This is a genomic window from Mycobacterium asiaticum (genome assembly GCF_001673365.1).
Taxonomy (GTDB): Bacteria; Actinomycetota; Actinomycetes; order Mycobacteriales; family Mycobacteriaceae; genus Mycobacterium; species Mycobacterium asiaticum_A.
Genome location: NZ_LZLS01000104.1, coordinates 1 through 57,117, shown reverse-complemented (window position 1 = coordinate 57,117; position 57,117 = coordinate 1). Strand labels below are relative to the sequence as shown.

The following is a 57,117-nucleotide window of genomic DNA, read 5'->3' as shown; positions in this document are numbered from 1 at the left end:
CTGGATTGGGACCGCATCGCCGAACTCAAAGACTCCGGTGCTATCGCTTGAACGTGAGCTCCGGGAATTGCGGAGGCCGCTTCTGCAGGAAACTCACGATGCCTTCGATGACGTCGGGTCGCGGCAGCGCCTCCCACATCAGCGCCTCGGCCTCGGCCGTTGCGGTTGCGACGTCGTGTGAGGCGTCACCGTAGGCCTGCCGCTTGATCACCGCCATCGCGGTAGGCGAACAGTACTGGGCGATGTCCTCGGCGTATTTCAGGGCGCGGGGCATCAGTTCTTCGGGCGCCACGACTTCCTTGACGAGGCCGAGCGCGGCCGCCTCCTCAGCCAAAAAGGTACGGCCACTTAACAACAGGTCGAGCGCGACGCCCCAGCCCACCAGTCGAGGCAGGATCCAGGAGATGCCGAATTCGGCGATCAGCCCGCGACGGGCGAACACCGCGCCGAATTTTGCGCCCGCGGCGGCGAAGCGAACATCGCACATCAGTGCCTGGGTCAGACCGATTCCCACGCACGGGCCGTTAATCGCCGCGACGACGGGTTTGCGCAACTCCGTCACGAAATGCGGTGGGCGCTCACCCACCAGGTCGGCGACGCTCTTGCCGCCGGCACTTTCCAGGGACTCCCCGACGCCGCCTGACGAACTCGACGACCCCAGATGGGCACCGGCGCAAAACGCCCGCCCGCGGCCAGTCAGCACGATCACCTTGATCGCGGGATCTTCTTCGGCACGATCGACCGCGTCGTAGAACGCCGGCGCCATGTCGGGTCCCCACGCGTTGAGACGCTCGGGACGATTGAGCGTGACTATGGCAACGCCGCTGGGCGTGGCCTCGTAAAGTACCGCGGGTTCGGCGTCCGAGCTCATCGGTGACTCCTCGCGACGTGCGGATACGGTAGGCGATTCGCCCTTACCGTATACCTCTCGGTACCGCGTCCTTTTCGTCGCTGTCGGAGACGCCGTTACCGGGACACCCGCCGTCCCGTCACGAGTTTGACGATCGCCAGCAGGATCACCGCTCCGAGCAGGCACGTCAGGAACGAAAACATCAGTCCGCCGCCGGCCACGTCGACGCCGAACCCGCGCAACAAGAAGCCACCGATCAAACCACCGACGATGCCGACCACGATGTTGAGAACGACGCCCATCTGCGCGTCGGTCTTCATGATTTTGCTGCCGATCCACCCGGCCAGACCGCCGATGATGATCCAGCCGATGACTCCCAGCGTGAGCATGTCCGATTCCTTCCAGTGCAACGCGGCGCCGCGCGGCGCCGAACTAACCCCGGTATGCCCGGTTCTGCGTCCGGTAATCCAGGGTTTGACGGATAGCGAAGTAGGGGTACCGATAGCAGGTGAACACGACGAAAGCGGTGGCTCATCGTGCGCGGCAGGCGCGCGGGCTGGCACTGCGTGCTCAACTGGCCTGGATGCTCGCCCAGCTGTTGCTGTGGGTGTTGCTGATCGGCGCGGTGGTCGGGGCCGCTGTGTGGGCCTGGCACCGCTTCAAGTCCGGCCCCGATTCCGGTACTGCATCGGCGCCTGCTTCGCCGACCCCGGCACAAACCGTGACGAGCGACACGTCGGCGGCAGGTTTGTCCGGATAGCCGGGATGGGAAAAGAGTTGCAGGACAAGGCCGAGGCGCAACGCCACGCGACCCGACAGGAAACAGAGACGGAGAAGGCTCGCGGCGAGGCCAAGGTGCAGGAGGCACGCTAGGAAGCCCACCAATAGCAAAACACGCGCGGAGGGCCCGGTCGGATACGGCCGGGCTCTCTGCATGTATTCAGTTGTGTTGCAAGGATTTAGTCAACCAGTCCCAGCCGTCGGTACGCGGCCTCGATCTGCGTCTTGGCTTCTTGGGGTAGGTGCGCTTGCGGCGGGCGGGAATGCGGATACGAACCGATAGGCAAACCCAGCACGGAAGCGGCGTATTTGAACGCTCCACCCCAGTGGGTGAAGTAGTCCGCCCGTCCCGGATAGCGGGTAAACCACCCGCCGATATCCAGGTCGAACTGATCCAGGCCCGACTCGCGCCCATAGTCCATCGCCTCGAGCAACTTGTCGGCCAGCACCAAATCCCAGTACTCGGAGAACAATCGGCGCTCCGGCGTCTCGAACAGATAAGCCGCGGTACCCAGTTGTGCCGGGCAGACGATTCCGGCGCGCAGCCATCCGGCGCGGTATACGGTTCGGTCGCACTCCCAGAGCACCAGTCCAGGTGCCAGTTCGTGCAGTTGCCGGCTGTTTTCCGGCCGAAATGCGCCTTCCTTGGTGGCACACACCGCGGGCACTTCGTCGTAAATGCGCGCCGCCTCGGCCGCGGTCAGCACATAGCCAGACGACGGTGAGTTGAACATGCCCAGAGCGATATCCGTGCGAGCCGCGATGTACTCGAAAAACCTCAGCACGCCCGCACCGCCGTGGGTCTCCATCATCGGGGTCTGGATGTAGGCGATGTCAGCGCCGGCCTGCTGCGCGTGCAGTGTCAGCTCCAAGCAATCCTTGGCTGCCATCGCGGCGGTGCAGGCTTGAATGACGACGTCGGGGTTCGTGCGCCGGCCCTCTTCGATCGCCACCTCCAGCAATCGTTTACGTTCCTCGATCGTCAGCGCCCAGAACTCGGCCAGTCCGCTGGTGCACCACAACATCGGATGTCCGAGATCGCCGACGCAGTATCGCACCAGAGTTCGGTAGGCCTCCCAATCGATGTCGTCGCCGTCGGGACCGGCGAACGGCGTGTACAGGGAGTCGCCGATGCCCCGCAGCGCGCCGCGCGCCCAAGCCCGCGCCTCCTTGGCCTTGGCCATCCCAGCTCCTCTCAGCTGAAGTCGGAACCACCGCCGACGTCGACGTTCGCCGCGGTCATTAACGAGGTACGGTGCGGTGCCAAAAGCGATGCCAAAAGCGCTGCCATTGGCCTGATTTCGGCAGATATGGCCAGACTGGGATGCGCTGCGCTGGTGTGCGTCGGGGGATGGGAATCGCACCAGCCGACAGTTCGCCGGGCCCGGCGACCGGTCATTCTCGCCACCCCGCGATGTATACCAAAAAGCCTACGATAGGTATTACAGTAGCAGATGAAAGTGCATCAAAACGACCACATACCGTATGGTTGACGGTCGGCCAACAGGGCTCGACGGCGTGCTCAGGACAGATCGTGATGGAGGTGCCCGGGAGTGGCAAAGCAGGCAACTGCGGAGAAGCGTCAGCGCCGCGAACGCGGGTCCATCAATCCCGACGACATCATCAGTGGCGCTTTCGAACTCGCCGAGCAGGTCTCGATCGACAACCTGAGCATGCCACTGCTCGGCAAGCACCTCGGCGTCGGCGTCACCAGTATCTACTGGTATTTCCGCAAGAAGGACGATCTGCTCAACGCGATGACCGACCGCGCCCTGAGCAAGTACGTGTTCGCCACGCCTTACGTGGAGGCCAAAGACTGGCGCGAAACATTGCGCAACCATGCCCGTCTAATGCGGAAAACGTTCATGGGCAACCCAATACTGTGCGACCTCATCCTGATCCGGGCCGCATTGAGCCCCAAGGCCGCCCGAGTCGGGGCGCAGGAGATGGAGAAGGCGATCGCCAACCTGGTGGAGGCGGGTCTTTCACCCGAGGACGCGTTCGACACCTACTCCGCGATATCGCTGCACGTCCGCGGATCCGTGGTGCTACACCGACTCTTCGAAAAGAACCAGACCTCAGACGAGGGACGACGCACGATCGAGGATGCCGTCGGTCTCGATCCAGAGACCACCCCACTGATTGCGCAAGTGACCGGCAAAGGCCACCGCATCGGGGCGCCCGACGAAACGAACTTCGAGTACGGCCTCGAGTGCATTCTCGACCATGCTGCTCAGTTGATCGAAAAGGCTGCCGCGCCCGCGCGGAAAGCCAACAAGTCGACACCGCGCAAGTCCGCCACGAGGTCGCGGTCCGGCCGGTAGCACGAATTACGTTCTCACGCCTCGGGTTCGGGTTCAGGTACGTGGAAGTGTTCGTCGCGTAGCCGGAAGGCTTCTTTGGTGCCGTGCTCGGCCCGCGTCTTGACGAAATTGAATTCTCCGGCCGCGAACTGCAGGTTGGTGCCGTACGCGTGGAACAGATAGCTGGCGACTTCCTCGCCCTGATATGCCTGGCTCTGCTCGACGAGCCGGAAGGCCTCCTTGGCGATAACTACCCCGTCGGCGGGCATTTTGGCTGCCTTCTGCGCCCAGTACCGGGCACGTGCGGTCACCGATCCGGGATCGCATGTCTCAGTGAAGATCCCGAGATGAGCGATCTCAGCGGCTTCGATGATGTCGCCGGTGAGCAGCAGCCGCCGGGCCAGCACCGGGCCCAGCCGGTGGAAGAACATATGCAGACTGCCCAACGCAGGTCCGAGGAATCTCGTTGCCGGCATGCCGATTTTGGCGTCTCGGGCGATCACCGCGATGTCGGCCATCAGCGCTATCTCGAAGCCGCCACCCAGCGCGTAGCCGGCGATCTCGGCGACCGTGACCTTCGGAAAGCCCATCAGGTTGTGATAGAAGCTGAATGACTTGCGGTCCACCGCAAGTCGACGACGTTGGCTGGGCCGGGTTCGTTCGCCGCGATCGGCGCCGCGGGCCGCCTCCCCGTACCAGCCGTATGCGTTGTTCATGTCCGCGCCGGTGCTGAAGGTTCCGCCCTCGCCGCGCAATAGCACCACTGTGAGATCGTCGTCCTCGGCGACGACGTCCAGGGCCCGGGCGATGGCGTCGCGCATCGCCGGGTCGTAGGTGTTGCGGTGCTTTGGGTTGTTAAGTGTGATCGTGGCGATGCGCCGCTCGTGGTCCACATCGAAAAGCACCCGGTCGTCAGCGGTGTCCGAGGCCGTCATGAGTCGAACTCCTTTCGGCGCCTGCCGAATTGGGTGGTGGCGAGCTGTTCGGGCCGGGAGGCCAGGGTATCGACCTCGCCGATGCAGAGCACCTCGTCGCCGAGCAGCAGCCGGGTCGTCGAGGTGATCCCGCGCTCGACCTGAGAGCGGGTGACATCGAAGTGCAACTCGGTCAATACCGGTGTCGGCCGGCGGAAGGTCACGGTCAGCGACCGAGTCTTACCGGACAGGCCGGTGACGCAATTTTGGTGCTGCATCACGCAGTCGAAGAAGACGCCTAGGAAACCACCGTGAACCAGGCCCGGCGGACCCTCGTACGCCAGGGGGAAGGTGACACGTCCGAGGGCCAGCTCGGCGCCGATGTGGTCGAACCGGTATTCCGGGAAACACGGGTTGTAGGCCCCGATGTCGGTCGCGTGATCGAGGTAAATGCGGCGGGTATCGTCGGCGCGCTCCCCGATTCGCGGGGCCAGATCAGTCGGGGCGGCAGCCCCCAGTTCCTGCTCCCAGACGGCGAACTGCGCCAGCATCCCCTCTACCGTCGGGTGCGGGTGTTCCAGCGACAGCAGCAGAGAGGTGAGGCGCCGGATGGCGGCCGCGGCGGCGACGGTCTGGGCTAGCGGCGCTTCACCGAATCTGGCGTCACCGGGAGCTATCGAGTCCGTGCCGTCGGCCATGCATCCTCAGCTCTTCGCGGTTGCCCGGTTTCCGGGCTCCCACCGGCGGTGTTTCCGGCGGTAGGGTTTCCTTGCTAACTTATACACCGTAGCAATCGTATCGCCTACTGTATGGGTAACCGTATGGATGGGGACAGGTGTGGAAAGGCCGGGGCCAGGGTGAGCCAGCAGGTCGACGAGGCCGGCGCCGACGGGTCCGTGACGACATCGCACGACGGCGCGGTGCTGCGCATCACGTTGGATCGACAGTCACGGCGTAATTCGTTGACTCATACGATGATTCAGACTCTCGTCGACGTCCTGTCCGACGCGGCGACCGACTACTCGCTGCGTGCGATTCACCTCACGGGCGCCGGCACCGACTTCTGCGCCGGCGCCGACTGGATCGCCACCAACTCCCCCGATGGTGAACGTCCTCGCACCGGCGATCTGGTGCGGCGCGTCCCGCACGCCGCCAATCGCGTCATCGAACTCATCCACACCATCCAGCTGCCGGTGGTGTGCAGCGTGCAGGGCTGGGCCGCCGGCATGGGCTGCAACCTCGCCCTGGCCGCCGACTTCACCGTCGCCACCACAGATGCCGTCTTCTGGGAGCCCTTCACCGAGCGCGGCTTCAGCCCGGACTCGGGCTCCACCTGGTTGCTTCCGCGGTTGGTGGGCGTGGCCCGTGCCAGGCGGATGCTGCTGCTCGGCGAGCAGGTCAACGGCGTCGATGCCGCCGACTGGGGCATGATCCACTGCGCCGAGCAGGCGGCAACGTTTCGAAACACCGTCGAGGAACTGTTGGCGCGGCTGGCAAATGGACCGACGGTTGCGATCGGACTTGCCAAGCAGGCCTTGGACTTCGGACAACGGGCGACGTTGAGCGAGTCAATGACCCAAGAGCTGTTCAACCTGGAATTGTCCTGCCGAACAAGCGATTTCAAAGAGGGTCTGGCGGCTTTCCGACAACGACGTGCACCAGACTACAAAGGTCGCTGAACGGCCGAGAAGGGACGCATCGATGCCGACGTTTGACACCATCAGTTATGAGGTCGACGGGCACACCGCCACGATCACCCTGAACCGTCCGGAAGCGCTGAACGCACTCAGCCCACACATGGTCACCGAGCTCCGAGCGGCCTACACCGAGGCCGAGGACGATGACCAGGTGTGGTTGACCGTCGTCACCGGAACGGGTCGTGCGTTTTGCACCGGGGCCGACGTCAAGGCCATTCCCGAAGACGGCAAGGTGATTTACGAACGGCCCTACCTGTCGACTTACGACCAGTGGGAGGCGCCGCAGGAAGGCACACCGCCGTTTCGCACCATGGCCAAGCCCGTCATTACCGCGGTGAACGGTTTGTGCTGCGGTGCGGGCATGGACTGGGTCACGACATCCGATATCGTCATCGCCTCCGAGCAGGCAACGTTTTTCGATCCGCATGTCAGCATCGGACTGGTGGCCGGGCGGGAGCTGGTGCGGGTGTCGCGGGTGCTACCCCGCTCGATTGCGCTACGGATGGCGTTGATGGGCAAGCACGAACGGATGGATGCCCAGCGCGCCTACGAGCTCGGTTTGGTCAGCGAAGTCGTCGCCCACGAGCGGCTGCTGGACCGCGCTCGCGAGATCGCCGATATCGTCAACTCCAATGCGCCGCTGGCGGTCCGGGGAACCAGACTGGCAATACTCAAAGGCTTCAATGTGCCGCTGCACGAGGCCGAGATCCTCGCCGAAACCTTTCGGGAGCGGGTGTTACGCACCGAGGATGCCCAGGAAGGCCCACGAGCTTTCGTCGAGAAGCGCAAGCCGAATTGGCAGTGCCGGTGATGTTCGAAACCATCCTGCTTGACATCGATGCCGCCGACCATGTCGCAACCATCACGCTGAATCGGCCCGCACAGCTCAACGCGTTCAATCGCACCATGTGCATGGAGATGGCCGAAGCGTGGCGCACCGTCAAACTCGACGATGCTGTGCACGCGGTGGTACTGCGGGCCGCCGGCACGCGCGCGTTCAGTGCCGGCCTCGACGTCAAGACGCCATACGGTCAACCCGAAAACATCTGGAACCATGAGGATCCCGGTGAATTCCTCAGCCCCAAGTGGCAGAAAATGTGGAAGCCCGTGGTGTGCGCGGTTCAGGGCATGTGCACTGGGGGCGCATTCTATTTCGTGAACGAAGCCGATGTGGTCATCTGCTCAACGGACGCAACGTTTTTCGACTCGCATGTTTCGGCGGGTCTGGTATGCGCGCTGGAGCCGATCGGGTTGATGCGGCGGGTAGGGCTGGGCGAGACGTTGCGGATGGCACTGATGGGCAACGACGAGAGGATCAGCGCTGACACCGCCCTGCGCATCGGGTTGGTCTCAGAGGTGGTTGATACGGACCGATTGTGGACACGTGCGCACGAGCTGGCCGCGACGATTGCGGCCAAGCCGCCGTCGGCAACCCAGGGCACCGTCAAGGCAATCTGGGAGTCGCTGGACAAGCCCTACCGCGTGGCTATGGAGCAGGGTCTCATCTACACGCGGCTGGGCAACCCGATCGGGCGAGCCGAACTAGACGCCCAGCCCCCCGACAAGCGGAAGCCGCAGATCCGCTAGTGCCCGTTCACCCGCTCACCCGGCGCATTGCCGATGTATTGGATCTGCAACCGGATTCGCCGGCCCTCGAATACCCCGAATACGACGTATACGGGGGCCGGTGGTTGTCGTGGGGACAGCTCGGCGCTGCGGCCTGGCAGATAGCGGCACTGGCGCAGTGCGGCGACGTCGGGATGCTGTTGCGTAACAAGCCCGCGCATGTGGCAGCCTTTCTCGGTGTGCTGCTGAGTGGCGGGACGGTGGTCACCGTCAATCCCTCTCGCGGCGACGAACGCACCCGCGCCGATATCGAGGCGCTGCGGTTGCCGTTGATCATCGGGGAATCCGAGGACCTGGCGATTCTGGCCGCCAATACGGCTGGGGCGGAGACGGTTTCGATATCCGGGCTCTTCGATCGGCCTGCCCAAGCACCGACTGTTTCGAGTGGCTGTTCGGATGTGGCAGTCCGAATGCTCACCAGTGGCACCACCGGCCCGCCGAAGCGCATCGACCTGCATTACGACATGCTGGCCTACAGCGTGATGGGCCGCGACTACCGCACCGCCGCCACGCCTGCCGAGGTGCGTCGCGGGGTGGCCATCGTTAACTCACCTCTGGTGCATATCGGCGGTGTATTCCGAGTGCTGCAATGCATCGCGGAGGCAAGGCCTTTCGTCCTGCTGGAGCGATTCGAGCTCCAAGCCTGGGCTGCGGCGGTGCGCAGGCACCGGCCACGCACGGTGTCGCTGGTTCCGGCCGCACTACGCACGGTGTTGCACTCGGACCTGACCCGCGACGACCTGTCCGGCATCCGGGCCGTCACCTGCGGGACCGCCCCGTTGTCCGCCGACGATGCCGATGCGTTTACCGACAAGTACGGAATTCCCGTCCTCACTTCCTACGCGGCAACCGAATTCGGGGGCGGGGTTGCCGGCTGGACGCTCGCCGACCACGAGCGCCACTGGAGCGTCAAGCGGGGCAGCGTGGGCCGCGCCAACGCCGGCGCACAACTGCGGGTGGTCGACGACGGCGGTGCGCCCGTGCCGGCAGACCAGGTGGGACAGTTGGAAGTCAAGCCGGGACAGCTAGGACCGTCGGCCCCATGGATGCGTACCACCGACATGGCGCGCATCGACTCCGACGGGTTTGTCTGGATAGTCGGTCGGGCCGATCAGGCGATCATCCGCGGCGGGTTCAAGGTGATGCCCGACGATGTTCGCGACGCGCTGGAGAGCCACCCTGCCGTCGCCGGTGCGGCCGTGATCGGACGCCGCGACGAGCGGCTCGGCGAGACACCGGTGGCGATGGTGGAGCTGCGGGGGTCCGCATCAGTCGACGAACTGGTCGAGTACTTGCGAAACCGGCTGGCCCGCTACGAGATTCCTACCGAGATCGCCATCGTAGCCGCCATCCCCCGTACCCCGTCCGGCAAGGCTGATCTGGGTGCCGTCAAAGGCTATTTCGCGGCCGACCATGCCCGGTGAGTTCGCAACAATCGCCCGGTTGCTTCGGCATCAGGCCGACTCGCGTGCCGATCACCCGCTGCTCGTCTGCGACGGGGAGCGGCTCAGCTACTCCGACACCGACCGGCGGTCGGCGGAACTGGCGCGCGAGCTGATCACGCTCGGCGTCGGCAAGGGCACACACGTGGGGGTGCTGCACCCCAACGGTTCCGACTTCGTCGTCGCCATGCTGGCGGCCGTGCGCATCGGCGCTGTGGTGGTGCCGTTCTCCACCTTCGCAACCACGCGCGAACTGCATCAGCAGCTGGTACACAGTGACGTGTCGGTCCTGTTGAGCGCGAGTTCCTTTCGCTCGCACGACTATGCGCGGCAATTGACCGAACTGCTCGGCGACATCGACTTATCGGGCCAATTGTTCTGTCCTACCGTTCCGCAACTTCGGCACGTCCGGATCGACCCGCGGCCCGGACCCGGCGCCGCGTTCGAGTTGCTGCGGGCGATGGAAGACGATGTCGACGGATCTGACGTGATGACGATTGTGTACACGTCAGGCTCGACCAGCGCCCCCAAGGGGGTGGTGCACACCCACTCCGCACTGCTCGAGCACCAACGCAATCTCAATGCGATTCGCGGCCTGAGCGCCCAGGACAGATTGTTCTGCAACTCGCCGTTCTTCTGGATCGGCGGGTTGGCATTCGGGCTGCTGGCCACCTTGGTTGCGGGGTCGACACTGGTCTGCTCCAACGCCACGGATGCAGGCGCGGTCCTCGATCTGATCGAAGCCGAAAAGCCCACCATTACCAACGGATTCGTGGCAGGCATCGCGCACTTGGCTGAACACCCGAGCTACCCGCGTCGCGACCTGTCCTCCCTGCGGCGCGGCAACCTCTACCCGATCATGGCGCCCGATACCCGGCCGGCCGACCCGGAACTGCGGCACAACATGCTGGGGATGACCGAGGCCGGCAGCGTGTTGTTGATCAGCGGCGACGAATCCGACCAACCCGAGCACCGGCGCGGCTCGTACGGCAAGCCGGCGCCGGGCTTCGAGACGATGATCGTCGACCCCGCTACCGGCGCACCCGTCCAAGGCGGCACGGTAGGCGAACTGTGCATCCGCGGGCCGTATGTGATGCAGGGGTACTACAAGCGCAGCCCGGAGACGTGCTTCGACGCCGATGGCTGGTTCCACACAGAAGATCTGGTGCGCGCCGACGATGACGGGTTCTTCTATTTCGTGGGCCGGCGGTCCGGCATGATCAAGACCGCAGGGGCGAATGTCTCTGCCGCCGAAGTCGAAAAGGCAATAGGTGCCCTCGGTTTCACCGCGCACGTGTTCGGGTTGCCCGACGCGGATCGCGGCCAACTCGTGGCTGCGGTCATCGTTTCGGCGGAGGGCTCTGTCGAGTTCGACGAAGCGACGCTGCGCGAGCGCCTCAAAGCCGATCTGTCGGCGTATAAGGTCCCCAGGCGTTTCGTCGCCGTGCCTCGCTCCGACATTCCGCTGCTGTCCAGCGGGAAAGTCGACACCGCACGACTGAAGAAGTTGTTCTCGTGACCGACACCGTCGATTCACTGGTGCGATCGCAAGCCGCCCGGCATGGTGCCAAGCCCATGGTGATCGACCCGGGTGCGCGGGTCAGCTATGCCGAACTCGATGCGAGCACCGCCGCTTTGGCCGCGGCATTCCTTGCCCAAGGGGTGCGCAAGGGCACCCGGGTTGCACTGGTCATGCCCAACTGCTCGCGCTGGGTGCAGATCGCGATCGCGCTGACCCGCATCGGCGCCGTACTGGTTCCGCTGAGCACCCTGCTACGGCCCGGCGAACTCGTCGCGCAACTGCGCATGGCGTCGGTGCAGTTCCTGGTCGGTGTCGAAGAGTTCCGTGGCAATCGCTACCTCGACGCAGCCCGGTCGGCGTCTCCGATTGAACTTCCTGCCCTGCAACATATCTGGCCGATAGACCGATTCGCGCAGCCCACTGCTCTCGAACCGGCGCGACGCGTCGCCGATGCCCTAACCACGACGGTCACCGCCGCGGACCCGCTCGTCATCATGTTCACCTCGGGAAGCAGTGGCCCACCCAAGGGCGTCATGCACTCGCACGGAAGCGCGCTGGGAGCAGTGGAATCGGGCCTGGCAGCCCGGTGCATCACCTCCGACACTCGGTTGTATCTGCCCATGCCGTTCTTCTGGGTCGGTGGATTCGGCAGCGGCATCCTGTCGGCCCTTCTCGCGGGGGCCACCCTGGTGACCGAGGAACGGCCGCAACCCGATACGACCCTGCGCTTACTGCAACGGGAGCGCGTGACGCTGTTCCGAGGCTGGCCGGACCAGGCAGAAGCGTTGGCGCGGCATCCCGACCGGATACGGACCGACCTGTCCGCGTTACGCCCGGGCAGCCTGGAAGCGCTACTGCCCGTCGAGCAGCGTGCGGCCAAGGGCGCACGGGCAACACTATTCGGCATGACCGAGGCTTTCGGCCCCTACAGCGGCTACACCGCCGACACCGACCTCCCCCGGTCGGCCTGGGGCAGCTGCGGAAAACCCTTTCCCGGCATGGAAGTTCGCATCGTCGATCCGGATAGCGGCGAGCCCGTCCCCGCCGAAACGATCGGCATGATCCAGCTTCGGGGCCCGCACACACTACGCGGAATCTGCCGCCGCAGTCGCGACGAGTTGTTCACTGCCGACGGGTTCTATCCCACCGGCGACCTCGGGCGCCTCGACGCCGACGGCTTCCTGTTCTACCACGGCCGCTGCGACGACATGTTCAAAGTCAGTGGCGCCACCGTCTATCCGAGTGAGGTCGAAAAGGCACTGCGCAGCATCGACGGTGTGGACAACGCCTTCGTCACCAACCTGTCCGCCGCTACCGGCGGGCGGGTGGGTGCGGCTGTGGTGTGCCGCGGCCTGACCGTGAGTCAGTTACGTTCGGCGGCAAGGCAATTACTCAGCTCGTTCAAGGTGCCGACCGCGTGGGTTTTGTTGGCCTCCGATGACGACGTCCCACGCGGCGGCACCGGAAAGGTGGACATCGCGCGATTGCGCGAGATGCTGTTGAGCCGAGCCGACCCCTAGGGGACGCGCGTCCACGGTTGACAGTTCTGCGACTCGAAAGCTTTCACCGACGTGTTGATGTTCGCGAACATCGGGCCGACGGAGATATTGGTCTGCAGCACATGCTCTTTGTTCGCGTCCGGAGTGCTGTAGGTGAACCATGCGCACATCGAGTCCTGGGTCGGCACGTTGTTGATCCACACTCCGAAGGTCGACGCCGACCCGGCGGTGCGGTAGAGGCCGGGTGCAACATCAGGCCCCACCACGAACACACCGTTGCCTGGGATCGGGTCCAGCGGGTCGGCCGCGGCAGGCGGCGCCAGAGCGATCGTGGACACGCACGCAACCATCACGGCGATCGTACGGGTGGACTGCATTTTTGCAGCGTATGCCCAGCGGCGCCGGACTACCAACAGATCACCTTCACCTCATGTGATTCGCGGTAGCGGAACGCGGTCGCCGACTTCACCGTTGTCATCGCGCAATGCCGGGCTGGCCAGTCCCTCCCGAAGCAACCAGCGGGCCAGTTCCAGCGTCTCGGCGATCTCAGCCTCCGTCAACGCCAGCCCCTCGGGCTGCAGGCGAAGCGCGATCACTCCGTTCCACGCACCCCACAGATACCGGGTCAGGCGCATCGAATCGACGGCACGTGCCTCCCCCGCGGTAATCGCGTCGTCGATCTGCGCGGCGAACCGCGCCAGCAATTCACCGACCCGGTCGCGGATCTTCGCCTCGGGTCCCTCGTCACCGGAAAGTGGTGTGGTACCGGGGTTTCGGTAAGCCAAGAAGTGGAACGCGCCCGGGCGCTCGAGATGGAACCGTAGGTAGGCGTCGCCGCCGGCGAGGACCCGCTGCAAAGCCGTCAACGCCGGATCCTCGCTCCGCGTCATGTAGTCGGCGAACAACTCAAGGGACCGATCGACGAGGTGTAGATACACACCCCGCTTGCCGTCGAAATGGGTGTAGATCGAGCCGACCGACACGTCGGCCGCTGCGGCGATCTCCTCGATACGCGCTGCGTCGTAGCCTTCGCGACTGAAGACCACCTCGGCGGCATCCAGGATCATCGTCCGGGTCCGCGCGCGTCTGCGTTCGGCTCGAGCGTGGCCAACTGACACGGGCACAGGATAAGCCTGGAGGCCAATTAGAAGTCAATTCATAAACTGAATGCCCTTCCAAAACAGCCCTTCAACTGGCATCCTCTCTGCTATGGGCGAATGTGCGGACGTCGTCATTGTCGGAAGTCGTTGCGCGGGTAGCGCCGCCGCAATCGCCTTCGCACAGCGCGGCCGCAGCGTCATCGCGCTCGACGGCACGAGTTTTCCCTCGGACACCCTGTCCACCCACCTGTTCTTCCCGCACCACTGGGCCGAGTTGGAACTGCTGGGCGCCCGCGACCGGGTGCTGCAACTCGGAGCACCGATGCATACTCGCGCCGGACTGGCCGCACCTGGCGTCGAAGTGGTCGGCAGATTCGATCCCCGGCAACGCAACGCCGCCGGTAGCTGTGTGCGGCGGCCCGGGTTGGATCTCGCGCTGGTTCAGACCGCGCGCGCGGCCGGAGCGCAAGTGCGAGAACGCATTCGGGTGACTGATCTGCTGCGTGACTCGAACGGTCGGGTCACCGGGGTAGGTTACCGGGGACGAAGGGGAGCCTCTGAGGGTTCTGAAGGCACGATCAGCGCCAAGTTGGTGGTGGGAGCGGACGGTAGGCGCTCCACCGTGGCGCGCTTGGTCGCTGCCGGCGAACACCACCGTTGGGACAACCAACGCATGATGGCCTACGCCTATTACGAGGACACCCGCGACGATCTGCGCGAGCTGGCCATGCAATGGCGCTACGGCGACGACCTGGCCACTGTGTTCCCTTGCGACGGTGGGCAATTGGTGGCGCTGCTGATGCCACCGGTGTACCGCGGTGATGAGTTCCGGCACGATTCCGAAGCCGCATTCACCGATGCGATTCGACGGGTTCCCCCCTTCTCAGACCGACTGAGCGAGTGTAATCGAGTCGGCAAGATCCGGGTGTCGCATTCCCACCCGTCGTACTTCCGACACTCACAGGGACCCGGGTGGGCGCTGGCCGGCGACGCGGGCCACTTCAAAGATCCGGTGACGGCCCAGGGTATTCGGGACGCCCTGCGCTTCGGAAGGTTGCTGGGCGAGGCGACGGCAGCCCATCTCGACAATCCGCGCGGGCTCGATGCGGCACTGGTTGCCTGGGAGCACGACCGCGACGAGCAATGCCTGCCGATGTACCAGTGGGCCAACCTGCTCGGCCGCAGCGACACGCTATCCCCGATCGAGGATGCGGCCTACCGCTGGTTCGCGCGGCGACCCGACGGGGCTACCGAGCTACTGGATGTCTTCTCCCGCAACCGCTTACCGACCGATGTCTTCACGGCGGGCCGACTGGTCCGGTGGGTGGCGGCGGCAGTGCGCGACCCGAAGGTGTCGCGCACTGAGCTGTGGCGAACCGTGCGTCGCGACGTGCGGCGAGAAGTGGACCGCATGATCGAGCAGCGACTGTTCGCCCGCCGCCGGGCCGCCTCAGCCGTCCGGGGCACGAGCGTGCAGACATTGCCAGCGACCACTTGAGCCTGAGCGGCGCGTCACCGTACCGCTGTGCATACTCGCTAAGCCGGGCAGGACTACCCCTGCGCTTGCACCACCACGCCACGTTCGATGAGGTGGTCGATCAACGGAATTGCGCTGGCGGCAAGGTGTTCGGACATCGCCGCGCGCGCCGCGGCCTCGTCGTGATCCCCGAGTGCGGACAGCACCCGCCGATGGTCCTTGACGGCCTGGTCCGGCCAGTGCTCGATCATCGGGAACACCGATTGGGGTGCATAGCGGGTGATCTGCGACATCAGCTGAGCCAACTTCGGCGAGTCCGCAGCGATATTGATGGCTCGGTGGAACTCGTGATTGAGTCGCACTTTCTCTTCGTCGTCACCGGCATCGTAGGCCGCCTCGAGCCGCACCTGGATTTCGTTGAGATCGCGCAACTGCTCGTCGGTGATGTGCAGGGCGGCCCGCCCCGCGAGCTTGCCGCCGACGTGCGCCTGCACGTTAGCCACATCGGCAAGATCACGCTGGGTCAACGGCAACACCACGAATCCCCTCCGCGGCTGCTGCGCGACCAGACCTTCGGCACGTAGCGCAAACAACGCCTCCCGCACCGGCGTGACGCTTATCCCCAACTCCACGGCCAGCTGATCGAGCCGGACATACTGTCCGGATGCATACGTGCCCTCGAAGATCCGCTGACGGATCACGCCGGCGACATCTTCCGAAAGCTGCGGCCGCGCACCGAAATCCGGGACTCCCATTGCGTCACGCCCGGTACTCGTCGAGCAGCCGTTTGCTGATGATCTGCTTTTGAATCTCGCTGGTGCCCTCACCGATGAGCAGGAACGGCGCGTCCCGCATGAGCCGTTCGATCTCGTACTCCTTGGAGTAGCCATAACCGCCGTGGATCCGGAAGCTCTGCTGGGTCACCTCCGAACAGAACTCACTGGCAAGGTATTTCGCCATGCCCGCGGCCACATCATTGCGCTCGCCGGAATCCTTCAATCGCGCAGCATTGACCATCATCAGATGTGCCGCTTCGACTTTGGTGGCCATTTCAGCCAACTGGAACGCGACGGCCTGGTGCTCGGCGATCGGCTTGCCGAAGGTCTGACGTTGCTGGGCGTAGCGCACCGCGAGCTCGAAAGCCCGAATCCCGATCCCGCATGCTCGCGCCGATACGTTGACCCGACCAACCTCGATGCCGTCCATCATTTGAAAGAAGCCTTGACCGGGCCGGCCGCCCAGGATGTCATCGGCGCTGGCGCCGTAGCCGTCGAAGATGAGTTCGGTGGTGTCGATGCCCTTGTAGCCGAGCTTGTCGATCTTGCCCGGAATGATCAGACCGGGAAGCACTTCACCAAATCCGGTTGGCTTCTCGACCAAGAACGCGGTCAGATTGCGGTGGGGTTTGTCGGCGCCCTCGTCGGTGCGCACCAGCACGGCCACCAGCGTGGAGCTGCCACCGTTGGTGAGCCACATCTTCTGTCCGTCAATGGTGTAGGTGCCGTCGTCGTTGCGGGTCGCCCGAGTACGAATTGCCGCAACGTCAGAGCCCAATTCCGGTTCGGACATCGAGAATGCGCCTCGTGTCTCGCCGACAGCCATCCGCGGCAGGAACCGTTGCTTCTGCTCGTCGGTACCGTGCTGGCGCAGCATGTAGGCCACGATGAAGTGGGTGTTGAGCACGCCGGACACGCTCATCCAGCCGCGCGCGAGTTCCTCGACGCACAGCGCGTAGGTCAGCAGCGACTCGCCGAGCCCGCCGTACTCCTCGGGGATCATCAGGCCGAACAGGCCCATGTCGCGCAAGCCGTCGACGATGGCCTGCGGGTAGGTGTCGGTGCGTTCGAGTTCCGGCGCGGTTGGAATGATCTCTTTGTCGACGAATTGCCTTACGGTGGTGACGATCTCGGTCTGAATCTCGGAAAGGCCGAGCGTCTGGGCGAGTCTGGTCATCAGCTGGTTCCTATCGTCCTCGCGGTCGTTAAACGCGCGATGTCGTCTTCGGTCAAACCCAGGTACTCGGCCAGCAGATCGGCAGTGTCAGCTCCCAATCCGGGCGCGGCGGTCGCGGCTGGGTGGACGCCGTCGAACGCGGCCGGCATGGCCGGGGCCAGGTAGTCGCCGACACCCGGCTGGTGCAGCCGGGAAAACAATGGATTCTCAGTCACTTTGGGGCCAGCGGCGACTTCGGCGAAGGTGCGGTACCGCTCCCACAGCACCGAGGTGCCCGACAACGCGGCGGTGATTTCGTCGCCGTTGTGATCGGCGAACCAAGTGCCGAATAGCCCGGACAGCACGTCGCGGTACCGGTAGCGATCGCCCTCGGACCCGAAATCGACCCCAAGCGCCTCGGCCAGTGCCGTCACGGCGGCCCCGGTGCCGGTGATGTCGACCAGGTCACGAAGATGGCGTCTGGTCAGCAGCACGACCATGAACCTGGACCCGTCTCGGCCGACGAAGTCCTGTCCGTACTGGCCGTAGACGGAGTTGCCCAACCGTTCGCGTTGCGTCCCGATCACCTGAGGCTCGGTGAGCAATCCAAGATTGCCCGCCGTGGCCAACGCGACGTCTTCTAGCGCGATGCTGATGCGCGCCCCGGCCCCGGACTGTTCGCGACGGTGGAGGGCGGCGACGACGGACAGCGCGGCATACAGACCACAGCTGACGTCCCAGGCCGGCAGCACGTGGTTGATCGGGCCCGCGTGCTCGGCCGGACCGGTCACGAGGGGGTATCCGATCGCCGCGTTCACCGTGTAGTCCACCCCGGTGGATCCGTCGCCACGTCCGAGCAGTTGGACGTGGATGACATCGGGGCGCTTGGCCGCCAAAGCCTGGTGCCCAAGCCAATTCATCCCGGCGGCGTTGGTGACCACGATGCCGTCACCTGCCACGATCAGCCGCTGTACCAGCTCCTGGCCTTCCGGTGAACGCAAATCGATGGTGGCCGAACGCTTCCCCTTGTTCAGTCCGGTCCAATAGATCGAGGTCCCGTCGGCGGCCAATGGCCAGCGCTGCGTGTCGGCACCCCCACCGATTGGGTCAACGCGGATCACTTGCGCGCCAAGCTGACTCAGTGTCATTCCGCACAACGGCGCGGCGACGAAGCTGGAGACCTCGACGACGGTGATGCCGGCAAGCGGCAACCCTGGGCTCGTCACGTGACCCGCTCGAAGACCGCCGCCAACCCTTGGCCTCCGCCGATGCACATGGTCTCCAATCCGTAGCGCGCCTGTCGACGGTTGAGTTCGCGCGCGAGGGTGGCCAGCATCCGGCCGCCGGTCGCTCCGACCGGATGACCCAGGGAGATGCCCGAACCGTGCACATTGGTCCGGTCGTGGTCGGCCGCACCGAAATTCCATTCCCGCATCACCGCGAGCGCTTGGGCGGCGAATGCCTCGTTGAGTTCGATGAGGTCGATATCGGCTAGGCGCAGACCGGCTTTGGCCAGCGCGACCTCGGTGGCCGGGACCGGACCGATGCCCATGATGTCCGGCGCGACCCCCGCTTGGCCCCACGACACCAGGCGCACCAACGGGGTCAGACCGTATTCGGCGGCCTTGTCGTGTGTAGTGACCACGCACAAGGATGCCGCGTCGTTCTGCCCACTGGCATTGCCGGCGGTCACGGTCGCCTCCGGGTCATCCTTGGCCAGAACGGGTTTGAGCTTGCCCAGCGATTCCACCGTGGTGTCGGCGCGGGGGTGTTCGTCGGTGTCGAGGACTTCGTCGCCGTGGCGGCTGGTCACCGTCACCGGAACTATCTCCGCGGCGAGGATGCCGTCCTTTTGCGCGGCGACCGCGCGCTGGTGTGAGCGCACCGCGAGTTCGTCTTGCTCTTGGCGGGAAATGTCGTACTGACGGCGCAGGTTTTCGGCGGTTTCCAGCATTCCCCCCGGTACCGGATAGTGGCGACCGCCGGCGGTGGTACGGCCACGGGCCAACCCGTCGTGGACGCGTATGCCCGAACGCGCTCCGCCCCAACGCATGTCGGTGGAATAGAAGGAGACGTTGCTCATGCTTTCGCAGCCGCCGGCGATCACGAGGTCGTTGTCGCCGGTGCTCACCTGCAGGCACGCTTGGATTACCGCCTGCAGGCCGGATCCGCAACGTCGGTCGACCTGCATGCCGGGGACGGACACGGGCAGCCCGGCATCCAGTGCGACCACGCGACCGATTGCGGGCGCCTCACTGCTGGGGTAGCAGTGGCCGAGGATGACGTCCTGCACGGCATCCGGCGCGATGCCGGTGCGCTCGAGCAAGCCCTGCAGTGCCGCGACGCCGAGATCAACTGCGCTCTGCGACTTGAACATTCCGCCGTAGCGGCCAATAGGTGTGCGGAGCGGTTCGCAGATGACGGCTTCTTGCCGAGCCCCGCCGGTCATAGGTGCCGACCGCCGGTGATTTCCATGACCGTGCCGGTCATGTACGACGACAGATCTGACGCCAGGAATAACGCGACGCTGGCCACTTCGCTGGGCTCACCGGCCCGACCCATCGGAACCTCGGCGACCTTGGAGTCCCAAATCCGTTGTGGCATGGCTTCTGTCATGGCCGAACGAATTAGTCCCGGCGCGATCGCGTTGACCCGCACCCCGAGGTAGGCAAGTTCTTTGGCGGCTGCTTTCGTCATTCCGACGATGCCGGCCTTGGCAGCCGAGTAGTTGGTCTGGCCGATCATCCCGACCTTGCCCGACACCGAGGACATGTTGATGATGGCGCCGCGTTTGTTTTCCCGCATGACTGCGGCCGCCAACCGGGTGCCGTTCCAGGTTCCCTTCAAATGAACGTCGATAACCTGATCGAACTGTTCCTCGGTCATCTTGCGCATGGTCGCGTCGCGAGTGATGCCGGCATTGTTGACCATGATGTCCAGCGCACCGAACCGATCGATCGCGGTCTGGATCAAAGCCTCGACATCAGCAGCCTGCGTCACATCGCAACGCGCGGCAATCGCTACATCCTGTCCGCCCAGTTGCTGCGCCGCCGCCTCGGTAGCTTCCAAATTCACATCACCAAGCACCACCCGCGCACCCTCGGCAACGAAGCGCTCCGCGATCGCGAAGCCGAGACCTTGTGCAGCACCTGTGATTACCGCAGTCTGACCGTTCAGCAACGACATGTATCACGCATCCCTAGTTGTCCGGCCCCCGAGAAACCACGGCAGCCACCATCAATCCAATATCGTATTTCGTATACGATATTGCCATTGTTGCCGCGCCTGCCGGAAGGGGCCCCCTGACCGATGACTGCCGAAGTCAGCGACGAGGATTTCCAGGAGATCCACCAGCAGACACGTCAGTTCGTCCGTACCGCGGTTGTCCCGCGTGAGCAGGAGATTCTCGACGAAGACCGGGTGCCCGACGACCTGCGCGATCAGGCCAAGCAAATGGGCCTGTTCGGCTACGCGATCCCCCAGGAGTGGGGCGGCCTCGGCTTGAACCTGATGCAGGACGTCGAATTGGCGATGGAGTTGGGCTACACGTCACTGGCGGTGCGGTCGATGTTCGGCACCAACAACGGCATCGCCGGACAGGTTCTCGTCGGGTTCGGCACCGACGAGCAGAAAGCCCGCTGGCTGGAAGGCATCGCATCCGGCGACGTCGTGGCCTCCTTTGCGCTGACCGAGCCCGGTGCGGGATCCAACCCGGCCGGCCTGAAAACCAAAGCCGTTCGCCAAGATGGGCTTTGGGTGATTACCGGTCAGAAGCGGTTCATCACCAACGCGCCGACGGCCAACTTGTTCGTGGTTTTCGCCCGTACCCGACCGGCCGACGATCAGGGCCCAGGCATCGCCGTATTCCTTAATCCCGCGGACTCCCCCGGCGTCGAGATCGGCACCAAGGACGCCAAGATGGGCCAGGAAGGCGCCTGGACTGCCGATGTCAGCTTCGACGACGTGCGGGTGGATGACAGCGCCCTGATCGGCGGCAGCGAAGACATCGGGTACCGGGCCGCCATGACATCGTTGGCGCGCGGACGAGTGCACATCGCCGCGATCGCTGTCGGCGCCGCCCAGCGTGCGCTCGACGAATCCGTGGCGTACGCGGCGACGGCGACCCAGGGCGGCACGCCGATCGGAAATTTCCAGTTGGTGCAGGCGATGCTCGCCGATCAGCAGACGGGAGTGCTTGCCGGGCGCGCCTTGGTTCGGGATACCGCACGGCAATGGGTCACCAACTCCGACCGGCGTATCGCGCCATCGGCGGCCAAGCTGTTCTGCACCGAAATGGCCGGCAAGGTAGCCGATCTCGCGGTGCAGATCCACGGCGGCAGCGGCTACATGCGCGGCGTCCCCGTTGAGCGGATCTACCGGGATGTCCGGCTGCTGAGACTGTATGAGGGGACCAGCGAGATTCAGCAGTTGATCATCGGTTCCAACCTCGTCAAGGCCGCACAGCGCGGAGCTTAAGCGTCGCCGGCGGTCAAACACGGACCGCGACAGATAACCTACGCACACGACACGCCGATGAGCGTGTGCGTGGTTTATCTCTCGGCGAAGCGCAAACAGAGCTGACTCCGGCCGAACTCGTCGTCGTGCGTCTGGTGAACGAAGGCTTGGGCAACAAGGATATTGGGGCGCGGCTGTTCATTTCTCCCCGGGACCGTGCAGACCCACCTCACCCACGTCTACCACAAACTCGGACTGACTTCGCGCTTGCAGCTGATGCAGGAAACGGCCCGTCGGACCTGAGCTCAACCGATCAGGTCCAGCGTGCCGAGATCGCGAATAGCCTGACAACCCCGGGTGAGCATGGCCAGCACCATGTCGTCGCCGCGTTCGGTCGAGCTGGCGAACGCGAACCCCAGCGCGGAGATCAAGGGCGCCTGCACCACCCCGAGTCGATAGTCACGCCAACAGGTTTCACGGTCGTAGTCGGTGACGCCGTAACCCACCAGAGCCGCGTGGTAGTCGCCGACCAGGTCATCTTCGATCGACACGCGTAGCTGGGAATCAAGGCTGGTGGCAGTGAAGTACGCGAGATCGCGTGCCGGCAAGCCCACGCCGAGCGTCTGCCAGTCGACGATGCTGATTCGCGTTCGGTCGGGATCGAACAGCATGTTGTCGAGCCGGTAGTCCCCGTGCAGCAGCGCAAAGCGGTCATACTCGGCGAGCAACCACGGTGTGATTAAACCCATTGTCGCAGTTAAGGTATCGCGGTCTTGAGCGCTCATTCGCTCGCCCAGTTTCTGCAGCGTGATGTCGGCGCTCATCTTTGCCACTTCGCCCATACCTTCGGCACCGGCTTCGTCCGGGCGCCCGAAGGCAATGCCGGGAAAGTCCAGCCACACCGGGTCACACCAGGTTGGTGCGTGCAGGCCGGCCAGCGCGGTGACCGCCAGTCGGGCCTCCTGCGCCCCGCAACCCTCGATCTGATCGCCCTGAACCGCTGGTGCCTGATCGGCCATCAACAGTGCGAATTCCATTGCATCGTCTGAGATCTCGCTGTAGAAGCACTTTGGGGTGGGCACTCGCACCCGGTCGGCGGCGGACCTGTAGAACGCGCACTCGCTGCGATAGCCGATGACCACCCGGTCTCGCACCGCATCGTCCTGGGCCGGCAGCTTGATCACGAAGGTCCGCGGCAGGTCGCCGGGGTCCGAACCGTAGCTTGCGGAGATCCGGTAGGTGGCCCCGGTCTGTCCGGTACCGATCGCCACCACCTCGGTCTGTGACACCTCGACCGGTGCGCCTTGATCGCTCAGCACCTTCGACAACCACTCAGGCGTCACATCGGTGGGATACCGCGGAATCGACAACAAGGCACTCATGACAGGAACTGTAAGTCATACCGCATCGGCTTCGGCGGCTGTCTCCTACTCGGCGAGGATCCGCCAGTCCGCGGCCTCGTGCTGCTGACGCCAGAACTCGCTGAACCTTCCGCCCGCCACCAGCAACTCGTCCACCCCACCGTCTTCAACCACCCGGCCGCTCTCCAAGAACAGCACGCGGTCGGCATGACGAATGCTGGCCAACCGGTGAGCCACGATGACCCGGGTGTGCGCATGCGGGTCGGCGGTGAGCGCCTCGACCACCGCGACCTCGTTCTCGTTGTCCAGCGCGCTGGTCGCCTCGTCGACCAGCAGGACGGGTGCGCCTTTGAGCAAAGCCCGCGCAATGCTGACCCGCTGCCGTTCACCACCGGATAACGTCGAACCCGCTTCGCCGACAACCGATTCCACGCCATCGGGAAGTCTCCCGGTGAGCTCGTCCACCCGCGCCAGCCGCACCGCCCGGTCGAACCGTTGGCCGTCGGCTCCCGGGTCGCCGGCGAACACGTTCTCCCGGATCGTCCCGTGGAAGAGGTAAGGGTGTTGGAATACCACACTGCTTGCACTGCGACGCGCCTCAGCATCGAGGCTGGCTGCGTCGACGCCGTCGATGAGCACGCGGCCACGCGTTGGTTGGTGCAGACCGGCGATCAGCGCCAGGATGGTGCTCTTGCCGGAGCCCGACGGTCCGACGATCGCTGTAGCCGTCCCCGGCTCCAACGCAAAACTGACCCCGTCAAGCACCGGTGGGCCCGAGCCGTCGTAGCTGAAGGTGACGTCATCGAACTCGATGCGCGGGGCCGCGCCCGCGTCGCGCAGCGCGCCGGTGCCTGCACCCAGGACTGGTGCGGTCAGCACCGACCGGATGCGGTCGAGGGTGGCGCGGATGGTCTCCAGCGCGGGAGCCAACTCGCTGACGGTGGTGAAAGGTTCCAGGTACCGGGCCATCACCACGATCAGCGCGACCGCTTCGGGTACGGTGAGCGTCCCGCCCACCGTCAGCGCGGTGGTGACACCGGCGAGCAGGATCAACGCCAGCTGGCTGGCGATGCTGAACAGCAATTGGCCGGGAATCTGCCAACCCAGCAGCCGCATCGTCGCACTGTGCTGAGCGCTCAGCGCGTTGCCCACCAGACTCCGAGCCGGCTCGACACGCCGCGCCGCGCGCAACGCCTGCTGCGTTCGGGCGAACTCGATGATGCGTTCGGTCAGCGCGCTGTTGGCTTCACCCGCCGCGGCGTCGGCCTTGCGTGACAGCCGCACCGAAGCCCAGAGCGCCCCGAGCAGCAGCGGCACCCCGGCCAGCGCGGCCACGCCGAGCTGCCAGGAGATCGGCAGCAGGACCACCGCGATGACCGCCGGCAACAGGATTCCACTGATCAACGGCGTCAGTAGGTTGACCACCAGACCCACCAGATCCGGCCCAGTCGATGCGATCGCCTGCCGCGCCGTGGAGGTGTTGTCGGCGGTGAACCAATCCAGCCGGACACTGGGCAGCCGATCGGCTATGTCGTGCTGCGTGTGGTCAAGAACCGCGAAGCCTAAATCGAAACCGATTCGCGCGGTGGTGGTGTCGACGATCCAGCCCAGCACCGTCGCCGCGGTCAGCCAGCCCAGCCACTTGAGCGCGCCTTGCGGGGAGTCGCTGAAAAGAGCACCCACCAGGGGGACCAGCAACACGGTAGCCACCGCTCGCACCACGACGGAGACGAACGTCAGCACGGCGTAGCTGACCACTTTGCCGCGGCGCTCCGCGGGCACCAGACCTATCCAGGTGCGGATCATCGGGCGACCTCCCGTCCGGCGCCGACGGATACCCGGGTGGGCTGGCCGGTCTCCCACAGCCGGCGGTAACGGCCATCGGCGGCCAACAACTCCTCATGCGTGCCACGTTCGGCGATTCGGCCGTGATCGAGCACGACAATCTGGTCGGCGCCGGTCACGGTGTGCAGCCTGTGCGCGATCACCAACACGGTACGGTCCCTCGTCAGGCGGTTAAGCGCCTGCTGCACGAGGTATTCCGATTCCGGGTCGGCATAGGCGGTGGCCTCGTCGAGGATGAGTACCGGTGTATCGGCCAGGATCGCCCGGGCGATGGTCAACCGTTGGCGTTCACCGCCGGAGAGCGCGGCGCTCGCCCCCAACACGGTGTCGTAGCCGTTGGGCAACCGCAGAATCCGGTCGTGGATCTGCGCTTCGCGGGCTGCGGCCTGAATCTGCTCGGCGCTGGCGTCGGGTACCGCCAAAGCGATGTTCTCGGCGACGGTGCCGTGCACGAGTTGAGTCTCCTGCAGGACAAAACCGACCCGAGTGTAGAGCTGGTCAGCCGTCAGGGACCGAATATCCTGTCCCCCAACACGTATCGATCCCTGCTGGATGTCGTGGAATCGGGCCAACAGCGCAGCGAGGGTGGACTTACCCGAACCCGATGGACCGACCAGCGCGGTGACCGTGCCCGGACGCAGCTCCAGCGAGACATCGCGAATCACCGGGACATCAGGGCGGTAACCGAAACTGACGTTCTCGAAGGACACCGTGGCCGCATCGGAGGTTTGGGCAGCGTGCTCTTCGACCTCGAGTTCGGGCTCGGCCAGCGCGATCTGCAGGCGTCGGGCGGCCAGCGTCCCGCCGCGGATTCCGGCCACCCCATAGCCGATCCCGAGCAACCGCGCGCCGAATGTGGTGCCCAACAACAGGAACGGCAACAGGTCGACCGGATTCATGTGGTGCGTGACGACCAGCGCAGTGCCCGTAACCGCGATGAGCCACAGGAACGTCGACGGACGGGTGGCCAGGTCCATCATGGTCTTCTTGCCCGCTAGCGGGCGCTGCCAAGCGACCAGGAAACCGATGTATTCGTCCAGGCGACGCCGGAACGTCGAGGCGGCCGCACCGCCGAAGACGCGAATCACCGGTTGGCCCTCCAAATACGCACCCGCCTCGGTGCTCATCTTCTCGGCCCACCGCTGCGATTGCGCGATGCGCGGACCGGACTGGATCATCAGAGCCGACGAGGTCAGCAAATACACCAGGACTGGACCGAACAAAACGAGTGCTACCCGCCAGTCGACGACGAACAGATACAGCAGCACCGCGACCGGCGCCACCACCGCGTTCACCGCATCGGGGATGGCATGGGTGACCAGGTAGTGCAGCGCCAGCGTGTCGTCCTGTACCAACTGCTTGATCGAGCCCGAACCGCGCGCGGTGAACCAGCCCAGCGGCAACCGGGACAGCTTGCCCAGCAGTCGCGACCGCAAGCCGCGGGCGAACCGCGCGTCGACGATGTGCAGCCAAAGCGTCAGCAAGGCGCCAAGCAGGGTGCCCAATCCAAGCAGCGACACCGCCGCGATGGCCAGGTTCCACAACCGGGACTCGTCGGCGCCGATCACCAGCAGCCGGGACAACTCCACCAGCAACACGAACGGCGCCAATTGCACCAGCGTGATGATGGCCTGCAGCACCCCGGAGACGATCAGCGCCGAGCGCAGCGGGGCCAGCAGCTGACCGGCGGCCTGGGCACGCCAGCTACCTCGAGCGGTATCTGGTTCACCTTGCGCAACAACAACTTCCGGCTGCTTATCTAACGTCGGCTCGGTTTCGGGTTCTTCGCCCCGGCGGGTGCCCATCTCCTTGCCGGCGCTCCAATAGGCCTGGGCATGCACTTCGGACTTGGGGAATCCGAACACATCGCGCAGCCGCTTGCGAACATGCTTGAGCGTGTTTGCTTCCGGGGTGGCCCAGGCATACCAGTTCGACCAGTCGCGGATTTCGATGGCCTCGGCCAGCGATTTCTCGTCGCTTCGAGTCACCCAGCGCACCCGCAGCCGCGGGTGTTGCGCGATCGGGATCAACGTGTCGTTGTCGTCGTGTTGCTCGAGGTACATCTCGATCGGGACGTCGGTTGGGACGGTTGCGATGATTCCGTTCATGCCCGGAATCGACGCCGAGTCACCGATTAGTAGGTACCCCGTGGGCTGCTCGTCGGGCGGGTCGAAGCGGGAGGACCCCATCAGCGAGGTGACCGCGATTCTCGCGCCGGGACGGACGTTGCGCGCCCAGGTCGAAGCCGGGCCCGCCGGTTCGTGCAGCACGACGTCGACCGCGAAACGGCCGCTGGCCGCGTCGGCCTCGGAAAGCGTGTAGCCGCGCTGGAATTCGGTCTTGGACCCTTTCGGATCGGGAAACCAGAACCTCAACCACGCGGCCGGCTCGTCCTCGGCGTCTTCGAACAGTGTCGGGGACTCCATTCGAATTCGCACGAAATGCGGTGCAATCATTACGGTTTCAAGCACCGTCGCCGTATGGTCGCGTGCACCGAAGCCTTTGAGCATGGCGCCCGAAAATCCGCGTGCCATCAACGATCCTCTCCCGCGACGGCATGGGCCGCCACGACTTCCATAATCGGGCGTCCTGGCGGAATTTCCTCCACCAGACCCCGGATCGACGCGGCCAGCAGCAGCCGCACGTACTGCGAACTCGACAATTCGGGAAGGCCGACGTGCGCCGCCTCCAACCGGTCGTCAGCGGCCAAGCGTTGTGCGGCCGCATCGCGTTCCAACGCGAAACGGTCGGCCTGGTCGCCGCCGGTCGTGCTGACGTTGCTCTCCTCGCGAGCCGAGAGGCTGATGGCCAGCGTGGCCACGGCACTGCTCAACACGATGGCAGCGTCCTTGGCGTAACCGCGCCGAGCCAGCGCCTCGACTTCGGTGACCAGCAACCGCACGCCGGTGTCACCGCGCGGAAACAGCACCTGCATATAGGACGCCAGACCTGGATGCTCAATTGTGAAGTGCCACAACTGAAGCCCGAAGGACAGCAGGTGCTGCTCGATATCGTCACTCGGGTCATCGCGCAGCTCGAGTTCGGCGAGCTGACTCTCTCCGACCAAACGCTCGAGGGCCCAACGATTTTCGACATGGCGGTACAGCGCGGTCGCCGAGACGCCGAGCTGTGCGGCCACCGCGTTGATGCTCAGGCGCCGCATACCGAGCTCACGACCCACGCGCAGCACGTCGTCCAGCCCGATCAGCGCGGGACGCCCGCCTGTGCGCGTTATGGCTTTCACCCGACTGCACCCCCGACCAAGTAAGTTACCCCCTCAAACTAAGGGTCACCTTACCTGAGTGCAAGGCCGGGCTGTCCGGCGGTTCGCTAGAAACCCTTGGGGGCGTCTCGGACGGCCTGCACCGCGGCCTCGTCGCCGGCTAAATGCACCCGGGCCTTGCGTCCGACCGCAAACAGCAATAGTTCCTCGGGTGGACCCGTGACGGTCACGGCCGGTCCGCGGCCAGCGGTCAGCAGCGTCTTGCCGTCCGTGGTGCGCAACGCAAGCCGCGCGGGCACCTTTGCCAGCGTCAGCCGTCCCATCAGCGGCAGCATCCGGCGAAGCCGGGCCACCAGGTCGGGTTCAAGTTCGCGCGGCTCCCAGTCCCCGGCGGCGCGGCGGACGTCCTCGTGGTGGATGAACATCTCGCCAACGTTGGCGACCGAGTCGATCAACTTGAACGGAGAGTATTTCGGCGGGCCCGCTGCGATCTTGCCCACCAAGTCATTCCACTCGGTGTTGGCCGCGACCTCGTTCTGCACCTTCTCGGTGTGGCCGGCGAAGAACGGGATCAGAATGCCCGGTCCGGCATCTATACGATGCTCTCTCACCACCAGGTGAGCCGCGAGGTCGCGGGTATTCCAGCCTTCGCACAGCGTCGGCGCCTCGGGCCCCGTCTCGAGGATCGTTTCCACCAGAGCGGCGCGCTCGCGGCGTGCAACGGACACTTCGTCTCCCTTCCCTGCGCTATCGAGCCGGGCATGAAAACCGCAGCCTTCTGGGATCGTAGCGAGCTTGCGTCAGCGGGCATGTTTCGAAAGTTTGTGCGATGGCTACCCGGGGTGCGGAGGTAATGGACATGAGCAACGACGTGCGGCAAGCGCCGCAAGAAAATCCCGAGAAGGACCCCGCCGACTGGGTGACCGGTGACGAACCAATGACCGGACCGCAGCGCAGTTATGTACAGACGCTGGCCCAGGAGGCCGGCCGAAGCGTCCCGGACGATCAAACCAAAGCGCAGGCTTCCGCACTCATCGACGAGCTACAGCAGCAAACCGGGCGCGGCGCGAGTTAGCCGTGGGCAGAAGGCAATAACCCTCGGTGCGGGCGGAGGGACTCGAACCCTCAAGCTCTTCCGAGCACCGGCACCTAAAGCCGGCATGTTTGCCAATTTCATCACGCCCGCGGCGCTGCCGATCGTACCGCTCCGCTCAGCCACGAACGGGACCCGGAGTCTGATCGAAGCGCGACGGACAAGCGGGTAAGCCGTGCGCGGTACGGTCGTGGGGTGTCGCCCCCGGCCCCCACGAGACGCCGCCGGCCCGCAGCGATCGCCCTGGTGATCTTCGCGGCCTGCGGTTGCCTGGCCCTGGGCTGGTGGCAATGGACGCGCTTCCAGTCGGTTTCGGGCAGTTACCAGAACCTGGGCTATGCATTGCAATGGCCGATGTTCGCCGCATTCTGCGTCTACGCGTACCGCAAATTCGTCCGCTACGAAGAAGTTGCACCGGTACCACCTGACACCGCCGAGACCGAGATACCCGCCGGCCTATTGCCGGAACGCCCGAAACCGGCAGCACAGCAGCCCGACGATCCCGCCCTGAGCGAGTACAACGCCTACCTGGCCGAGCTCGCCCGCAACGATGCCGAAAAGCAGAACAGGACCACCGCATGAGTACACCCGAAACACCCGAGGCACAGCGCGGCGCTTCGGTGTTCCCCGTCGAGAAGATCCGGACCGCGTTGGTGGCCTACCGGGTCATGGCGTGGTTGACGGGTATCTGGCTCATTGTGTTGTGCGGTGAAGTCGTCTCACATCTGGTCTACAACCACGAGATTCGGTGGATTGAAGTCGTGCATGGCTGGGTGTATTTCGTTTACATGCTCGCCGCATTCAACCTCGCCATCAAAGTCCGTTGGCCGATCGGTAAAACGATCGGGGTGTTGTTGGCGGGCACCATTCCGCTGCTGGGCATCATCGTCGAGCACCGCCAGACGAAAGAAGTCAAGGCGAACTTCTCGGTCTGAGCGATCAGCCGGCGGCCAGCGTCCTCAGCGTTGGCAGCAACAGCGCCAGCGCCCGACCGCGGTGCGACACCGCGTCTTTCTCGGCCGGGCTGAGTTGCGCGGCGGTCCTGCCGTCGGCATCGTTCGGGACGAACACCGGGTCGTAGCCGAAGCCGCCGTCACCGCGCGGCTGACGAGCAATCGCGCCAGTCCACTCGCCGCGCACCACCGTCTCGCCGGCCGACGACACCAGCGCGCAGGCCGAGACGAAAGCCGCATCGCGCCGCTCGTCGGGCACGTCCTGTAACTGCGCCAACAACAACGTGGTGTTGGCGACATCGTCGCCGTGCCGTCCCGACCACCGCGCCGACAGCACTCCGGGCATTCCGTTCAACGCGGCGACTTCCAACCCGGAGTCGTCGGCGACGCTGGGCAGTCCGGTCGCAGCAAAAGCGTCGCGTGCCTTGGCCAAAGCGTTGTCCTCAAACGTGGCACCCGTTTCCGGCGCCTCGTCGAACGGCGCTACGTCATCCAGCGAAACCAGCGTCACGCCCGACAGGCCGGCACTGTCCAACACGCGCTGCAGCTCGGCCAGCTTCTTGCGGTTGCGGCTGGCCACCAGCAGTCGTGATGGCGACGCGGGGCGGCACTGGTCGCCATCCGGCACGGTCAGCTTCCGAACGCCTTCGGGGTGGGCCCACCTTCGGGGAGCACACCCGGGTACGGCAGCGCCAGCGCGTCACTTTGGGCAGCGAACAACTTCTCACACCCTGCCAGCGCCATGTCCAGGAGCTTGTCCAAAGTTGACCGCGGGAACGTCGCTCCCTCGCCGGTGCCTTGGATCTCGACCAACGTCCCGGTGTCGGTGGCGACAACGTTCATGTCGACTTCGGCGCGCGAGTCCTCCTCATACGGCAGGTCGATGCGGACCCTGCCGTCGACCACCCCGACGCTCACGGCCGCGATTGCGCATGACAACGGTCTGGGATCGGACAGCTTGCCGGCCGCCGAAAGGTAAGTGACCGCGTCGGCCAAGGCCACGTAGGCGCCAGTGATGGCAGCCGTGCGAGTGCCGCCATCGGCCTGCAGCACGTCGCAGTCGACGGCGATCGTGTTCTCACCCAGCGCCCGTAGATCGATGCACGCCCGCAGCGATCGGCCGACCAGGCGGCTGATCTCCTGGGTGCGGCCACCGACACGTCCTTTCACCGATTCGCGGTCGGAGCGCGTATGGGTGGCTGACGGCAGCATCGCGTACTCGGCGGTGAGCCAGCCCAGGCCAGATCCCTTGCGCCAGCGCGGCACTCCTTCGGTGACACTGGCGGTGCACATCACCTTGGTGTGGCCGAATTCGATCAGCACCGAACCGGCCGGGTGATCGGTGAAGCCCCTGGTGATGGTTACCGGGCGAAGCTCGTCGTCAAGACGGCCGTCTTCTCGTTTGGACACGACGCCCACCCTAGCCCGCTGACTCTGACCGCTTGCGATCCGAACGTCACTGCGAAACTCGCCGCGAAAATTCGCGGTGGGGTTTGGTTCGCGGCAGAAGGCGGCAGAAAGCGGGAAAAAGAAACGTTCAGGCCCGGCGGACTTCTACGGTTTCGCCGGGCACCACCGCGTGCACCGGTCCGTCGAACTCGGCCTTGGCCTCACTGATCACGTCCTCGCGGTTGGTCCACGGCGGAATATGGGTCAGAAGCAACTCGCGCACGCCGGCGCGCTTGGCGGCCCGGCCCGCCTCAGTCCCGGACAGATGCAGAGCCGGGGGGTGCTTCGGCGAGTGTGTCCACGATGATTCGCACAGGAAAACGTCTGCGCCACGGGCAAGTTCGACCAGTTCGTCACACTCGCCGGTGTCGCCGCTGTACACCAGCGTCGCTCCGCTGGGATCGGTGAACCGCATGCCGAACGATTCGGTCGGGTGCGCCACAACCCGTGGCACCACCGTGATCGCTCCGAACGTCACCGGCTCACCGTCGACCCAGTGGCGGACGTCGAAGATGTCTGAGCAATCGTCGATCTCGCCTCCGTACGGAGACGATGCCGCGCCCAACCGCGACCAGGTGTCGCTCGGGCCGTACAGCAACGCCTTGCCGGTGGGACGCGAAGTCGGGTGATACCGGCGCCAGACAAACAACCCCGGCAGATCCAGGCAGTGATCGGCGTGCAGATGTGACAACAGCACGTGCACCGATGAGGGGTCCGCATACTTTTGCAGCGCACCCAGCACGCCCCCGCCGAAGTCGATAACGAGCGGCGGAGAGTCCGGAGCCCGAAGTAGATAACCCGATGCGGGCGAATCCGGGCCCACGACGCTACCGGAGCATCCGAGCACGGTTATGCGCACGGACACCACTGTGCCATGCCCGATACCGCGATGGGGAAAACATCGCCGCATTTGGTCGTCGGAGTTGCGCGCATATCTAGTGGACGTGAGTGTGAAGCACCGGTTCAACGCCGGTGATCACCGGACCGAGAAATCGGGCGGCCAACTTGGTGAACGCCTCGGGGTCGCCAGTGGCCTCAAATTTGCGCGACGGGCCCGCCGAGTTCGGACCTTCCGGATGCGGGCGCAGCAGGTCGGATTCGGTAAGCACCCGCACCACTTGCTTGGCGGTTTCTTCGGCGCTGGAGACCAGCGTGACGTTGTCTCCCATCACCAATTGAATCAACCCGGAAAGCAACGGGTAGTGCGTACAACCGAGCACCAGGGTGTCGACCTCGGCACGTTGCAATGGCTCGAGATAACCCTCCGCCAAACCAAGCACCTGGCGGCCACTGGTGACGCCGCGTTCGACGAAGTCGACGAAACGGGGGCAGGCCACCGCCGTGATCTCGGTATCACGGGCGGCGGCGAACGCGTCCTGGTAGGCGTGTGAGGTAACGGTTGCCCGCGTGCCGATCACCCCGATGCGTCCGTTGCGGGTCGCGGCAACTGCGCGGCGCACCGCCGGCAGGATCACTTCGACGACGGGCACGTCGTAGCGCTCGCGCGCATCCCGAAGACAGGCCGCCGACGCCGAGTTGCAGGCGATCACCAAAGCCTTGACCCCCCGGTTGACGAGATCGTCGCCGATGGCCAGTGCGTGGGCGCGGATCTCCGGGATGGCCAGTGGCCCGTATGGGCCGTTGCCGGTATCGCCGACGTAGATGATGTCCTCGTCGGGTAGCTGGTCGATGATCGCGCGGGCGACCGTCAGTCCTCCGACGCCGGAGTCGAAGACTCCGACGGGTGCCAGGGGGGAACTCATGTCTTCAGATGCGGCGCTCGCAGCGCCCGTTTCCGTTCGCGGGCTTTGCGCTCGGGAGCCGACAACAGGTACGCCGCCACCACGCCGGCCAGCGCACCGCACAAATGCCCCTGCCAGGACACTCCACCGCATACGCCCAGGACCGGCAGCGCGCCGAACAGCACGCCCCCGTAGACGAACAGCACCACCAATCCGATGATGATGTCCCACACGCGGCGAACGAAAATCCCGAACACCAACAGGAAGGCCAGCCAGCCGAAGATCAGGCCGGAGGCTCCGATGTGATCGGTCGGGCCGCAGCTACTACCCACATTGCCGATCAGCCAGGTCCCGAAGCCGCCCAGGATCCACACGATCGCGGTGGCCCAGACGAACCGGGACAGCCCGGACAGCGTCATCAGGAACCCCAGCACCAGCAGCGGAACGGTGTTGGCGATCAGGTGCTGCCAATTGGCGTGCAACAGCGGCGCGAAGACGATCCCCCACAAGCCGTCGGTCGTTTGCGGACGGATGCCGTTGCGATCCAGACGCCCACCGCTGAGCTGATCGATCAGCTCGACCACATACAGCAGTGCGACGAAGGTGACGATGGTCGTCCCACCGATCACCCAGCCGGGTTTCTTGTTCTGTTGCGTGGCCGGTACGCGTGACTTCATCCCCATACCTGCCCTTCCAGAGCGTCCTCGGCATCATCCAGGCTACCGGCGTGCAAGCAGGCAACAGTCATGACTTGAACGCTCCCGGCAGCAGGTCGCGGTAGGTAGGTATTCCGGCAACCGACGTCGCCGCGATCACGCCGTCGAGCACCGCAGCGGCCAGGCAATCGGCCGCGGCCGCACCCACCGCGGTAAGCAGGCCGGTCTCCGGCGACAACGCAGCAGGCGTGTCAGCGGCCGGCGGCACCTCAATGGCGCCGGTTGCCAACGCGAACACGGTGTCGCCATCCAACGGGGTATGCGCGGGACGCAACGTGCGGGCCAGCCCGTCATGCGCGGCGATAGCAACCCGCCGGCACGCCGCCGGGCTCAACGCGGCGTCGGTCGCCACCACGGCGATCGTCGTATTCAGCGCGCTCAGCGGCGACGGCAGCTGTGCAAGCGCTTCGACCTGCTCAGCCGGTGGCGCGGCCAGCCCGTACCGGGCGATCAGCTCTGCCATCCAAGGCAGACCGGTGGCCGGGTCGACTGCCTCGCCCGCGGCATTCACCACCACCAGCGCCCCGACGGTCACCCCGGACGGCAGCGTTATCGACGCGGTCCCGACGCCGCCCTTGAGCACACCGGCGCGCGCCCCCACCCCGGCACCGACGGTCCCGACCGCCACCGGCGCTGCGTCACCGGACTCGTCGGCCGCCGCACAGGCCGCATAACCGAACTCCGCCGTCGGACGGCAATCCCACGCACCCACCGGCAGGTCGAAAATCACCGCGCCGGGCACGATCGGCACCACCCCGGCGCCCATCGCCACGCCCTTTTGCTGCTCCTCAAGCCAGCGCATTACGCCGTCGGCAGCCGCTAACCCGTACGCACTGCCGCCGGCTAACAGCACGGCGTCGACATATCGCACGCTGTTGACCGGGTCGAGCAGATCGGTCTCCCGGGTTCCGGGTGCACCGCCGCGACAATCGACGGCGCCGACGGTGCCCGGCGGCGGCAGCACGACAGTGACCCCGCAGGCCCACCCGCCGCCGAGGGACGCGTCGTCGTCCAACCGGTGGTGGTGGCCGACGCGGATGCCTGCGATGTCGGTAATTCCGCTCATCCGGCCGGCTTGCCCATCACCACCAGGACCAGGTACTCCTGCAACACCGTCAGCCACTGGTAGACGTCGAAGTGCGCAGCCAGCGGGTGGTCGGAGGGCAAGCGTTCCGGGCCCTGCGGACCGATGTCGAGCATCACGCCCAGCGTCAGCCGGAGGTCGTTGACCGCCGTGATCCAGGAATTGGCGCTTTCTTCAGTCAGCTCGAACCTGCCGCCGTTGCCCGGAACCGTGTCCAACAATTGTTGTGCGGCAACACGTTTGGCCTCGATGATGTCGGGCTCATGCAGACTGCGCAGCGCCGAGTTGAGGGTTTCTGAGGCATCCAGGGTCAGCGGGTCGGCCTCGTCGTACCGGTAGAAGTCCGGCAGCAGCCGCCCGAGTGTGGGGTCCCCCGGGCGCTCCGAGTGTCCGGTCTTGATGCCGGTGATTTCTTCGAGTTCGTCGCTTGGCGACGTGGACTGGCGCTCGTCGAGCAGGCCGATCATCGCGCCGACCAGATTCTTGAGCAGCGCCGCCTCGTGCGGTGCCAGCGACGAGCGAAACCGAGGACCACTACGCGTCTCGACGCGCTTCCACTTGCGCACTATGGAACCCGGATCCCCGCGGCTCTCACCGGTCCTGCTGCATCGTCGCCCACAATCCGGCGGCATGCAGTTTGGACACGTCGACTTCCATGGATTCGCGACTGCCCGCCGACACCACGGCCTTCCCCTCGTTGTGCACCTGCAGCATCAGCTTGGTGGCGTGCGGCTCGCTGTAACCGAACAACTTCTGGAATACGTACGTCACGTAGGTCATCAGATTGACGGGGTCGTCCCACACGATCGTGACCCACGGACTCGTCGTAGCTTCGACCGGTGCGGATTCGCGTTGTCCGGTGCTGCCCGGCTTGGCCGGCGCTATCGCTACAACCATGGCGTCAAGGATACCGAGCCAGAGCCTCATTGCAGCGAGCCGATACCGTTGAACCGTGAATGCGGCGTGAATGAAGTGGCATTAGCTGGGCTGCTGACAGACAAATACGAGTTGACCATGTTGGCGGCGGCGCTGCGCGACGGCACCGCTCATCGTCAGACCAGCTGGGAAGTGTTCGCGCGGCGCCTCCCGGCCGGCCGCCGCTACGGTGTGGTTGCCGGAACCGGCAGGCTGCTGGAACTCTTGCCGCAGTTCAGGTTCGACGGCGCGGCGTGCGAGTTGCTGGCGCAGTTCCTCGACCCGGACACGGTGGAATTTCTGAGGGATTTCCGGTTCGGTGGCGATATCGACGGCTACGCCGAGGGCGAGCTGTATTTCCCCAATTCGCCGGTGTTATCCGTGCATGGCAGCTTCGCAGAGTGCGTGTTGCTCGAAACCCTGGCGCTGTCGATTTTCAATCACGACACCGCGATCGCCTCGGCGGCGGCACGCATGGTCAGTGCGGCAAGCGGGCGTCCGGTGGTCGAGATGGGGTCGCGGCGCACCCACGAACAGGCCGCAGTCGCAGCGGCCCGCTCCGCCTACGTCGCTGGCTTCGCCGGCACCTCCAACATGGCAGCCCAGCTGCGTTACGGCGTGCCGACGGTGGGGACGGCCGCGCACGCGTTCACCATGGTGCACACCTGGGAAGGTGGCCCGGACGAATTGGCCGCCTTTCGGGCCCAAGTCGACGCGCTGGGTCCGGACACTACTTTGCTGGTGGACACCTACGACGTGACGGCGGGCGTGGCCAACGCCGTGGCCGCCGCGGGCCCGGAACTCGGCGCGGTCCGGATCGACTCCGGCGATCTGGCGGTGCTGGCTCACCAGGTGCGCACCCAACTCAACGAACTGGGCGCACCAGAGACACGGATCGTGTTGACCGGCGACCTGGACGAGTTCTCCATCGCCGGACTGGCCGCCGCGCCGGTGGACAGTTACGGGGTCGGCACATCGTTGGTGACCGGGTCGGGTGCACCGACGGCCAGCATGGTCTACAAACTGGTTGAGGTGGACGGCATCCCGGTACAAAAACGCAGCAGTCAAAAGCAGTCGCACGGTGGTCGCAAGGCGGCGCTGCGACTGTCGCGGCCGACCGGCACCATCACCGAGGAGATCGTGCATCCATTCGGCAAATCGCCGGCCCTCAGCGCGCCGCATCGGGTGCTGACCACTTCGCTGGTCCGCGACGGCGAGGTGGTTTGCGACAGCGACCTGGACGCGGCGCGTGCGTTGGTGGTGTCCGGGCTGCGCAGCCTGCCGTGGGAAGGGTTGAGTTTGTCTCCCGGCGATCCGGCGATCCCGACGCAGATCATCTCCGCCTGACGAGAAATCGCACGTTGTCCGCCTCTGAGTCCGTCCCGGCGCTGCTGGCCACCGCGGTAGCGGCGCTGGGCGGCAGCGAACGACACGGACAGGTAGAGATGGCCACCGCGGTCGCGCAGTCTTTCGACACCGGCGAACACCTTGTCGTGCAAGCCGGTACCGGCACCGGCAAGTCGTTGGCGTATCTGGTTCCGGCGATCGTGCGCGCGGTCCGAGACGACGCGCCCGTAGTGGTGTCCACCGCGACTATCGCGCTGCAACGCCAACTCGTCGATCGTGATCTGCCCCGCCTGGCCGACTCGCTGGCCGACTCGCTGCCCCGCCAGCCGAAGTTCGCGTTACTCAAAGGACGCCGAAATTACCTGTGCTTGAACAAGATTCATAACGGTGGCGGCGACGACGACGCCGATGGCCGGCCTCAGGAAGAGCTGTTCAATCCGATGGCTGTCACCGCGCTGGGCCGCGATGTGCAACGCCTCACCGAATGGTCCGCCTCAACCGATTCCGGTGACCGGGACGACCTCAAACCCGGCGTACCGGACCGATCCTGGTCGCAAGTCAGCGTGTCCGCGCGGGAATGCATCGGGGTCGCCCGTTGCTCGTTCGGTACCGAGTGCTTCTCGGAGCGGGCTCGGGCACGCGCCGGCAACGTCGACGTCGTCGTCACCAATCACGCACTGCTGGCAATCGACGCGGTTTCGGACTCGGCGATATTGCCGGAACACACGCTGCTGGTGGTCGACGAAGCGCACGAGTTGGCCGACCGCGTCACCTCGGTAGCCACCGCGGAGTTGACCTCGGCAACGTTGGGTGTTGCCGTGCGCCGCATCACGCGTCTGGTGAATCCGGAGTTGGTGCAGCGGCTCGAGGCCGCGACGGCGACCTTCTCCTCGGCGATCCACGACGCGCAGCCCGGCCGCATCGACTATCTCGACGACGAGTTGGCGACGTATCTGACTGCGCTGCGCGATGCAGCCAACGCCGCTCGGTCGGCCATCGAAGGCACGAGTGATGCGCGCGCCGCCGCCGCGCGCGCGGAAGCGGCCGCGGCGTTGATCGAGATCGCCGACACCGCCGCCCGCGTCCTGGACTCATTCGGACCGGCCATCCCCGAGCGCAGCGACATCGTCTGGCTGGATCAGGAGGACAACCGCGGTTCACCGCGCGCCGTGCTACGGGTGGCTCCGTTGTCGGTGGCCGGGTTGCTGGCCAGCCAAGTGTTTTCCCGTTCTACGACGGTGCTGACGTCGGCGACGCTGACGGTGGGCGGGACCTTCGACTCGATGGCCGCGGCCTGGGGGCTGAGCGGCCTCGAGGTGCCCTGGCGCGGCCTCGACGTGGGATCACCGTTCCAGCACGCCAAATCGGGGATCCTCTACATCGCCGCGCACCTGCCGCCACCCGGTCGCGATAGCAGCGGATCGGCTGAGCAGTTGGCCGAGATCGCCGAACTCGTCACCGCGGCCGGCGGCCGCACGCTGGGGCTGTTCTCGTCGATGCGCGCAGCTCGCGCGGCGGCCGATGCCATGCGCGACCGGCTGGCCACTCCGGTGCTGTGCCAGGGCGACGACAGCACCTCGGCGTTGGTCGAACAGTTCGCCGAGGACCCCGCGACCTCGCTGTTCGGCACGCTGTCGCTGTGGCAGGGCGTCGACGTGCCGGGGCCGTCGCTGTCGTTGGTGCTGATCGACCGCATCCCGTTTCCCCGCCCCGACGACCCGCTGTTGAGTGCCCGCCAACGTGCGGTGGCCGCGGCCGGCGGCAACGGTTTCATGGCAGTAGCGGCGAGCCACGCGGCGCTGTTGCTGGCGCAGGGGTCGGGCCGGCTGCTGCGTCGGGTCACCGACCGCGGTGTGGTCGCGGTGCTGGACTCGCGGATGGTCACCGCCCGCTACGGCGACTATCTGCGCGCCTCGCTGCCGCCGTTCTGGCAGACCACCAACGCCGAACAGGTGCGTGCGGCCCTGACCCGGTTGGCGCAAGAAGACGCCGCACACTAGCGAACCGGTGCCTACGGTTGTGAGCTAGAGCGACTGTAAGGCAGCTGTCGGACTCAGCCGCGACAGCTTCGGAGAACTCAGCTTCCGCGAGGTTCAGGGAAAGCCAGTACGCGCCGGGTTCAACGGGCACCTCAGGAAACACGGAAGTGCGTGTGGGCAGCGGCTGACATGACCGATAAGGCTCTCGCCCTCGCCGTTGGCGCGGTCCTCGCCGCTGCGCTCAGCGCGTGCACCGCACACGCTGAACCCTCAAAATTCCCCGACATCAGCCGTTACACACCAGTCAATATCGCCGACTACCGGATCAACACGACCACACCAGGACACCCCAGTTCAGAGATATATTTCCTTACTCCCGACGGCATCACGTGCAATTTTCCCATTGGGGCGGCCCAATGCAGCGGAAATAATCTGCCGGCGATTCCTCCTGCCAGTGGGTTGAATGAGGTGAATTGGATCGGTACCGACACAGGATTGAAGAAAACCACTGAAGGACCGATATCAGGCGTTGTGCACGGCCAGCAGGTGAAGACGCTTCCTCCGTTTCATTCCATCACGCTCAGCGGGGTAATTTGCGGAGTGGACGATGCAAAGATGACAGCGTGTAAGGACGCTCAGGGACGGGGTTTTGTGTTGTCACCCGCAGGGTCGGGCTGGTTACCCAAGGTGTGAGCGACCCATCGACGAGCACCCCGAGCACGGCAAGAACATCCCGGCGGGGGCAAGACAACGCATCGAGGATGACTGCGGCCGACAGAAACAACAATGGGCCGCTCATCGCCGCAGGCTCGCTCTGCAGGACGAAGCCTGAACTAGTCTCACTTAAAATTTGATCGGCCGTCTTTGCGGGGTGTTTTGAAGTTCGGATTCGCCTGTTAGTGGTGATTGCGCCTGCTGGATCTGACAACGTGCCCAGCCAGCGGTTATCGGGTTCCACTTCCCGATGGTTTCTTGAATGTTGTTGCTACTGTGCGTGTTTCGCGCGAACTGGGGTGGAGTCGCGGTAGCGCCGGGAGTAACTAGGCCAGGGTCACCAGGCCGAGTTCGGCGCTGTCAGCCAGCATCGGATGGCGCGGCAACACCCGGACCGTGTACCCCAGCGCCCCGGCCAGCGGCAGCGGCGTCGTCGCCGAAAAGACTTGGTTACCCCCCTCGGCACTGCCGGTGTAGGTCATCTGGACGGTGAGCGGATCCAGCAACTCGTCGCCGGCATCGACTCTGCCCAGCACCGCCTGCACCGTCACCTCGTCGGGGGACAGCCCGGCGAGCTGCACGGTGGCGGTCAGCGTCAGCTTCGACCCCAGCAACGGAGTGTCTGGCAGGCCTGTGCTGTCGACGTCGGTGATGTCGATCTGGGGCCACGCCGCCTCCGCGCGTCGCCGGTAGGCGGTCAACTCCCGGGCCGCGTCGAACTCGCTGCCGCCATCCGGCGCGGCGACGGTGTTGCGCAGCGAGCGCGCCGCCGGCAAGTAATACTGCTCGACGTAGTCGGTGACCATCCGGGATGCCAGTACCTTCGGGCCCAGCGTCTGCAAAGTGTGGCGCACCATCTCGATCCAACGCGGCGGCACCCCACGCTCGTCGCGTTCGTAGAACTTCGGCGTCACCGCCTGCTCGAGCAGGTTGTAGAGCGCGCTGGCCTCCAGGTCGTCGCGCCGCTCCTCACTCGCGACCCCATCGGCAGACGGTATCTCCCAACCGTTTTCGCCGTCGTACCACTCATCCCACCAGCCGTCGCGAATCGACAGATTTAGCCCGCCGTTGAGCGCGCTCTTCATGCCCGACGTGCCACAAGCTTCCAACGGCCGCAGCGGGTTGTTCAACCAGACGTCACAGCCCCAGTAGAGCAACCTGGCCATCGACATGTCGTAGTTGGGCAAAAACGCGATGCGGTGCCGGACCTCCGGGCGGTCGGCGAACCGCACCACCTGCTGGATCAGCGCCTTGCCGCCGTCGTCGGCGGGATGTGACTTGCCCGCGACGATCAGCTGAATCGGCCGGTCCGCATCGAGCAGCAACCGCTGCAGCCGCTGCGGGTCGCGCAGCATCAGGGTCAGCCGCTTGTAGGTCGGAACTCGCCGGGCAAACCCGACGGTAAGTACATTCGGATCGAATGCCGTTGTTATCCAACCCAATTCAGCATCCGACGCGCCGCGTTCCAGCCATGACTGGCGCAGCCGCGCACGCACGTCCTCGACCAGCAGCGCGCGCAGCTGAGAGCGGATCGACCACAGATAGTTGGAGTCGACCTGCTGCAGCCGTAGCCACACGGCAGGCTCGCTGAACGAATCCGATCCTGCCAACTCACGACCCAGTTCCAGCCACTGCGGAGCGGCCCAGGTGCGTGCGTGCACGCCGTTGGTGATCGACCCGATCGGCACTTCGGCGCGGTCGAATCCCGGCCACAGTTCGTTGAACATGGCCCGACTCACTCGGCCGTGTAGCAGCGAGACACCGTTGGCCCGCTGCGCCAATCGCAGTCCCATGTGGGCCATGTTGAACTTTTCCGGGTCGTCCTCGACACCCAGCGCAAGGACACGCTGGGCCGGCACCCCCGGCAACAGCGCGGACACACCGGCGTCATCTTCGTCGTCGAAGTATCGCTGCACCATTTCCACTGGAAAGCGGTCGATTCCGGCAGGCACCGGCGTGTGGGTGGTGAACACGGTGCTGGAACGCACCACGGTCAACGCAGTGTCAAAGTCCAATCCGTCTCGGACGAGTTCCCGGATCCGCTCCACGCCCAGGAAGCCGGCGTGCCCCTCGTTCATATGGAACACCTCGGGGGCCGGGCGTCCCTCGATGGAGGTGAACGCCCGGATCGCCCGCACGCCGCCGACGCCGGCCAAGATTTCCTGCCTGATGCGATGTTCCTGATCGCCGCCGTATAGACGGTCGGTGACGCTGCGCAGGTCATGTTCGTTCTCCGGCACATCGGAGTCGAGCAGCAGCAGCGGCACGCGGCCCACCTGTGCCACCCAGATCCGTGCCCGCAGCTGCGCAGCATCCGGTAGCGCCAGCTCCACCAGCACCGGATCGCCGGTAGCGTCGGTGAGCAACCGCAACGGCAGACCCTGGGGGTCCAGCGACGGGTAGGTCTCCTGCTGCCAGCCGTCGGCGGTCAGGGACTGCCGGAAGTAGCCCGAGCGGTAGTACAGGCCGACCGCGATCAGCGGTAGCCCCAGGTCAGACGCCGCCTTCAGATGGTCGCCGGCCAAAATCCCGAGGCCGCCAGAGTAATTCGGCAGCACCTCGGCCACGCCGAACTCCATCGAGAAGTAGGCGATCCCGGTCGGCATGGCAACACCGTCCGCCTCCTGCTGCTGATACCAGAGCGGACGACGCAGATAGTCGTCCAAATCGGCGGCGAGTTCGTCGAGGCGACGCAGAAATTCCTCGTCGAGCGCCAGTTCGTCGAGGCGGCTGGGTTTGACCGCACCGAGCACTGCCACTGGATCTTTGCCGCACTTCGACCACAGGTCGGGGTCGATAGTGGCGAACAGATCCTGGGTGGGTTTCTCCCATGACCAGCGCAGGTTCGTCGACAGCTGGTCGAGCGCGGCGAGACGATCGGGAAGGTGAGCGCGGACGTTAAAGCGGCGAAGGGCCTTCACGCAACTCAACCTTACTGCGAATTTCGCTGCGCGCAGCGTTCCACAGCGACCGCATAGGGAGTGCGCTTCAGCACCCTGCGGTGTAGCCGGACACTAGGGTGGGTATGGGCGCAAGAGGCGAACAGAGGGAGATCTACACCCCGATGACGACAACGCGGCCGCCCGGGGTGCAAGCCTAGGAATGTTCCCGGCGACGGTGCGGCCCGCAGGTCTGGGTTGCAGGAGCCGGCAACCGAAACGCTCCCGGCGACGACGCGACCTGGACTCGAGGCCGTGGCGCAGCCGGGCGATCGAAACGGAGTGATTGGTGCCCGGTCGTATCGAGATCGATGACGTTCAGCCCGTCGTCTCTTGTGGCACGTATCCGGCCAAAGCGGTGGTCGGCGAGGTAGTTCCAGTCCGCGCCGCGGTGTGGCGCGAGGGACACGAAGCCGTCGCCGCCACATTGGTGGTGCGCTACCTCGGAACCCGCTACCCGCAGGTCTGCGGCGGCCGCAGGACCCGGGAGCCAGACGCCGCGCAAGCCTCCCAGCAGGCCGGGCCAGGGCATTCATCTTCCATGTCTCCCATGTTTGTGGGCCTGGAACCGTTCGTATTCCACGGGCAGTTCGTCCCAGACCGGGTGGGCTTGTGGAGCTACCGAGTCGAGGGTTGGGGCGATCCGATTCACTCCTGGCGGCACGGGGTGATCGCGAAACTTGATGCGGGTCAAGGCGAAAAGGAGCTATCCAATGATCTTCTGGTCGGCGCCGGCTTGTTCGAACGAGCCGCGGCTGAAGTGCCGCGGCAAGAGCGCAGCGCACTACTAGATGCCGCCACCGCGCTGAAGACACCGGGTGACCCGTTGACCCGAACCGCGTTGGCGCTGGCTCCCGAGGTCGAGAAACTTCTCAGTCGGTATCCGCTGCGGGAGCTGGTCACAAACGGCGAGCAGTACGACGTCTGGGTGGATCGGCCGCTGGCTCGCTTCGGTTCGTGGTACGAACTCTTTCCCCGGTCTACCGGCGGCTGGGACTCCGATGGGAACCCCGTGCACGGCACCTTCGCCACTGCGACGGCTGAACTTCCCCGGATCGCCGAGATGGGCTTCGACGTGGTCTACCTGCCGCCCATCCACCCGATCGGGAAAGTGCATCGCAAGGGCCGCAACAATAATCCCACCGCCGCACCCGGAGACGTCGGTTCACCCTGGGCGATTGGCAGCGCCGAGGGCGGCCACGACGCCGTCCATCCCGACCTGGGCACCATTGATGACTTCGATGACTTCGTCTCCGCCACAAAAGAATTCGGCATGGAGGTGGCGCTGGACCTGGCACTGCAGTGCGCGCCGGACCATCCGTGGGCGCGCGAGCACCGCAACTGGTTCACCGAACTGCCCGACGGCACCATCGCCTACGCGGAGAACCCGCCGAAAAAGTACCAGGACATCTATCCGCTCAACTTCGACAACGACCCCGCCGGTCTCTACGACGAGGTGCTGCGCGTGGTCCGGCACTGGATCGATCACGGCGTCAAGGTCTTTCGGGTCGACAACCCACACACCAAGCCACCGGACTTCTGGGCTTGGCTGATCGGTCGGGTGAAGGCCCTCGACCCTGAGGTGTTGTTCCTCTCCGAGGCGTTCACTCCGCCGGCGCGGCAGTACGGCTTGGCCAAACTGGGCTTCACCCAGTCCTACAGCTATTTCACCTGGCGAACCGCCAAATGGGAGCTCACCGAGTTCGGCAACGACATCGCCGCCCTCGCCGACTTCCGCACGCCGAACTTGTTCGTCAACACTCCCGACATCCTGCACGAGGTCCTACAGCACCATGGCCCGGGCATGTTCGCGATCCGCGCGGTGCTGGCGGCGACGATGAGTCCGGCCTGGGGGGTGTATTCCGGTTACGAGCTGTTCGAGCACAAGGCGGTGCGTGAGGGCAGCGAGGAGTACCTGGATTCGGAGAAGTACGAATTGCGTCCCCGCGATTTCGCCGGCGCGCTCGCCGAAGGCAAGTCACTGGAGCCGTTCATCAAACGGCTCAACGAAATTCGCCGGCTGCATCCTGCTCTGCAACAGCTGCGCACCATGCACTTCCACAACGTGGACAACGACGCGCTGCTGGCGTACAGCAAGTTCGACGCGGCCACCGGCGACTGCGTGCTGGTGGTGGTCACCATCAACGCGTTCGGGCCCGAAGAAGCAACGCTGTGGTTGGACATGGAGGCGTTGGGTATGGAGCCTTACGAACGCTTCTGGGTGCGCGACGAGATCACCGGTGAGGAATACCAATGGGGGCAGGCCAATTACATCCGCATCGACCCGGGTCGAGCAGTCGCTCACATCATCAACATGCCGTCCATACCCGCCGAATCTCGAACCAAGCTGCTGCGCAGGAGGTGAGGGCAAGTGAATCGCGCCGACCAAATCGCTAAGACGGATCTGGCACCCGACGCCGCCGAGGTGGCACGCCTGACATCGGGCACCCACCACAATCCGCACGGCATCCTCGGGGCCCACGAATACGGCGACCACACCGTCATTCGGGCATTTCGTCCGCATGCGTCCAGCGTCGTCGCGGTGGTGGGTTCGGAGCGGCTGCCGCTACAACACGTCGATTCCGGTGTTTTCGCGGTCGCGCTGCCGTTCGTCGATCTCGTCGACTACCGGCTCGAGGTGACCTATGACGGCTCAGACCCGTACACCGTCGCCGACGCATACCGATTCCTGCCCACACTGGGCGAGGTCGATCTGCACCTATTCGCTGAGGGCCGCCATGAACGGCTCTGGGAAGTCCTCGGCGCCCATCCCCGCTCGTTCAGCACGCCCGATGGTGAGGTGAACGGCGTGTCCTTCGCCGTCTGGGCGCCGAACGCCAAGGGCGTCAGCCTGATCGGCGAGTTCAACGGGTGGACGGGCAATGACGCTCCAATGCGGGTGCTGGGCTCTTCGGGAGTGTGGGAACTGTTCTGGCCGGACTTTCCGCTCGACGGCCTGTACAAGTTCCGGGTGCACGGCGCAGACGGCGTCGTGTCCGAACGCGCCGATCCGTTCGCCTTCGCCACCGAGGTGCCGCCGCACACGGCTTCGCGAGTGACGGTGAGCGATTACACCTGGGCGGACGACGCCTGGATGACGCAGCGCGCCCAGCGCAACCCGGTGTTCGAGCCGATGAGCACCTACGAGGTACACCTCGGCTCGTGGCGTCCTGGACTCAACTACCGTCAGCTCGCCAAGGAGCTGACGGAATATGTTGTGGAGCAAGGCTTTACCCACGTCGAGCTGCTGCCGGTGGCCGAGCACCCGTTCGGCGGATCGTGGGGGTACCAGGTCACGTCGTATTACGCGCCGTCGTCTCGCTTCGGTACGCCCGACGAGTTCCGTGAGCTGGTCGACGCCCTGCACCAGGCCGACATCGGCGTGATCGTGGACTGGGTACCTGCCCATTTCCCGAAGGACGCCTGGGCGTTGGGCCGGTTCGACGGCACGCCGCTATACGAGCATTCCGACCCCAAACGTGGCGAACAATTAGATTGGGGCACTTACGTTTTCGACTTCGGCCGGGCCGAGGTGCGGAACTTCCTGGTGGCCAACGCGTTGTTCTGGCTGCAGGAGTTCCACATGGACGGGCTGCGGGTGGACGCGGTCGCCTCGATGCTCTACCTGGACTACTCGCGCCCGGAAGGCGGCTGGACGCCGAACATCTATGGCGGCCGGGAAAACCTGGAGGCCGTGCAGTTCCTGCAGGAGATGAATGCCACGGCGCACAAGGCGGCTCCGGGCATCGTCACCATCGCCGAGGAGTCGACCTCCTGGCCGGGCGTTACCCGACCGACCAACCTTGGCGGACTTGGGTTTTCGATGAAGTGGAACATGGGCTGGATGCACGACACCCTCGACTACTTCAGTCGCGACCCGATCTACCGCAACTATCACCACCACGAGATGACGTTCTCGTTGCTGTATGCGTTCAGCGAAAATTTCGTGCTGCCGCTCAGCCACGACGAGGTGGTGCACGGCAAAGGCACCCTGTGGGGGCGCATGCCAGGCGACAATCACGCCAAGGCCGCCGGGTTGCGCAGTCTGCTGGCCTACCAGTGGGCGCACCCAGGCAAGCAACTGATGTTCATGGGCCAGGAATTCGGCCAACGCGCCGAATGGTCAGAAGAACGCGGCTTGGATTGGTGGCAGCTCGACGAGCATGGCTTCTCCAACGGTGTCCTGCGTCTGGTGCGCGACATCAACGGGATCTACGCCAGCCATCCGGCGCTGTGGAGCCAAGACACCACCCCCGACGGCTATTCGTGGATCGACGCCAACGACTCGGCCAACAACGTGTTGAGCTTCCTGCGTTACGGCAGCGATGGGTCGATGCTGGCGTGCGTGTTCAACTTCGCCGGAGCCGAACACAGCAACTACCGATTGGGCCTGCCGCAGGCCGGCCGCTGGCGGGAAGTGCTCAACACCGACGCTTCGATCTACAACGGCTCCGGAAAGGGCAATCTGGGCGGCGTCGACGCCACCGACGACCCGTGGCACGGCCGCCGGGCGTCTGCGGTGTTGGTGCTGCCGCCGAACTCAGCGATCTGGCTGGAACCTGAGTAGAGGCTGGTTCCTCGGTCCTCGCGCGCCAGGGGCGTCAGTACAGCGCGTTGGCGAGGTTGCGACGGGCGGCGACCACTTCGGGATCGGCAGGGTCGAACAGCTCGAACAGCTCGATCAGGCGGGTGCGCACCTTGGTGCGCTCGTCACCGGCGGTGCGGCGCACCAAAGCGGTCAGGCGTTCGAATGCGGCGGTGACATCCTGGTTCAGGATCTGTAGGTCGGCGGCCGCGAAAGCGGCCTCGACGTCGTGGGGTGCCGCGTCGGCAACCTCGACCGCATCTGGGCGCTGCGCGGTTGCGCGGGTGAGAAATTCGATCTGGCGGATGGCCCCCTTGGCTTCCGCGCTGCCCGGGTCGGCCTCCAGGATCGCCTGGTACGACTCCCTCGCCGCCGCGAAGTCGCCCGCCTCGAGCGCCTCACGGGCGCCGGCGAGCACCGGGTCGACTTCCTCTGGCTGTCCCGATCCCGACGGGCCCCGCAGTTTTCCTTCCGTTGCCGCGAGCAGCTTGTCCAACCAAACCCGCAACTGGTCCGCGGGTTGTGGACCCTCGAAGCTCGAAAGTGGCCGTGCGGCAGCCAAAGCCACCACGGTGGGGACGGCCTGCACGCCGAAAGCCCGGGCTATACCGGGCGCGGCGTCGACGTTGGCGGCGGCCAGCGCCCACTTGCCGCCATCCTCGGCGGCCAGGGTGGACAGCGTCTCGAGGAGCTCGACGCAGAGCTCACTGCGCGGCGACCACAACAAGACCACGACCAACACCTCGTCGGAGCGGTTGATGACCGCCTCTTCGAAGTTGTCCTCGGTGACCTGAATGATCTCCGGCCCGCCCGGGGCACCGGGCTCGGTCGACGGCCCGCGGGGGGCGGGGCCGGCCGAGGTCTGCTGAGCGCGCTGTTTGAGGCCCGACAGGTCGACCGCACCGGCCAACGCGGGCCCGACGGAAGGCCGAGGACGTGTCACGCAACCAAGTCTGTCACGCCGCGCCGGTTCGCTCGCGGCGACCTCCTAGGAGCGAATAAAGGCGCCGGAATTCGCCGGGACGGCCTTCGACCGGTGGATATGACTAATCTCACAAGTGACGCCAATGGTCTCGAAAATGGTCGCGCCAGCAAATTCGACGACCGGTCACCCGGCCCGCAGGATCAGCGCATCGCCCTGGCCGCCGGCACCGCACAGGGCCGCAACGCCATAACCGCTGCCGCGGCGCGCCAATTCCAGCGCGACGTGCAGCGTGATGCGGGCACCAGACATGCCGATGGGGTGCCCGACGGCAATGGCGCCGCCGTTGACGTTGACGATCTCGGGGTCCACCCCGAGTTCTTTGGTGGAGGCCAGAGCAACCGCCGCGAACGCTTCGTTGATCTCCACCACGTCGAGCTGCTCAGCCGAGATGCCCTCCCGGTCGAGCGCCTTCTTGATGGCGTTGGCGGGCTGCGACTGCAGCGTGGAATCCGGGCCCGCCACGACGCCGTGCGCACCGATCTCGACCAGCCACGTCAGTCCCATTTCCTGGGCTTTTTCCTTGTTCATGACCACTACCGCGGCGGCGCCGTCAGAGATCTGCGAGGCCGAGCCGGCGGTGATGGTGCCGTCCTTGCGGAATGCCGGTTTGAGGCCGGCCAGCGAGTCGGCGGTGGTGTTGGCGCGGATGCCCTCGTCCTCGCTGAACTGCAGCGGATCACCTTTGCGCTGCGGGATGCTCACCGGAACGACCTCGTCGGCAAAGACACCGTCCTTCCAGGCCGCGGCCGCCTTCTGGTGCGACTGGGCAGCGTATTCGTCCTGCTGCTGGCGGGTGAACTTGTCGACGTCGTTGCGCTGCTCGGTAAGCGCGCCCATCGGCTGATCGGTGAAAACGTCGTGCAACCCGTCGTAGGCCATGTGGTCACGCACCGTGACATCGCCGTACTTGTAGCCGGCTCGGCTATCCATCAGCAGGTGGGGCGCCTTGGTCATCGATTCCTGCCCGCCTGCGACCACCACGTCGAACTCGCCGGCGCGAATGAGCTGGTCAGCAAGGGCGATGGCGTCGATCCCGGACAGGCACATCTTGTTGATGGTCAGTGCGGGGACATCCCAGCCGATGCCGGCCGCGACCGCGGACTGCCGCGCGGGCATCTGGCCGGCACCCGCCGTGAGCACCTGGCCCATGATCACGTACTCGACCGCCGAGGCCGGCAGATTGGCCTTTTCCAGCGCGGCTTCGATCGCGATGGCGCCCAGATCACTGGCGCTGAAATCCTTCAGCGAACCCATCAATTTGCCAATGGGTGTCCGTGCTCCAGCAACGATCACCGACGTCGTCATCAAACCTCCTAGAACGCTCGGGAACGGTCGATCGGACCAACCCGGAGAAGCGAATTCTTTCTTATGAGGTTACCGTTATGTAATGACGACTGATCAAGTTGACGCCCGTCAGGTTCTCGCCACATCGCTAGTTACCGGGCTCGATCATGTCGGCATTGCGGTCGCCGACTTGGACGCCGCGATCGAGTGGTACAACGACCACCTGGGCATGATCCTGGTGCACGAAGAAATCAACGACGACCAGGGCATCCGCGAGGCGATGCTGGCGGTGCCAGGCACCAGCGCCCAGATTCAGCTGATGGCCGCCCTGGACGAAACGTCGGTGATCGCCAAGTTCATCGACAAGCGCGGGCCGGGTATCCAGCAGCTGGCGTGCCGGATCAGCGACCTGGACGCCATGTGCGAGAAGTTGCGGGCACAGGGTGTGCGCTTGGTCTATGACTCTCCTCGGCGCGGCACCGCGAACTCGCGGATCAACTTCATTCACCCCAAGGACGCCGGCGGTGTCCTGATCGAATTGGTCCAACCCGCCAGCTAAGACCACTTTCGGGTGGGACCGCGGTTGCCGCGGTTGGCCCAGCACGGCGTGTGCCAGTGCCGCCGATCGGCCACGGCATCCGCTGTTCCGATCGGTAAGACCACCACATGCGCGGTGCCCGAACGGATTTCGTGATCACACCCAGGACAGCGGTAGGTCTTGACGGCGCGCGCCGCGGCCACCGGGCGCACTTCGTACTCGTAGCCGTCGGGCCCGGTTTCCACGCGCTGCGGCAACGGGAGCCGGGGTGCTGGTCTGCGCCGCCGGGTCATCTCAAAACAGCCGGTACTCGTCGCTGTCCATGCCACGCATCTTGTCGTAATCCAGTGTCAGACAACGGATGCCACGATCAACCGCCAACGTTCGGGCTTGCGGTTTGATCTGCTGGGCGGCGAACACTCCCTTTACGGGCGCGAGAAGGGTGTCGCGGTTGAGCAATTCGAGGTAGCGAGTGAGTTGCTCCACGCCGTCGATCTCGCCGCGCCGCTTGATTTCCACCGCGACCGAACCACCCCGTTCATCCCGGCACAGCAGATCGACGGGTCCGATCGCGGTCATGTACTCGCGACGCACCAACGTATATCCCTCGCCCAGCAGCTGAACGTGCTCGGCAAGCAACGCCTGCAGATGCGCCTCCACGCCATCCTTGACCAGCCCCGGGTCGATGCCGAGATCGTGGGTGGAGTCGTGCTCGATGGCCTCGACCGTGATCCGCAGTTGTTCACCGGCCTTGTTCTCCACCACCCAGACCGCACCCGGTTCTTCGGTCAGCCGGCACGGCGGGCTCATCCAATTGAGCGGCTTGTAGGCGCGGTCGTCGGCGTGCACGCTGACCGAACCGTCTGCCTTGAACAACAGCAGCCGGCGCGCGGAGGGTAGATGTGCGGTCAGCCGACCCACGTAATCGACGGTGCATTGGGCAATGACGAGACGCACCCGCACTACCTTAGAGCCTGCAAGAAGGCCGTGCCCCGCCGCCATGTCGGCGAGAAGACGACGGTCCAGCAGTCGGGCAACGCGGCTGGTTTCGCCTCGCGAGTCCGCCGGAGTTGGTTGACCGGCGCACCTTCAGGCGTCGAAAAATTCAGCCCCGGGGCAGGCAGGACGAATTAGGCTTGCGCCACCATGTCGTCGAACAACACGATGGCGCACCGAATGGGCCGGGTGCTCGAGACGTTGACCCGTCAGAGCGGCCGGCTGTCCGGGACTCCGGAGTACGGCTCCTGGCTGCTCGGTCGGGACTCGGAAAGTCCGCAGCGGCGGCTGCGGCGCGTCAAGCTCATCGCCAGCCTCTACATCGTGCTGGCGAATCTAACCAGCATCGGTGTCGTGCTGGTGCTGCTGAGCTTTGCTTTCCCAGAGCCCAACATCTACCGGGAAGCGCCGCGCTGGGTAACCTACGGCGTCGCCCCGGCCTACGCGATCGTCGCACTGGCAGTGGGTACCTTCTGGATCACCACGCGAATCGTCACGGTGGCGACCCGCTGGATGATCGAAGGCCGCGCTCCCAACCGAATTGACGGACGCAACACCGTGCTGGCCCCGTTCCGGGTGGCCCTCGTCCACGTCGCGCTTTGGGACGTCGGGGCGATATTGCTCGCGGTGCTCTACGGCATCTCCAATGACCTGTTCATCCCGATCGTCTTGTTCACCATCTTGATCTGCGGCCTCACCGTGGCCACCAACAGCTATCTGTTCACCGAGTTCGCGCTGCGACCGGCAGCCGCCCAGGTGCTGGAGGCTGGTTTGACGACCCGACGGTTCGCTCCGGGCGTGATGGGCCGAACGATGACGGTGTGGACGATGGGTTCGGGCGCGCCGCTCGCCGGGCTTGCCCTGACGGCGCTGTTCGCGCTGCTGGTAAAGGATCTGACCGAAACCCAGCTCGGCGTCGCGGTGCTGATCATCTCCGTGACGGCAATCATCTTCGGGTCCCTGGTGATGTGGATCATGTCGTGGCTGACTGCCACGCCGGTTCGGGTGGTGCGCGCGGCGCTCGAGCGGGTGGAGCAGGGAGATTTGCGTGGCGACTTGGTGGTGTTCGACGGCACCGAACTCGGCGAACTGCAACGCGGATTCAACAGAATGGTGAAAGGGCTGCGCGAGCGTGAGCGGATTCGTGACCTATTCGGCCGGCACGTCGGCCGGGAGGTCGCCGCGGCCGCCGAACGCGAGCGACCCAAGCTGGGCGGTGAGGAACGCTACGTCGGCGTCGTCTTCGTCGACATCATCGGCTCCACCACGCTGGTCCGCAGCCGCCCCCCGGTCGAGGTCGTTGACCTGCTTAACCGGTTCTTCACCATCGTCGTCGAGGAGGTGGACCGGTATCACGGGCTGGTCAACAAATTCGAAGGGGACGCGTCGCTGGCCATCTTCGGCGCCCCGATTCGCCTCGACTGCCCCGAGGACGCGGCGCTGGCCGCCGCGCGCGCCATGGCCGAACGCCTGGACAACGAAATGCCCGAGTGCAGGGCCGGAATTGGAGTGGCAGCAGGGCAGGTGGTGGCCGGCAACGTTGGCGCCAAACAGCGGTTCGAGTACACCGTGATCGGCGAGCCCGTCAACGAAGCAGCACGGCTGTGCGAACTCGCGAAGTCGCATCCCGGCAACTTGTTGGCGAACGCGATTACCGTCCGGCACGCCAGCGAAAGCGAAAGCGCCCGTTGGTGTTTGGGTGATTTTGTGACACTGCGCGGACACGAGGAACCCTCCCAGCTCGCGCATCCGTGCTGAACGGACTGGCGGCCAATGATGCACCCGACTAAGTCCGGACCGGCTACGACGAATTAGGCTGACGCCACCATGTCGCCCAATACGGCCGCCAAGCCAAGCATCGCGCAGCGCCTGGGCCGGGTCCTAGAAAGGGTCACCCGTCAAAGCGGGCGACCCGATACTCCCGCGTACGGATCCTGGCTCCTCGGCCGGGTGGCCGAAGATCAACACCGCCGCCGGGTCCGCATCCAGGTCATCATGACCGTCTTTATCGTGGGGGCGAATCTGATCGGCATCGCCGTAGCCGTGTTGTTGGTGACGGTCGCCGTTCCGGTGCCCAGCGTGTTCAGCGACGCCCCGCTGTGGGTGTCGTTCATCGCGGGACCGGCCTACATCGTCCTGGCGCTGATTGTCGGGGCCTACACGATCACCCGCGGCACTGTCGAGGCGCTGCGCTGGGCGATCGAGGAGCGTGCACCTACCCCCAGAGACGCGCGCAACACCTTCATGGCGCCCTGGCGGGTGGCCATCGGTCATCTCATTTTGTGGGGCATCGGTGCGGTGCTGCTGACCGTCCTCTACGGCATGGCCAACATCATGTTCGTCCCCCGGTTTGCGGTGGCGGTGAGCTTCTGCGGCCTGCTGGTTTCCACCGGCAGCTATCTGCTCACCGAGTTCGCCCTGCGTCCGGTGGCTGCTCAGGCGCTCGAAGCCGGACCGCCGCCACGGCGGATGGCACCGGGGATCATGGGCCGAACCATGATGGTGTGGCTGCTCGGCTCAGGCGTTCCGGTCGTGGGCATCGGTCTGCTGGCGATTTTCGAGATGGCCTTGCAGAACCTGACCATGACCCAATTTGCGGTCGGGGTGCTGATCATCTCGATTGCCACGCTGATCTTCGGCTTCATGCTGATGTGGATCCTGGCCTGGCTGACGGCCACACCGGTGCGGGTGGTGCGCGCGGCGCTCAAGCGCGTCGAGAAAGGTGATCTGCGCGGCGACCTCGTCGTGTTCGACGGCACCGAACTCGGTGAACTGCAGCGGGGTTTCAACAAGATGGTCGACGGGCTGCGCGAGCGCGAACGCGTCCGCGATCTGTTCGGGCGTCATGTCGGGCGCGAGGTCGCATTGGCCGCCGAACGCGAACGCCCCAAACTCGGGGGCGAGGAACGCCACGTCGCCGTCGTGTTCCTCGACATCGTGGGATCCACGAAGTTGGTGACCAGCTGCCCCCCTTCGGAAGTCGTTCACCTGCTCAACCAGTTCTTCACGATCGTCGTCGAGGAAGTCGACAACCACTGCGGACTGGTGAACAAATTCGAAGGCGACGCCTCGCTGGCGATTTTCGGAGCACCCAACCATCTGGAGAGCCCGGAAGACCAGGCGCTGGGCGCGGCCCGCGCGATCGCCGACCGACTTGCCAGTGAAATGCCTGAGCTGCAGGCCGGTATCGGCGTGGCTGCGGGAACCGTTGTCGCCGGAAACGTGGGTGCCAAAGAACGGTTCGAATACACCGTCATCGGCGAGCCGGTGAACGAGGCGGCGCGGCTGTGCGAGCTGGCGAAATCCCGGCCCGGCAGATTGGTGACGTCGGCGGAGACCCTAGAGGGCGCCAGCGAGGACGAACGCGACCGATGGACCCTGGGTCGACACGTGAAACTCCGCGGGCATGACCAGCGCACCCGGCTTGCCTCGCCGGCCGAACCGGCCGAACCCGCAAAGTCCGGCAAGTAACTCCGTGCGCCGGCGCGCGTACCCTTAGCCCATGGGTTCCGGCGGGTGGGCTTTCATCGTCTACGGCGCCGTCATCGTCGTCTTTTTCGGGATCATCGCCTACAGCGTGAAGGCGACTCGGGCCGATCGATCCCGGTTGGACGACAGCGATCCGGACGGACGCGATTAGTCGGCCGTCCCAACATTGATGTCGCTTTTCCGCCAGTCATGTCGGCCCCCAGGTGTAACTGTTGAAACGTGCATGAAGATTTCGAACGCTGCTACCGGGCGGTGCAAGCCAAGGACGCCCGGTTCGACGGCTGGTTCGTGATCGCGGTGAAAACCACGCGGATCTACTGTCGGCCCAGTTGTCCCGTCCGGCCACCGCTCGCGCGCAACGTGCGATTTCTGCCAACGGCCGCGGCCGCGCAGCGTGAGGGCTTTCGGGCGTGCAAGCGGTGCCGGCCGGATGCATCTCCGGGATCGCCCGAATGGAATGTGCGTGGCGATGCCGTCGCGCGGGCGATGCGACTGATCGCCGACGGCACCGTGGACCGTGAAGGGGTTACCGGTCTGGCCGGCCACCTCGGCTACACAACCCGGCAGGTCGAGCGCCTGCTGCAGGCCGAGGTCGGCGCCGGGCCGCTGGCGCTGGCCCGCGCTCAGCGGATGCAGACCGCGCGCATCCTGATCGAGACCACCGACTTGCCGTTCGGGGACGTCGCCTTCGCTGCCGGTTTTTCCAGCATCCGGCAGTTCAACGACACGGTCCGGGTGGTGTGTGACAGCACGCCGACGGCATTGCGCGCTCGAGCGATGACACGATTCGGATCCAGCACTGCATCCCCGGGAACGCTCACCTTGCGATTGCCGGTGCGGACGCCGTTCGCATACGAGGGTGTGTTCGGTCATCTGGCTGCCAGTGCGGTGCCGGGCTGTGAGGAAATCCGTGACGGGGCTTTTCGGCGCACGCTGCGGCTCGCATCGGGCAACGGTCTAGTCAGCCTGACGCCGGCTCCCGATCACGTGCGTTGTGTGCTGGTGCTCGACGACCTTCGCGACCTTGCGGCCGCGACGGCTCGCTGCCGCCGTCTGCTGGATCTCGATGCCGACCCCGAAGCGGTGGTCGAGGCGTTGGGCGCCGACCCGGACCTAGGGCCGGTGGTCGCCAAAGCCCCCGGGCAGCGGATCCCCCGCACCGTCGATGAAGCGGAGCTGGCCGTGCGAGCGGTACTGGGGCAACAGGTTTCGACCAAGGCCGCACGTACCCATGCTGGTCGGCTGGTCGCCGCCTACGGCGAACCGGTGTCCGACACCGCGGGGGCATTGACGCATGCGTTCCCCTCGGTGGCGCAACTGGCCGAGATCGATCCGGTTCATCTGGCCGTCCCCAAGGCGCGCCAGCGGACTTTGAGCGTGTTGATCGGTGGGCTCGCCGACGGCAGCGTGTCTCTCGACGCGGGATGTGACTGGGCCCAGGCTCGACGGCAATTGCTGGAATTGCCCGGCATCGGCCCGTGGACCGCCGAGGTAATCGCCATGCGCGCTCTGGGCGACCCCGACGCGTTTCCGGCCAGCGACCTCGGCCTTAAGCTGGCCGCCAAGCAGCTGGGCCTGCCGGCGCAGGAACGCCTGCTGGCCGGGCACAGCACCCGGTGGCGGCCGTGGCGCTCCTACGCCACCCAGCATCTGTGGACCACGCTCAAACATCCAGTCAATCAATGGCCGCCCCAGGAGGATGTCGCATGATTTGTTACCGCACGATCGACAGCCCAATCGGTCCGTTGACCCTGGCCGGACAGGACGGGGTCCTGACAAATCTCCGGATGGTCGATCAGACCTATGAGCCGAGTCGCGCCGACTGGACACTGGATACCAGCGCGTTCGACGATGCCGCCAAACAACTCGACGCCTATTTCGCCGGCGATCTGGCCGACTTCGACATCGATATGGACATGCGCGGCACCGCATTTCAACGCCGCGTCTGGTCAGCACTGCTCACCATTCCTTACGGCGAAACGCGGTCATACGGAGAAATTGCACTTCAGATCGGCGCTCCCGGCGCGGCACGCGCGGTGGGATTGGCTAACGGGCACAATCCCATCGCCATTGTCGTACCGTGCCATCGGGTTATCGGAGCGAGCGGAAAATTGACCGGTTATGGCGGCGGACTTGACCGCAAACAAACGCTATTGGCGTTGGAGAAGCGCCGCGTGGCTTTGACGCTGTTCGACTAGGTTGCGCGAGCAATAGCTCCTATGTCAAGCCGCGGCGGTTTGGGGTGGTGATTGGCGGGCCTTTTCGTCGGCGATGAGGTGGCGG

55 protein-coding genes, 1 tRNA gene and 1 pseudogene (1 of these 57 only partly in view) are annotated in these 57,117 nt (G+C 65.3%); 26 read left to right on the top strand and 31 right to left on the bottom strand.

Annotation, left to right across the window (positions count from 1 at the left end; genetic code table 11):
* Positions 1-51, top strand: the final stretch of a protein-coding gene (locus A5634_RS12370; RefSeq protein WP_065144361.1) for a CaiB/BaiF CoA transferase family protein. 1,164 nt of this gene lie to the left of the window's left edge; 51 of the gene's 1,215 nt are visible here — the last part of the coding sequence; its start codon lies off the left edge, out of view; the stop codon is at positions 49-51.
* On the opposite strand, the gene A5634_RS12365 is transcribed toward A5634_RS12370, so the two are convergent.
* Positions 41-871, bottom strand: coding sequence for an enoyl-CoA hydratase (locus tag A5634_RS12365; protein WP_065144336.1), 831 nt, complete (start codon positions 869-871; stop codon positions 41-43). The two genes, A5634_RS12370 and A5634_RS12365, sit on opposite strands and share 11 nt — an antisense overlap.
* Before the next feature lie 95 nt (positions 872-966).
* On the bottom strand, positions 967-1,239 hold the full coding sequence (locus A5634_RS12360; RefSeq protein WP_065144335.1) for a GlsB/YeaQ/YmgE family stress response membrane protein: 273 nt from the start codon (positions 1,237-1,239) through the stop codon (positions 967-969).
* A 119-nt stretch (positions 1,240-1,358) separates the two neighbouring features.
* Here A5634_RS12360 and A5634_RS12355 point away from each other — a divergent pair, with 119 nt between their 5' ends.
* Positions 1,359-1,610 carry a hypothetical protein gene (locus A5634_RS12355; protein ID WP_065144334.1) on the top strand — a complete coding sequence of 84 codons (252 nt, stop codon included), beginning with the start codon at positions 1,359-1,361 and terminating at the stop codon, positions 1,608-1,610.
* A 199-nt stretch (positions 1,611-1,809) separates the two neighbouring features.
* On the opposite strand, the gene A5634_RS12350 is transcribed toward A5634_RS12355, so the two are convergent.
* A complete protein-coding gene (locus A5634_RS12350; protein WP_065144333.1) occupies positions 1,810-2,814 on the bottom strand; it encodes a dihydrodipicolinate synthase family protein in 1,005 nt (334 codons plus the stop codon).
* 369 nt (positions 2,815-3,183) lie between these two features.
* Between A5634_RS12350 and A5634_RS12345 the strand changes: the two genes are divergently transcribed.
* Entirely contained in the window at positions 3,184-3,954 is a 771-nt protein-coding gene (locus A5634_RS12345) for a TetR/AcrR family transcriptional regulator (protein ID WP_065144332.1), read from the top strand.
* Between the two features lie 14 nt (positions 3,955-3,968).
* On the opposite strand, the gene A5634_RS12340 is transcribed toward A5634_RS12345, so the two are convergent.
* Both A5634_RS12340 and A5634_RS12335 read right to left on the bottom strand, forming a co-directional pair.
* Complete coding sequence (locus tag A5634_RS12340) at positions 3,969-4,868, bottom strand: enoyl-CoA hydratase/isomerase family protein (protein ID WP_065144331.1); 900 nt, start codon at positions 4,866-4,868, stop codon at positions 3,969-3,971.
* Positions 4,865-5,545: a hypothetical protein gene (locus tag A5634_RS12335; RefSeq protein ID WP_065144330.1), complete on the bottom strand. Its 681-nt coding sequence runs from the start codon at positions 5,543-5,545 to the stop codon at positions 4,865-4,867. Before A5634_RS12335 ends, A5634_RS12340 begins: the two co-directional genes overlap by 4 nt.
* 159 nt (positions 5,546-5,704) lie before the next feature.
* Here A5634_RS12335 and A5634_RS12330 point away from each other — a divergent pair, with 159 nt between their 5' ends.
* From A5634_RS12330 to A5634_RS12305, 6 genes are read left to right on the top strand one after another with little or no spacing between them, the layout of a single operon-like run.
* On the top strand, positions 5,705-6,526 hold the full coding sequence (locus A5634_RS12330) for an enoyl-CoA hydratase/isomerase family protein (protein ID WP_065144360.1): 822 nt from the start codon (positions 5,705-5,707) through the stop codon (positions 6,524-6,526).
* 22 nt (positions 6,527-6,548) lie between these two features.
* Positions 6,549-7,355 carry an enoyl-CoA hydratase/isomerase family protein gene (locus A5634_RS12325; RefSeq protein ID WP_065144329.1) on the top strand — a complete coding sequence of 269 codons (807 nt, stop codon included), beginning with the start codon at positions 6,549-6,551 and terminating at the stop codon, positions 7,353-7,355.
* On the top strand, positions 7,355-8,131 hold the full coding sequence (locus tag A5634_RS12320; RefSeq protein WP_065144359.1) for an enoyl-CoA hydratase/isomerase family protein: 777 nt from the start codon (positions 7,355-7,357) through the stop codon (positions 8,129-8,131). Before A5634_RS12325 ends, A5634_RS12320 begins: the two co-directional genes overlap by 1 nt.
* A complete protein-coding gene (locus A5634_RS12315; RefSeq protein ID WP_065144328.1) occupies positions 8,131-9,594 on the top strand; it encodes an AMP-binding protein in 1,464 nt (487 codons plus the stop codon). The genes A5634_RS12320 and A5634_RS12315 overlap by 1 nt, the downstream gene beginning before the upstream one ends.
* Positions 9,584-11,131: a class I adenylate-forming enzyme family protein gene (locus tag A5634_RS12310; protein ID WP_065144327.1), complete on the top strand. Its 1,548-nt coding sequence runs from the start codon at positions 9,584-9,586 to the stop codon at positions 11,129-11,131. The genes A5634_RS12315 and A5634_RS12310 overlap by 11 nt, the downstream gene beginning before the upstream one ends.
* Before the next feature lie 56 nt (positions 11,132-11,187).
* Positions 11,188-12,654 (top strand): long-chain fatty acid--CoA ligase, encoded by a 1,467-nt coding sequence (locus A5634_RS12305; protein ID WP_253861569.1) that lies wholly within the window; start codon positions 11,188-11,190, stop codon positions 12,652-12,654.
* Here A5634_RS12305 and A5634_RS12300 read toward each other — a convergent pair.
* Entirely contained in the window at positions 12,651-13,010 is a 360-nt protein-coding gene (locus tag A5634_RS12300; RefSeq protein ID WP_065144325.1) for a hypothetical protein, read from the bottom strand. The genes A5634_RS12305 and A5634_RS12300 overlap by 4 nt on opposite strands.
* Before the next feature lie 51 nt (positions 13,011-13,061).
* Positions 13,062-13,751 (bottom strand): TetR/AcrR family transcriptional regulator, encoded by a 690-nt coding sequence (locus A5634_RS12295; RefSeq protein ID WP_253861567.1) that lies wholly within the window; start codon positions 13,749-13,751, stop codon positions 13,062-13,064.
* Positions 13,752-13,842: 91 nt separating this feature from the next.
* On the opposite strand from A5634_RS12295, the gene A5634_RS12290 reads away from it, so the two are divergent.
* Positions 13,843-15,231 (top strand): NAD(P)/FAD-dependent oxidoreductase, encoded by a 1,389-nt coding sequence (locus A5634_RS12290; protein ID WP_065144323.1) that lies wholly within the window; start codon positions 13,843-13,845, stop codon positions 15,229-15,231.
* Between the two features lie 53 nt (positions 15,232-15,284).
* Here the strand turns inward: A5634_RS12290 and A5634_RS12285 are convergent, their stop codons facing one another.
* From A5634_RS12285 to fabG, 5 genes are read right to left on the bottom strand one after another with little or no spacing between them, the layout of a single operon-like run.
* Positions 15,285-15,965 (bottom strand): GntR family transcriptional regulator, encoded by a 681-nt coding sequence (locus A5634_RS12285; RefSeq protein WP_065144322.1) that lies wholly within the window; start codon positions 15,963-15,965, stop codon positions 15,285-15,287.
* Between the two features lie 4 nt (positions 15,966-15,969).
* Positions 15,970-17,163 (bottom strand): acyl-CoA dehydrogenase family protein, encoded by a 1,194-nt coding sequence (locus A5634_RS12280; RefSeq protein ID WP_065144321.1) that lies wholly within the window; start codon positions 17,161-17,163, stop codon positions 15,970-15,972.
* Positions 17,163-18,368 carry a CoA transferase gene (locus tag A5634_RS12275; RefSeq protein WP_065144320.1) on the bottom strand — a complete coding sequence of 402 codons (1,206 nt, stop codon included), beginning with the start codon at positions 18,366-18,368 and terminating at the stop codon, positions 17,163-17,165. The genes A5634_RS12280 and A5634_RS12275 overlap by 1 nt, the downstream gene beginning before the upstream one ends.
* The gene (locus A5634_RS12270; protein WP_065144319.1) at positions 18,365-19,591 is read right to left on the bottom strand and encodes an acetyl-CoA C-acetyltransferase; all 1,227 of its coding nucleotides are present in this window, start codon (positions 19,589-19,591) and stop codon (positions 18,365-18,367) included. The genes A5634_RS12275 and A5634_RS12270 overlap by 4 nt, the downstream gene beginning before the upstream one ends.
* Complete coding sequence (fabG, locus tag A5634_RS12265) at positions 19,588-20,328, bottom strand: 3-oxoacyl-ACP reductase FabG (protein ID WP_065144318.1); 741 nt, start codon at positions 20,326-20,328, stop codon at positions 19,588-19,590. Before fabG ends, A5634_RS12270 begins: the two co-directional genes overlap by 4 nt.
* A 123-nt stretch (positions 20,329-20,451) precedes the next feature.
* Between fabG and A5634_RS12260 the strand changes: the two genes are divergently transcribed.
* Complete coding sequence (locus tag A5634_RS12260) at positions 20,452-21,618, top strand: acyl-CoA dehydrogenase family protein (RefSeq protein ID WP_065144317.1); 1,167 nt, start codon at positions 20,452-20,454, stop codon at positions 21,616-21,618.
* A gap of 101 nt (positions 21,619-21,719) precedes the next feature.
* Positions 21,720-21,900, top strand: a pseudogene (locus A5634_RS27315) (helix-turn-helix domain-containing protein); the annotation flags it as partial.
* A 2-nt stretch (positions 21,901-21,902) separates the two neighbouring features.
* Here A5634_RS27315 and A5634_RS12255 read toward each other — a convergent pair.
* The 5 genes from A5634_RS12255 to A5634_RS12235 form a co-directional block, all read right to left on the bottom strand.
* Positions 21,903-22,979, bottom strand: coding sequence for a phosphotransferase family protein (locus A5634_RS12255; protein ID WP_065144316.1), 1,077 nt, complete (start codon positions 22,977-22,979; stop codon positions 21,903-21,905).
* Positions 22,980-23,024: 45 nt separating this feature from the next.
* Positions 23,025-24,764, bottom strand: coding sequence for an ABC transporter ATP-binding protein (locus tag A5634_RS12250; protein ID WP_065144315.1), 1,740 nt, complete (start codon positions 24,762-24,764; stop codon positions 23,025-23,027).
* The gene (locus tag A5634_RS12245; RefSeq protein WP_065144314.1) at positions 24,761-27,337 is read right to left on the bottom strand and encodes an ABC transporter ATP-binding protein/permease; all 2,577 of its coding nucleotides are present in this window, start codon (positions 27,335-27,337) and stop codon (positions 24,761-24,763) included. The genes A5634_RS12250 and A5634_RS12245 overlap by 4 nt, the downstream gene beginning before the upstream one ends.
* The gene (locus tag A5634_RS12240; protein WP_065144313.1) at positions 27,337-28,047 is read right to left on the bottom strand and encodes a TetR family transcriptional regulator; all 711 of its coding nucleotides are present in this window, start codon (positions 28,045-28,047) and stop codon (positions 27,337-27,339) included. Before A5634_RS12240 ends, A5634_RS12245 begins: the two co-directional genes overlap by 1 nt.
* Before the next feature lie 86 nt (positions 28,048-28,133).
* A complete protein-coding gene (locus tag A5634_RS12235) occupies positions 28,134-28,754 on the bottom strand; it encodes a TIGR03085 family metal-binding protein (RefSeq protein ID WP_065144312.1) in 621 nt (206 codons plus the stop codon).
* A gap of 131 nt (positions 28,755-28,885) precedes the next feature.
* On the opposite strand from A5634_RS12235, the gene A5634_RS12230 reads away from it, so the two are divergent.
* On the top strand, positions 28,886-29,101 hold the full coding sequence (locus tag A5634_RS12230) for a DUF3072 domain-containing protein (RefSeq protein WP_065144358.1): 216 nt from the start codon (positions 28,886-28,888) through the stop codon (positions 29,099-29,101).
* Positions 29,102-29,128: 27 nt separating this feature from the next.
* Here the strand turns inward: A5634_RS12230 and A5634_RS12225 are convergent.
* Positions 29,129-29,212 (bottom strand) — tRNA-Leu (locus A5634_RS12225).
* A 102-nt stretch (positions 29,213-29,314) separates the two neighbouring features.
* On the opposite strand from A5634_RS12225, the gene A5634_RS12220 reads away from it, so the two are divergent.
* Positions 29,315-29,701, top strand: a complete 387-nt coding sequence (locus A5634_RS12220; protein WP_081290385.1) for a hypothetical protein — start codon at positions 29,315-29,317, stop codon at positions 29,699-29,701.
* Positions 29,698-30,054, top strand: coding sequence for a DUF3817 domain-containing protein (locus A5634_RS12215; protein ID WP_065144310.1), 357 nt, complete (start codon positions 29,698-29,700; stop codon positions 30,052-30,054). The genes A5634_RS12220 and A5634_RS12215 overlap by 4 nt, the downstream gene beginning before the upstream one ends.
* Positions 30,055-30,058: 4 nt before the next feature.
* Here the strand turns inward: A5634_RS12215 and rdgB are convergent, their stop codons facing one another.
* The 8 genes from rdgB to clpS form a co-directional block, all read right to left on the bottom strand.
* Positions 30,059-30,700, bottom strand: a complete 642-nt coding sequence (rdgB, locus tag A5634_RS12210; protein WP_172831686.1) for an RdgB/HAM1 family non-canonical purine NTP pyrophosphatase — start codon at positions 30,698-30,700, stop codon at positions 30,059-30,061.
* Positions 30,701-30,702: 2 nt separating this feature from the next.
* A complete protein-coding gene (rph, locus tag A5634_RS12205; RefSeq protein WP_065144356.1) occupies positions 30,703-31,482 on the bottom strand; it encodes a ribonuclease PH in 780 nt (259 codons plus the stop codon).
* A gap of 127 nt (positions 31,483-31,609) precedes the next feature.
* Positions 31,610-32,386: a cyclic nucleotide-degrading phosphodiesterase gene (locus A5634_RS12200; RefSeq protein WP_216638734.1), complete on the bottom strand. Its 777-nt coding sequence runs from the start codon at positions 32,384-32,386 to the stop codon at positions 31,610-31,612.
* A gap of 70 nt (positions 32,387-32,456) precedes the next feature.
* Positions 32,457-33,284 (bottom strand): glutamate racemase, encoded by an 828-nt coding sequence (murI, locus tag A5634_RS12195; protein ID WP_065144309.1) that lies wholly within the window; start codon positions 33,282-33,284, stop codon positions 32,457-32,459.
* A complete protein-coding gene (locus A5634_RS12190) occupies positions 33,281-33,946 on the bottom strand; it encodes a rhomboid family intramembrane serine protease (RefSeq protein ID WP_065144308.1) in 666 nt (221 codons plus the stop codon). The genes murI and A5634_RS12190 overlap by 4 nt, the downstream gene beginning before the upstream one ends.
* 61 nt (positions 33,947-34,007) lie before the next feature.
* On the bottom strand, positions 34,008-35,045 hold the full coding sequence (locus A5634_RS12185) for a P1 family peptidase (RefSeq protein ID WP_065144307.1): 1,038 nt from the start codon (positions 35,043-35,045) through the stop codon (positions 34,008-34,010).
* Positions 35,042-35,629: an oxidative stress transcriptional regulator AosR gene (gene aosR, locus A5634_RS12180; RefSeq protein ID WP_065144306.1), complete on the bottom strand. Its 588-nt coding sequence runs from the start codon at positions 35,627-35,629 to the stop codon at positions 35,042-35,044. Before aosR ends, A5634_RS12185 begins: the two co-directional genes overlap by 4 nt.
* A 25-nt stretch (positions 35,630-35,654) precedes the next feature.
* A complete protein-coding gene (clpS, locus tag A5634_RS28915; protein WP_065144354.1) occupies positions 35,655-35,960 on the bottom strand; it encodes an ATP-dependent Clp protease adapter ClpS in 306 nt (101 codons plus the stop codon).
* A 42-nt stretch (positions 35,961-36,002) separates the two neighbouring features.
* Here clpS and A5634_RS12170 point away from each other — a divergent pair, with 42 nt between their 5' ends.
* From A5634_RS12170 to A5634_RS28185, 3 genes are all read left to right on the top strand, one after another.
* A complete protein-coding gene (locus tag A5634_RS12170; protein WP_437339970.1) occupies positions 36,003-37,325 on the top strand; it encodes a nicotinate phosphoribosyltransferase in 1,323 nt (440 codons plus the stop codon).
* Positions 37,326-37,339: 14 nt separating this feature from the next.
* Positions 37,340-39,325, top strand: coding sequence for an ATP-dependent DNA helicase (locus A5634_RS12165; protein ID WP_065144304.1), 1,986 nt, complete (start codon positions 37,340-37,342; stop codon positions 39,323-39,325).
* Between the two features lie 168 nt (positions 39,326-39,493).
* Positions 39,494-39,997: a hypothetical protein gene (locus tag A5634_RS28185; RefSeq protein WP_155769503.1), complete on the top strand. Its 504-nt coding sequence runs from the start codon at positions 39,494-39,496 to the stop codon at positions 39,995-39,997.
* 347 nt (positions 39,998-40,344) lie between these two features.
* Here the strand turns inward: A5634_RS28185 and glgP are convergent, their stop codons facing one another.
* Entirely contained in the window at positions 40,345-42,939 is a 2,595-nt protein-coding gene (gene glgP / locus A5634_RS12160; RefSeq protein WP_065144303.1) for an alpha-glucan family phosphorylase, read from the bottom strand.
* 307 nt (positions 42,940-43,246) lie between these two features.
* Here glgP and A5634_RS12155 point away from each other — a divergent pair, with 307 nt between their 5' ends.
* Together A5634_RS12155 and glgB are read left to right on the top strand one after the other, a co-directional pair.
* Entirely contained in the window at positions 43,247-45,322 is a 2,076-nt protein-coding gene (locus A5634_RS12155) for an alpha-1,4-glucan--maltose-1-phosphate maltosyltransferase (RefSeq protein ID WP_065144302.1), read from the top strand.
* Positions 45,323-45,328: 6 nt separating this feature from the next.
* Positions 45,329-47,524 (top strand): 1,4-alpha-glucan branching protein GlgB, encoded by a 2,196-nt coding sequence (gene glgB / locus A5634_RS12150; RefSeq protein WP_065144301.1) that lies wholly within the window; start codon positions 45,329-45,331, stop codon positions 47,522-47,524.
* 34 nt (positions 47,525-47,558) lie between these two features.
* On the opposite strand, the gene A5634_RS12145 is transcribed toward glgB, so the two are convergent.
* Together A5634_RS12145 and A5634_RS12140 are read right to left on the bottom strand one after the other, a co-directional pair.
* Positions 47,559-48,485 (bottom strand): tetratricopeptide repeat protein, encoded by a 927-nt coding sequence (locus A5634_RS12145; protein ID WP_065144300.1) that lies wholly within the window; start codon positions 48,483-48,485, stop codon positions 47,559-47,561.
* 165 nt (positions 48,486-48,650) lie between these two features.
* Positions 48,651-49,832 (bottom strand): acetyl-CoA C-acetyltransferase, encoded by a 1,182-nt coding sequence (locus A5634_RS12140; RefSeq protein ID WP_065144299.1) that lies wholly within the window; start codon positions 49,830-49,832, stop codon positions 48,651-48,653.
* Between the two features lie 82 nt (positions 49,833-49,914).
* Here A5634_RS12140 and mce point away from each other — a divergent pair, with 82 nt between their 5' ends.
* On the top strand, positions 49,915-50,370 hold the full coding sequence (mce, locus tag A5634_RS12135) for a methylmalonyl-CoA epimerase (RefSeq protein ID WP_065144298.1): 456 nt from the start codon (positions 49,915-49,917) through the stop codon (positions 50,368-50,370).
* Here the strand turns inward: mce and A5634_RS12130 are convergent.
* Complete coding sequence (locus tag A5634_RS12130; RefSeq protein WP_065144297.1) at positions 50,367-50,642, bottom strand: hypothetical protein; 276 nt, start codon at positions 50,640-50,642, stop codon at positions 50,367-50,369. The two genes, mce and A5634_RS12130, sit on opposite strands and share 4 nt — an antisense overlap.
* Before the next feature lies 1 nt (position 50,643).
* Positions 50,644-51,306 carry an endonuclease NucS gene (nucS, locus tag A5634_RS12125; protein WP_065144353.1) on the bottom strand — a complete coding sequence of 221 codons (663 nt, stop codon included), beginning with the start codon at positions 51,304-51,306 and terminating at the stop codon, positions 50,644-50,646.
* Between the two features lie 189 nt (positions 51,307-51,495).
* Between nucS and A5634_RS12120 the strand changes: the two genes are divergently transcribed.
* The 5 genes from A5634_RS12120 to A5634_RS12105 all read left to right on the top strand — a co-directional run bounded on the left by A5634_RS12120 (position 51,496) and on the right by A5634_RS12105 (position 57,032).
* Positions 51,496-53,103 carry an adenylate/guanylate cyclase domain-containing protein gene (locus A5634_RS12120; protein WP_065144296.1) on the top strand — a complete coding sequence of 536 codons (1,608 nt, stop codon included), beginning with the start codon at positions 51,496-51,498 and terminating at the stop codon, positions 53,101-53,103.
* Positions 53,104-53,172: 69 nt separating this feature from the next.
* Complete coding sequence (locus tag A5634_RS12115; protein ID WP_065144295.1) at positions 53,173-54,816, top strand: adenylate/guanylate cyclase domain-containing protein; 1,644 nt, start codon at positions 53,173-53,175, stop codon at positions 54,814-54,816.
* A gap of 31 nt (positions 54,817-54,847) precedes the next feature.
* A complete protein-coding gene (locus A5634_RS28180; protein ID WP_155769502.1) occupies positions 54,848-54,985 on the top strand; it encodes a hypothetical protein in 138 nt (45 codons plus the stop codon).
* Positions 54,986-55,053: 68 nt separating this feature from the next.
* Positions 55,054-56,544: a DNA-3-methyladenine glycosylase 2 family protein gene (locus A5634_RS12110; RefSeq protein WP_065144294.1), complete on the top strand. Its 1,491-nt coding sequence runs from the start codon at positions 55,054-55,056 to the stop codon at positions 56,542-56,544.
* Complete coding sequence (locus tag A5634_RS12105; RefSeq protein WP_065144293.1) at positions 56,541-57,032, top strand: methylated-DNA--[protein]-cysteine S-methyltransferase; 492 nt, start codon at positions 56,541-56,543, stop codon at positions 57,030-57,032. The genes A5634_RS12110 and A5634_RS12105 overlap by 4 nt, the downstream gene beginning before the upstream one ends.
* Positions 57,033-57,117 lie beyond the last annotated feature (85 nt).

What these genes read in the sequence shown, in the direction of transcription:
- A5634_RS28180 (WP_155769502.1), top strand. Translation starts at nt 54,848, where the DNA reads ATGGGTTCCGGCGGGTGGGCTTTCATCGTCTACGGCGCCGTCATCGTC.
- A5634_RS12260 (WP_065144317.1), top strand. Translation starts at nt 20,452, where the DNA reads ATGACTGCCGAAGTCAGCGACGAGGATTTCCAGGAGATCCACCAGCAG.
- A5634_RS12190 (WP_065144308.1), bottom strand. Translation starts at nt 33,946, where the DNA reads ATGGGGATGAAGTCACGCGTACCGGCCACGCAACAGAACAAGAAACCC.
- clpS (WP_065144354.1), bottom strand. Translation starts at nt 35,960, where the DNA reads ATGGTTGTAGCGATAGCGCCGGCCAAGCCGGGCAGCACCGGACAACGC.
- A5634_RS12285 (WP_065144322.1), bottom strand. Translation starts at nt 15,965, where the DNA reads ATGGGAGTCCCGGATTTCGGTGCGCGGCCGCAGCTTTCGGAAGATGTC.
- murI (WP_065144309.1), bottom strand. Translation starts at nt 33,284, where the DNA reads ATGAGTTCCCCCCTGGCACCCGTCGGAGTCTTCGACTCCGGCGTCGGA.
- A5634_RS12305 (WP_253861569.1), top strand. Translation starts at nt 11,188, where the DNA reads ATGGTGATCGACCCGGGTGCGCGGGTCAGCTATGCCGAACTCGATGCG.
- A5634_RS12130 (WP_065144297.1), bottom strand. Translation starts at nt 50,642, where the DNA reads ATGACCCGGCGGCGCAGACCAGCACCCCGGCTCCCGTTGCCGCAGCGC.
- A5634_RS12230 (WP_065144358.1), top strand. Translation starts at nt 28,886, where the DNA reads ATGAGCAACGACGTGCGGCAAGCGCCGCAAGAAAATCCCGAGAAGGAC.
- A5634_RS12105 (WP_065144293.1), top strand. Translation starts at nt 56,541, where the DNA reads ATGATTTGTTACCGCACGATCGACAGCCCAATCGGTCCGTTGACCCTG.
- A5634_RS12245 (WP_065144314.1), bottom strand. Translation starts at nt 27,337, where the DNA reads ATGGCACGCGGATTTTCGGGCGCCATGCTCAAAGGCTTCGGTGCACGC.
- A5634_RS12300 (WP_065144325.1), bottom strand. Translation starts at nt 13,010, where the DNA reads ATGCAGTCCACCCGTACGATCGCCGTGATGGTTGCGTGCGTGTCCACG.
- A5634_RS12120 (WP_065144296.1), top strand. Translation starts at nt 51,496, where the DNA reads ATGTCGTCGAACAACACGATGGCGCACCGAATGGGCCGGGTGCTCGAG.
- A5634_RS12140 (WP_065144299.1), bottom strand. Translation starts at nt 49,832, where the DNA reads ATGACGACGTCGGTGATCGTTGCTGGAGCACGGACACCCATTGGCAAA.
- A5634_RS28185 (WP_155769503.1), top strand. Translation starts at nt 39,494, where the DNA reads ATGACCGATAAGGCTCTCGCCCTCGCCGTTGGCGCGGTCCTCGCCGCT.
- A5634_RS12215 (WP_065144310.1), top strand. Translation starts at nt 29,698, where the DNA reads ATGAGTACACCCGAAACACCCGAGGCACAGCGCGGCGCTTCGGTGTTC.
- A5634_RS12185 (WP_065144307.1), bottom strand. Translation starts at nt 35,045, where the DNA reads ATGAGCGGAATTACCGACATCGCAGGCATCCGCGTCGGCCACCACCAC.
- A5634_RS12250 (WP_065144315.1), bottom strand. Translation starts at nt 24,764, where the DNA reads ATGATCCGCACCTGGATAGGTCTGGTGCCCGCGGAGCGCCGCGGCAAA.
- A5634_RS12325 (WP_065144329.1), top strand. Translation starts at nt 6,549, where the DNA reads ATGCCGACGTTTGACACCATCAGTTATGAGGTCGACGGGCACACCGCC.
- A5634_RS12310 (WP_065144327.1), top strand. Translation starts at nt 9,584, where the DNA reads ATGCCCGGTGAGTTCGCAACAATCGCCCGGTTGCTTCGGCATCAGGCC.
- A5634_RS12335 (WP_065144330.1), bottom strand. Translation starts at nt 5,545, where the DNA reads ATGGCCGACGGCACGGACTCGATAGCTCCCGGTGACGCCAGATTCGGT.
- mce (WP_065144298.1), top strand. Translation starts at nt 49,915, where the DNA reads ATGACGACTGATCAAGTTGACGCCCGTCAGGTTCTCGCCACATCGCTA.
- fabG (WP_065144318.1), bottom strand. Translation starts at nt 20,328, where the DNA reads ATGTCGTTGCTGAACGGTCAGACTGCGGTAATCACAGGTGCTGCACAA.
- A5634_RS12115 (WP_065144295.1), top strand. Translation starts at nt 53,173, where the DNA reads ATGTCGCCCAATACGGCCGCCAAGCCAAGCATCGCGCAGCGCCTGGGC.
- A5634_RS12270 (WP_065144319.1), bottom strand. Translation starts at nt 19,591, where the DNA reads ATGACCGGCGGGGCTCGGCAAGAAGCCGTCATCTGCGAACCGCTCCGC.
- A5634_RS12350 (WP_065144333.1), bottom strand. Translation starts at nt 2,814, where the DNA reads ATGGCCAAGGCCAAGGAGGCGCGGGCTTGGGCGCGCGGCGCGCTGCGG.
- A5634_RS12320 (WP_065144359.1), top strand. Translation starts at nt 7,355, where the DNA reads ATGTTCGAAACCATCCTGCTTGACATCGATGCCGCCGACCATGTCGCA.
- A5634_RS12365 (WP_065144336.1), bottom strand. Translation starts at nt 871, where the DNA reads ATGAGCTCGGACGCCGAACCCGCGGTACTTTACGAGGCCACGCCCAGC.
- A5634_RS12280 (WP_065144321.1), bottom strand. Translation starts at nt 17,163, where the DNA reads ATGACCAGACTCGCCCAGACGCTCGGCCTTTCCGAGATTCAGACCGAG.
- A5634_RS12255 (WP_065144316.1), bottom strand. Translation starts at nt 22,979, where the DNA reads ATGAGTGCCTTGTTGTCGATTCCGCGGTATCCCACCGATGTGACGCCT.
- A5634_RS12290 (WP_065144323.1), top strand. Translation starts at nt 13,843, where the DNA reads ATGGGCGAATGTGCGGACGTCGTCATTGTCGGAAGTCGTTGCGCGGGT.
- A5634_RS12360 (WP_065144335.1), bottom strand. Translation starts at nt 1,239, where the DNA reads ATGCTCACGCTGGGAGTCATCGGCTGGATCATCATCGGCGGTCTGGCC.
- A5634_RS12340 (WP_065144331.1), bottom strand. Translation starts at nt 4,868, where the DNA reads ATGACGGCCTCGGACACCGCTGACGACCGGGTGCTTTTCGATGTGGAC.